The sequence below is a fragment of the Nostoc sp. FACHB-280 genome, assembly GCF_014697615.1.
Classification (GTDB): Bacteria; Cyanobacteriota; Cyanobacteriia; order Cyanobacteriales; family Nostocaceae; genus Nostoc_B.
Genome location: NZ_JACJSD010000043.1, coordinates 1 through 57,671, shown reverse-complemented (window position 1 = coordinate 57,671; position 57,671 = coordinate 1). Strand labels below are relative to the sequence as shown.

Annotated in this window: 55 protein-coding genes; 35 read left to right on the top strand and 20 right to left on the bottom strand. The window is 40.2% G+C overall.

All coding sequences use genetic code 11. The annotated features are described in order from the left end of the window. Positions 1 to 58 precede the first annotated feature (58 nt). The 14 genes from rpmB to H6G75_RS25330 all read left to right on the top strand — a co-directional run bounded on the left by rpmB (position 59) and on the right by H6G75_RS25330 (position 18,499). A complete protein-coding gene (gene rpmB, locus H6G75_RS25395) occupies positions 59 to 295 on the top strand; it encodes a 50S ribosomal protein L28 (RefSeq protein WP_190982694.1) in 237 nt (78 codons plus the stop codon). Between the two features lie 592 nt (positions 296 to 887). Further along, complete coding sequence (hpsA, locus tag H6G75_RS25390) at positions 888 to 5,618, top strand: hormogonium polysaccharide biosynthesis protein HpsA (RefSeq protein ID WP_190982693.1); 4,731 nt, start codon at positions 888 to 890, stop codon at positions 5,616 to 5,618. A 30-nt stretch (positions 5,619 to 5,648) separates the two neighbouring features. Beyond that, positions 5,649 to 6,413: a hormogonium polysaccharide secretion pseudopilin HpsB gene (gene hpsB / locus H6G75_RS25385; protein WP_190982692.1), complete on the top strand. Its 765-nt coding sequence runs from the start codon at positions 5,649 to 5,651 to the stop codon at positions 6,411 to 6,413. 45 nt (positions 6,414 to 6,458) lie between these two features. Next, the gene (hpsC, locus tag H6G75_RS25380; RefSeq protein WP_190982691.1) at positions 6,459 to 7,514 is read left to right on the top strand and encodes a hormogonium polysaccharide secretion pseudopilin HpsC; all 1,056 of its coding nucleotides are present in this window, start codon (positions 6,459 to 6,461) and stop codon (positions 7,512 to 7,514) included. A gap of 14 nt (positions 7,515 to 7,528) precedes the next feature. Beyond that, on the top strand, positions 7,529 to 8,152 hold the full coding sequence (locus H6G75_RS25375) for a Tfp pilus assembly protein FimT/FimU (protein ID WP_190982690.1): 624 nt from the start codon (positions 7,529 to 7,531) through the stop codon (positions 8,150 to 8,152). Between the two features lie 22 nt (positions 8,153 to 8,174). Continuing rightward, positions 8,175 to 9,128, top strand: a complete 954-nt coding sequence (gene hpsE, locus H6G75_RS25370) for a hormogonium polysaccharide biosynthesis glycosyltransferase HpsE (protein WP_190982689.1) — start codon at positions 8,175 to 8,177, stop codon at positions 9,126 to 9,128. Positions 9,129 to 9,179: 51 nt separating this feature from the next. After that, positions 9,180 to 9,746: a type II secretion system protein gene (locus H6G75_RS25365; protein ID WP_199338019.1), complete on the top strand. Its 567-nt coding sequence runs from the start codon at positions 9,180 to 9,182 to the stop codon at positions 9,744 to 9,746. A 33-nt stretch (positions 9,747 to 9,779) separates the two neighbouring features. Beyond that, the gene (locus H6G75_RS25360; RefSeq protein WP_190982687.1) at positions 9,780 to 10,415 is read left to right on the top strand and encodes a TIGR04282 family arsenosugar biosynthesis glycosyltransferase; all 636 of its coding nucleotides are present in this window, start codon (positions 9,780 to 9,782) and stop codon (positions 10,413 to 10,415) included. A 281-nt stretch (positions 10,416 to 10,696) separates the two neighbouring features. After that, positions 10,697 to 11,533 carry an HpsJ family protein gene (locus H6G75_RS25355; RefSeq protein WP_190982686.1) on the top strand — a complete coding sequence of 279 codons (837 nt, stop codon included), beginning with the start codon at positions 10,697 to 10,699 and terminating at the stop codon, positions 11,531 to 11,533. Positions 11,534 to 11,634: 101 nt separating this feature from the next. Then, positions 11,635 to 12,525 (top strand): glycosyltransferase family 2 protein, encoded by an 891-nt coding sequence (locus tag H6G75_RS25350; protein WP_190982685.1) that lies wholly within the window; start codon positions 11,635 to 11,637, stop codon positions 12,523 to 12,525. Between the two features lie 578 nt (positions 12,526 to 13,103). Continuing rightward, entirely contained in the window at positions 13,104 to 13,826 is a 723-nt protein-coding gene (locus H6G75_RS25345) for a DUF502 domain-containing protein (RefSeq protein ID WP_190982684.1), read from the top strand. Between the two features lie 103 nt (positions 13,827 to 13,929). Further along, a complete protein-coding gene (nusB, locus tag H6G75_RS25340) occupies positions 13,930 to 14,571 on the top strand; it encodes a transcription antitermination factor NusB (protein WP_190982683.1) in 642 nt (213 codons plus the stop codon). Positions 14,572 to 14,786: 215 nt separating this feature from the next. Continuing rightward, entirely contained in the window at positions 14,787 to 16,349 is a 1,563-nt protein-coding gene (ftsY, locus tag H6G75_RS25335) for a signal recognition particle-docking protein FtsY (protein ID WP_190982682.1), read from the top strand. A gap of 758 nt (positions 16,350 to 17,107) precedes the next feature. Further along, positions 17,108 to 18,499: a SpoIIE family protein phosphatase gene (locus H6G75_RS25330; RefSeq protein ID WP_190982681.1), complete on the top strand. Its 1,392-nt coding sequence runs from the start codon at positions 17,108 to 17,110 to the stop codon at positions 18,497 to 18,499. Positions 18,500 to 18,540: 41 nt separating this feature from the next. Here the strand turns inward: H6G75_RS25330 and H6G75_RS25325 are convergent, their stop codons facing one another. After that, positions 18,541 to 19,161, bottom strand: coding sequence for a hypothetical protein (locus H6G75_RS25325; RefSeq protein WP_190982680.1), 621 nt, complete (start codon positions 19,159 to 19,161; stop codon positions 18,541 to 18,543). 114 nt (positions 19,162 to 19,275) lie between these two features. Between H6G75_RS25325 and psbP the strand changes: the two genes are divergently transcribed. Both psbP and H6G75_RS25315 read left to right on the top strand, forming a co-directional pair. Beyond that, entirely contained in the window at positions 19,276 to 19,821 is a 546-nt protein-coding gene (gene psbP / locus H6G75_RS25320) for a photosystem II reaction center PsbP (protein WP_190982679.1), read from the top strand. Between the two features lie 107 nt (positions 19,822 to 19,928). Beyond that, positions 19,929 to 20,522: a nucleoside triphosphate pyrophosphatase gene (locus H6G75_RS25315; RefSeq protein WP_190982703.1), complete on the top strand. Its 594-nt coding sequence runs from the start codon at positions 19,929 to 19,931 to the stop codon at positions 20,520 to 20,522. A 62-nt stretch (positions 20,523 to 20,584) separates the two neighbouring features. Here the strand turns inward: H6G75_RS25315 and H6G75_RS25310 are convergent, their stop codons facing one another. Then, entirely contained in the window at positions 20,585 to 20,842 is a 258-nt protein-coding gene (locus H6G75_RS25310) for a hypothetical protein (protein WP_190982678.1), read from the bottom strand. A 194-nt stretch (positions 20,843 to 21,036) separates the two neighbouring features. Here H6G75_RS25310 and H6G75_RS25305 point away from each other — a divergent pair, with 194 nt between their 5' ends. The 4 genes from H6G75_RS25305 to H6G75_RS25290 all read left to right on the top strand — a co-directional run bounded on the left by H6G75_RS25305 (position 21,037) and on the right by H6G75_RS25290 (position 26,368). Next, positions 21,037 to 21,774: a phycocyanobilin:ferredoxin oxidoreductase gene (locus H6G75_RS25305; RefSeq protein WP_190982677.1), complete on the top strand. Its 738-nt coding sequence runs from the start codon at positions 21,037 to 21,039 to the stop codon at positions 21,772 to 21,774. Between the two features lie 788 nt (positions 21,775 to 22,562). Continuing rightward, entirely contained in the window at positions 22,563 to 24,002 is a 1,440-nt protein-coding gene (locus H6G75_RS25300; RefSeq protein WP_190982676.1) for an HlyD family efflux transporter periplasmic adaptor subunit, read from the top strand. Between the two features lie 218 nt (positions 24,003 to 24,220). Then, positions 24,221 to 25,375: an ABC transporter permease DevC gene (devC, locus tag H6G75_RS25295; RefSeq protein WP_190982675.1), complete on the top strand. Its 1,155-nt coding sequence runs from the start codon at positions 24,221 to 24,223 to the stop codon at positions 25,373 to 25,375. 258 nt (positions 25,376 to 25,633) lie between these two features. Next, a complete protein-coding gene (locus H6G75_RS25290) occupies positions 25,634 to 26,368 on the top strand; it encodes a DevA family ABC transporter ATP-binding protein (protein WP_190982674.1) in 735 nt (244 codons plus the stop codon). A 148-nt stretch (positions 26,369 to 26,516) separates the two neighbouring features. On the opposite strand, the gene H6G75_RS25285 is transcribed toward H6G75_RS25290, so the two are convergent. Continuing rightward, positions 26,517 to 27,299: a hypothetical protein gene (locus H6G75_RS25285; protein ID WP_190982702.1), complete on the bottom strand. Its 783-nt coding sequence runs from the start codon at positions 27,297 to 27,299 to the stop codon at positions 26,517 to 26,519. A 115-nt stretch (positions 27,300 to 27,414) separates the two neighbouring features. Here H6G75_RS25285 and H6G75_RS25280 point away from each other — a divergent pair, with 115 nt between their 5' ends. Beyond that, a complete protein-coding gene (locus tag H6G75_RS25280; RefSeq protein WP_190982673.1) occupies positions 27,415 to 28,209 on the top strand; it encodes an HAD family hydrolase in 795 nt (264 codons plus the stop codon). Positions 28,210 to 28,311: 102 nt separating this feature from the next. On the opposite strand, the gene H6G75_RS25275 is transcribed toward H6G75_RS25280, so the two are convergent. Both H6G75_RS25275 and H6G75_RS25270 read right to left on the bottom strand, forming a co-directional pair. After that, complete coding sequence (locus H6G75_RS25275; RefSeq protein ID WP_190982672.1) at positions 28,312 to 28,974, bottom strand: PEP-CTERM sorting domain-containing protein; 663 nt, start codon at positions 28,972 to 28,974, stop codon at positions 28,312 to 28,314. 431 nt (positions 28,975 to 29,405) lie between these two features. Continuing rightward, entirely contained in the window at positions 29,406 to 29,612 is a 207-nt protein-coding gene (locus H6G75_RS25270; RefSeq protein WP_190982671.1) for a hypothetical protein, read from the bottom strand. A gap of 293 nt (positions 29,613 to 29,905) precedes the next feature. On the opposite strand from H6G75_RS25270, the gene H6G75_RS25265 reads away from it, so the two are divergent. From H6G75_RS25265 to H6G75_RS25255, 3 genes are all read left to right on the top strand, one after another. Continuing rightward, positions 29,906 to 30,469, top strand: a complete 564-nt coding sequence (locus H6G75_RS25265; protein WP_190982670.1) for a TetR/AcrR family transcriptional regulator — start codon at positions 29,906 to 29,908, stop codon at positions 30,467 to 30,469. Between the two features lie 220 nt (positions 30,470 to 30,689). Then, on the top strand, positions 30,690 to 31,826 hold the full coding sequence (locus tag H6G75_RS25260; RefSeq protein ID WP_190982669.1) for a cytochrome P450: 1,137 nt from the start codon (positions 30,690 to 30,692) through the stop codon (positions 31,824 to 31,826). Positions 31,827 to 32,007: 181 nt separating this feature from the next. After that, complete coding sequence (locus H6G75_RS25255) at positions 32,008 to 33,651, top strand: alpha/beta hydrolase (RefSeq protein WP_190982668.1); 1,644 nt, start codon at positions 32,008 to 32,010, stop codon at positions 33,649 to 33,651. A gap of 135 nt (positions 33,652 to 33,786) precedes the next feature. On the opposite strand, the gene H6G75_RS25250 is transcribed toward H6G75_RS25255, so the two are convergent. After that, positions 33,787 to 34,515 (bottom strand): hypothetical protein, encoded by a 729-nt coding sequence (locus tag H6G75_RS25250; protein WP_190982667.1) that lies wholly within the window; start codon positions 34,513 to 34,515, stop codon positions 33,787 to 33,789. Positions 34,516 to 35,128: 613 nt separating this feature from the next. Between H6G75_RS25250 and H6G75_RS25245 the strand changes: the two genes are divergently transcribed. Continuing rightward, positions 35,129 to 35,335, top strand: a complete 207-nt coding sequence (locus H6G75_RS25245) for a hypothetical protein (protein ID WP_190982666.1) — start codon at positions 35,129 to 35,131, stop codon at positions 35,333 to 35,335. A gap of 203 nt (positions 35,336 to 35,538) precedes the next feature. Here the strand turns inward: H6G75_RS25245 and ilvC are convergent, their stop codons facing one another. Beyond that, on the bottom strand, positions 35,539 to 36,534 hold the full coding sequence (ilvC, locus tag H6G75_RS25240; RefSeq protein WP_190982665.1) for a ketol-acid reductoisomerase: 996 nt from the start codon (positions 36,532 to 36,534) through the stop codon (positions 35,539 to 35,541). A 211-nt stretch (positions 36,535 to 36,745) separates the two neighbouring features. Here ilvC and H6G75_RS25235 point away from each other — a divergent pair, with 211 nt between their 5' ends. Continuing rightward, the gene (locus tag H6G75_RS25235; protein WP_190982664.1) at positions 36,746 to 37,921 is read left to right on the top strand and encodes a class I SAM-dependent methyltransferase; all 1,176 of its coding nucleotides are present in this window, start codon (positions 36,746 to 36,748) and stop codon (positions 37,919 to 37,921) included. A gap of 337 nt (positions 37,922 to 38,258) precedes the next feature. Here H6G75_RS25235 and H6G75_RS25230 read toward each other — a convergent pair whose 3' ends face one another. The 3 genes from H6G75_RS25230 to H6G75_RS25220 all read right to left on the bottom strand — a co-directional run bounded on the left by H6G75_RS25230 (position 38,259) and on the right by H6G75_RS25220 (position 40,288). After that, positions 38,259 to 39,149 carry a polysaccharide deacetylase family protein gene (locus H6G75_RS25230; RefSeq protein ID WP_313934909.1) on the bottom strand — a complete coding sequence of 297 codons (891 nt, stop codon included), beginning with the start codon at positions 39,147 to 39,149 and terminating at the stop codon, positions 38,259 to 38,261. Positions 39,150 to 39,274: 125 nt separating this feature from the next. Continuing rightward, complete coding sequence (gene tsaB / locus H6G75_RS25225) at positions 39,275 to 39,925, bottom strand: tRNA (adenosine(37)-N6)-threonylcarbamoyltransferase complex dimerization subunit type 1 TsaB (protein ID WP_190982663.1); 651 nt, start codon at positions 39,923 to 39,925, stop codon at positions 39,275 to 39,277. 114 nt (positions 39,926 to 40,039) lie between these two features. Beyond that, positions 40,040 to 40,288: a Ycf34 family protein gene (locus H6G75_RS25220; RefSeq protein WP_190982662.1), complete on the bottom strand. Its 249-nt coding sequence runs from the start codon at positions 40,286 to 40,288 to the stop codon at positions 40,040 to 40,042. An 85-nt stretch (positions 40,289 to 40,373) separates the two neighbouring features. On the opposite strand from H6G75_RS25220, the gene H6G75_RS25215 reads away from it, so the two are divergent. Continuing rightward, a complete protein-coding gene (locus tag H6G75_RS25215) occupies positions 40,374 to 41,636 on the top strand; it encodes a CCA tRNA nucleotidyltransferase (RefSeq protein ID WP_190982661.1) in 1,263 nt (420 codons plus the stop codon). 131 nt (positions 41,637 to 41,767) lie between these two features. Here the strand turns inward: H6G75_RS25215 and dusB are convergent, their stop codons facing one another. The 7 genes from dusB to H6G75_RS25185 form a co-directional block, all read right to left on the bottom strand. Beyond that, positions 41,768 to 42,820 carry a tRNA dihydrouridine synthase DusB gene (gene dusB, locus H6G75_RS25210; RefSeq protein ID WP_190982660.1) on the bottom strand — a complete coding sequence of 351 codons (1,053 nt, stop codon included), beginning with the start codon at positions 42,818 to 42,820 and terminating at the stop codon, positions 41,768 to 41,770. Between the two features lie 238 nt (positions 42,821 to 43,058). Next, positions 43,059 to 44,546, bottom strand: coding sequence for a S8 family peptidase (locus H6G75_RS25205; RefSeq protein WP_190982659.1), 1,488 nt, complete (start codon positions 44,544 to 44,546; stop codon positions 43,059 to 43,061). A gap of 311 nt (positions 44,547 to 44,857) precedes the next feature. After that, positions 44,858 to 45,217 (bottom strand): hypothetical protein, encoded by a 360-nt coding sequence (locus tag H6G75_RS25200; protein ID WP_190982658.1) that lies wholly within the window; start codon positions 45,215 to 45,217, stop codon positions 44,858 to 44,860. Between the two features lie 144 nt (positions 45,218 to 45,361). Further along, positions 45,362 to 46,216 (bottom strand): class D beta-lactamase, encoded by an 855-nt coding sequence (gene blaOXA / locus H6G75_RS25195; protein ID WP_190982657.1) that lies wholly within the window; start codon positions 46,214 to 46,216, stop codon positions 45,362 to 45,364. An 84-nt stretch (positions 46,217 to 46,300) separates the two neighbouring features. Then, positions 46,301 to 47,071 (bottom strand): nucleotidyl transferase AbiEii/AbiGii toxin family protein, encoded by a 771-nt coding sequence (locus H6G75_RS25190; RefSeq protein WP_242051640.1) that lies wholly within the window; start codon positions 47,069 to 47,071, stop codon positions 46,301 to 46,303. Continuing rightward, positions 47,068 to 47,304, bottom strand: a complete 237-nt coding sequence (locus tag H6G75_RS33180) for a hypothetical protein (protein ID WP_242051639.1) — start codon at positions 47,302 to 47,304, stop codon at positions 47,068 to 47,070. The genes H6G75_RS25190 and H6G75_RS33180 overlap by 4 nt, the downstream gene beginning before the upstream one ends. Continuing rightward, positions 47,301 to 47,702 carry a hypothetical protein gene (locus H6G75_RS25185; RefSeq protein WP_242051638.1) on the bottom strand — a complete coding sequence of 134 codons (402 nt, stop codon included), beginning with the start codon at positions 47,700 to 47,702 and terminating at the stop codon, positions 47,301 to 47,303. Before H6G75_RS25185 ends, H6G75_RS33180 begins: the two co-directional genes overlap by 4 nt. 255 nt (positions 47,703 to 47,957) lie before the next feature. Here H6G75_RS25185 and H6G75_RS25180 point away from each other — a divergent pair, with 255 nt between their 5' ends. Beyond that, entirely contained in the window at positions 47,958 to 49,868 is a 1,911-nt protein-coding gene (locus H6G75_RS25180; RefSeq protein ID WP_190982656.1) for a GTPase family protein, read from the top strand. A gap of 54 nt (positions 49,869 to 49,922) precedes the next feature. After that, on the top strand, positions 49,923 to 50,174 hold the full coding sequence (locus H6G75_RS25175) for a type II toxin-antitoxin system ParD family antitoxin (RefSeq protein WP_190982655.1): 252 nt from the start codon (positions 49,923 to 49,925) through the stop codon (positions 50,172 to 50,174). Positions 50,175 to 50,494: 320 nt separating this feature from the next. Here H6G75_RS25175 and H6G75_RS25170 read toward each other — a convergent pair whose 3' ends face one another. Further along, positions 50,495 to 51,853, bottom strand: a complete 1,359-nt coding sequence (locus H6G75_RS25170; RefSeq protein ID WP_190982654.1) for a DUF3370 domain-containing protein — start codon at positions 51,851 to 51,853, stop codon at positions 50,495 to 50,497. A 40-nt stretch (positions 51,854 to 51,893) separates the two neighbouring features. Further along, complete coding sequence (locus H6G75_RS25165) at positions 51,894 to 52,406, bottom strand: peptidase C15 (protein ID WP_190982653.1); 513 nt, start codon at positions 52,404 to 52,406, stop codon at positions 51,894 to 51,896. 58 nt (positions 52,407 to 52,464) lie between these two features. On the opposite strand from H6G75_RS25165, the gene hisH reads away from it, so the two are divergent. Both hisH and rsmD read left to right on the top strand, forming a co-directional pair. After that, positions 52,465 to 53,100, top strand: a complete 636-nt coding sequence (gene hisH / locus H6G75_RS25160) for an imidazole glycerol phosphate synthase subunit HisH (protein WP_190588535.1) — start codon at positions 52,465 to 52,467, stop codon at positions 53,098 to 53,100. An 85-nt stretch (positions 53,101 to 53,185) separates the two neighbouring features. After that, on the top strand, positions 53,186 to 53,761 hold the full coding sequence (gene rsmD / locus H6G75_RS25155; protein WP_190982652.1) for a 16S rRNA (guanine(966)-N(2))-methyltransferase RsmD: 576 nt from the start codon (positions 53,186 to 53,188) through the stop codon (positions 53,759 to 53,761). A 137-nt stretch (positions 53,762 to 53,898) separates the two neighbouring features. Here rsmD and petG read toward each other — a convergent pair whose 3' ends face one another. Then, a complete protein-coding gene (gene petG, locus H6G75_RS33175; protein ID WP_010995538.1) occupies positions 53,899 to 54,012 on the bottom strand; it encodes a cytochrome b6-f complex subunit V in 114 nt (37 codons plus the stop codon). A gap of 207 nt (positions 54,013 to 54,219) precedes the next feature. Between petG and H6G75_RS25145 the strand changes: the two genes are divergently transcribed. The 4 genes from H6G75_RS25145 (at position 54,220) to H6G75_RS25130 (ending at position 57,582) form a co-directional block, all read left to right on the top strand. Continuing rightward, positions 54,220 to 54,594 carry a cytochrome c gene (locus H6G75_RS25145; protein ID WP_190982651.1) on the top strand — a complete coding sequence of 125 codons (375 nt, stop codon included), beginning with the start codon at positions 54,220 to 54,222 and terminating at the stop codon, positions 54,592 to 54,594. A gap of 257 nt (positions 54,595 to 54,851) precedes the next feature. Next, a complete protein-coding gene (locus H6G75_RS25140) occupies positions 54,852 to 55,574 on the top strand; it encodes a peptidylprolyl isomerase (RefSeq protein ID WP_190982650.1) in 723 nt (240 codons plus the stop codon). A 183-nt stretch (positions 55,575 to 55,757) separates the two neighbouring features. Continuing rightward, positions 55,758 to 57,146 (top strand): CHAT domain-containing protein, encoded by a 1,389-nt coding sequence (locus H6G75_RS25135; protein ID WP_190982649.1) that lies wholly within the window; start codon positions 55,758 to 55,760, stop codon positions 57,144 to 57,146. 211 nt (positions 57,147 to 57,357) lie between these two features. Beyond that, a complete protein-coding gene (locus H6G75_RS25130; RefSeq protein WP_242051637.1) occupies positions 57,358 to 57,582 on the top strand; it encodes a hypothetical protein in 225 nt (74 codons plus the stop codon). The last annotated feature ends 89 nt before the right edge of the window (positions 57,583 to 57,671 follow it).

Below are 57,671 nucleotides of genomic sequence, written 5' to 3'. Positions count from 1 at the left end.
TCCCGATTCTGTTTCCGAAGCCCTAAAATAGAAAGGTTGTATTGAAATCAAAATTCCTATGTCTCGTCGCTGTCAACTAACTGGTAAGAAAGCAAATAACGCCTTTGCAATTTCTCACTCTCATCGCCGTACAAAGCGTCTTCAACAAGCCAACCTCCAAACCAAGCGCGTTTGGTGGCAAGGCGGAAATCGTTGGGTAAAACTGAAACTATCTACCAAAGCCATCAAAACCTTAGAAGTCAGAGGTTTAGAAGCAATGGCTAAAGAAGCAGGTATTAACCTGAACCACTACTAAACCATCAAACAAAGCGAATTCAACGAGATGGTATTTGTGTACAAGATGTACATAAATACCTAGTTTTAAATTATTCATTGTCATCTTTGCAAATCACAAAGATACGTGGTTCAGTCGTTGAAATTACTAGTAAGCAATGTATCAATAGCTAATAAACTTTGAATATTGATGCTATCAACCTCCCTACAATCGGGAGGTTTTTAATTAATTTTTATTTTTTATCTTCAATTGATATTTTTTCTTCTCCAGTTGGGTAGCCTAAGTTTATCTTGTCAAAACCATCTTCTTAAAGTTGTATGCAAATGTAATACACATCTTTAAAGTTAAGATGAAGCCTACGTGTTTTATCCCAGATCAGCAACAAATTCTTTTAAATGGAAAAATCAGTATTTTCCAGAAAATATAAAAAGTTTAGCAATGGTATAACTTAAAAATCATTGTCTGGTGTTTTACTGTGTTGAGATATTAATTCAACAGGTTAAGCAAAAATTATCATCAATAAAATTATTTAACCTGAAGAAGCACTCAACAGGTAAATTTCACAATTGCCCAAAAATAAACTAGCATCAAACCACTTGACAGGAAAGCAGTTATGTCTTTAAAACGCCAGCTAGTCAAGACTATCAAAATCATCTCCAAAAAATTTAGTAAGTACTCTTTATTTGCTTGGAAAAAGCAAATTAATTGGCTGCTGCGGACTTTATTTCTCAGCAGGAGAAGACGAGACTCTGTAAATGCTGGTTTTGTATTGCCAACAGTAGCTATGGTTGCACTGGTGGTTGTTTTATTGACTACCGCCATTTTATTTCGTTCTTTTGAAAGAGCTAAAAATGCCACTAACGTGCGCGTCAATGAGGCTGTGCTTAACGCTTCTATGCCAGCAGTTGATCGGGCAACAGCAAAGTTAGAACAATTATTAAATGACCCTTCTTTACCACGTTCAACGCCTACAGATGTAGCGTTATACGATGTTATTAAAAGTAATACTAGATACGACTTTGGTGATGAAACACGTTTGAAATTGGCTGCTGATTTTAATGGCACCACAGGCATTCAAGCTAGTTCAACACTAGAAAATAACGAAACTTTAACTACTGCCTGGAAATTCCCTGTTGATACAGATAACAACGGTAAATTTGATAGTTTTACTCTTTACGCTATTTATTTTCGTAGTCCACCACGTAATACCAGTAATGCTTTTACTAGAGCCAGAAAATCCTTAGATGCCAGAACACCACCTATGGATAAAAGCCAAGTAGGGGGTGCGTGTGCAGAGGCTATTGGTACAAGTGCCAGCTTAGTAGGTGATGCTAGTTGGTATAAGTCAGGCGGAAATTTAGCGAAAAGCTTTTTTGTTTACACAGCTAATGTACCTATTGATGCTGTGGGAGGTACTACAGGTCTTGATGCCACAAAATATGAAAAGGGCAATCGTGGCTTTTCGTCATTAGAGTATCAACAAGACCGAGAGCGAATTCCTGTTAATAATAAAGCAGTTTGGTTTGAAAATGACCTAGAGATTTCGCCAGGTTCTGATTTGCTTTTAAACGGTTCAATTCATACTAATGGCAACTTATTAGCAGGTGGGCAGTTCAGTGGTGTAGATATTGTTTTCCGCCAAGTCAGTAGTAAAAACTCTTGTTACTATGAACCCGAAAACGCCAAAATTACTATTGGTGGAAATTTAGGTACAGGAAACATTTCGCAAACAGCTAATAAAGAGAAAATATCTGTTCATTTATTTCGAGGCTATAAAACAAATCCTTGGACTGGTGATCAGTCTAGTCCAACAGTCAGAATCAAGATTGCTGGTGATACAGACCATAAATCAACAACAGAAAATGGTGGTCAAAGGCTTGGACATAATGATGCTGCTTATAACAAGCGCATCAATTTAATGAAAGAAACCGCTCTTAGTCTTTGCACTAGTTGTGCAACACAAACTACCTTAACAGGTTTAAAAACAGCAGTTCAAGGTGTAGCTCGGTATCCCCAAGAAGTTAAAAGTAATGTTGTGACTCGGATTGACCAAAGTACTGGTTTGGATGTTGCCAGTGCGTATGGCATTTTGGGTGATGAACTTGAGTTGTATTTGCGAAATCGTACCCGTCGAGTTCCGTTTGCAGAAGTTAGCAGCGCGATACCGACTGATACACAAGCACTTGGTAGTTATACAGCTAGTAATGTTTTCTCTGGTATTGGAGAAATTGAAGTACCTGCTGCTTGGAGAGAGATTACCACTACCAATACAGGGTTGACTCTCAGCCTCAACAAATTACCAGCAACAGAACCAGAACAACAAAAAGACGAAGGTAAAGAAAACTACTCAGGCGATCGCGTTTTAATTGGCAATAACCTGCCAGCATACTGGAAAAATACTGATGGTCAGTATGTTACAGGTCAAGCTCGTCAGCCTGTAGATGGCGGTACGACTAAGTGGGATAACCCCAACACCATAGCCCGTACTCGTGCTTCGCAAATCCAACCGCAGCTTAACTTGGGTGTAACCGATCGCAATGACTTTTGGGAACAAAAAGCTGTTGAAGATAACTCAGCCAATCCTTTATCCAATGTAGGTGGTTTGCGAGTTATTACAGGCGCAGGTATCTATGTTGATGATGATGGTGTTGTTGCTTCTGGTACAGGTTCTTTTCCTCGTAGCACACGCTCATTTTTGCCAAATCCCACGCTAGATGCAAATTTTGTTGGTAGTGGTGGAGGCAGAATGCCTACACCTGCGGGGTTTAAAGATGCAGGTACAGCACAAACTAACATAGTAGTTTGGCCTGATACCATGCCGATGACAGGAGGAACTGGAGAAACCAGAAAAGCCGACTTACTCATGCGGGCTACAGCAGTTTATCACTTCAAAAGTAGTGCTGGTACTGCCCAAACCCCCATAGCTTGTGTGAGTAGTTACTTTGATCCAACGAATAATATTACTGCTCAAAACCTGTCAACTTTAACTGCAAGCTGGAAATATCCTTTACCTGCGGATCAAAGTACAACTGCGGGTAAGTCTAACAACGGGATTGTCTATGCTTTCCCTAGCCGCACCATTAGTAGTGCTAATTTGACAATACTCAAGCGTCAGGCAAGATTAGTCTTTCCCAATGGACGTATTGTCAATGAACCTTTGCGGAAGGCAATGGAAAAATACACAAGCAATAGTAATACTTTTACTAATTTCACAATGGAAGAATATTCTGCTGTTGATACTGCTTTGTGTGCGCTTTCCATTCTGAATGGTGCAACACCAGCTACATCTCCTACCCTTCCTCATGGCGCAATTAGAGAAGCAGCCTTTTTAGATGCTAGAGAAGTTAAGGCTTTACAAAATCGTACCGCTTACCAAACTGGCACCCAAGGCGAATACAACTTGGACTTAGAACAACGTCAACCATTAGAGATTCGTGTTACCGAAATTAATTTAGGTCGGCTGGCAAGTACAACCATTACTGGTGATTACTTATTACCCAAGAGTGGTATTATTTACGCTACTCGTGATGATTCTCTGCCGGATTTAAGTTATAAAACCATTGAATCAAGTGCCTCTACAGATAAAGCACTGTTATTTAGTCAAACTGACTTCAAACTCGACCCGACTCGTCGTCCTAACGGTATTCGACTGATTAATGGCAGCAACTTGGCACGAGGTGGAACCAATAGTACAACTTATGATCCTTCCGAAAAGGGCTTAATTTTAGTCAGTAACACACCTGTTTACGTTAAAGGCAATTTCAATCTGCATCAAAAGCCTGATGGGACTGTGGTTGAGGAGTTTTCTGACTATAGCGAGACTGACTCTAGCCAATTCTACAATCGAGCAACATTCAATAGCCATTTTGCTTGTCGTCCAGGGAGAGGTGCATGTCCCAGTAACGTTGGTGATGGTGATGTTTGGCGACCTTCGACTATTTTGGCTGATTCAATTACTCTTTTATCTGGAGATTTCCAAGACGGTTTCCGTAATCATGGTGATTACGACCTGAGAGACAATGCCAGCAGTATTCCCGATGCACAGTTAGTTAACAATTTTGTCACCAGTGCCAATTGGGCAAGCTCTACAGGTTATCCAAGTAGTAGTTTCAAAACTTCTTACCTTACCAATGGTGTCACACCAATTCAGCGCCGCACCGACTTTAATGAGTATCTTATGGAAGTTTGTGTCAAAGTACCGGCAACAACCTGTGGAGATGGGGACTGGTATATTAAACCTGGTACTACTGGTGCATTAAAAGTATCAGATATTACTGCTGATGGCACAGTTGCTCTTGACATTACAAATACACATCAAGCTGGTACAACTGCTCAACCTGCCCTAGCACAATATCAAGGCTACGCGCGTCGAGTTGCTTTCTTAAGAAACAGCAGTAATCAACTACTAGATGACACTGGTGCTGTAATTGCTGATGCCACATCTGCAAGTACTAAACTACCAGTACCAATAGGTATTGATAGTAATGGTAAAGTCCAAAAGTATCCATACAGTACTTTTAGCAGTACTAATAAACCGCGCTCGGTCACTAATAAATCAGCCTTATGGTTTAGAACCACCAATAGATCTGCTATTCCATTTAATCCTACAAGCAATGAATATTACGCTGTTGATCAACCGCTTTTCTTGAAGTCCCGGCCATTTGGTACTCAACAACCTCAACTAGTACCAGTGGTACAACTTTACAGTCCATTAGGTACCCCCAGTAATAATCTCAACCAAGGTCTAAAAACACCTGGTCTTCAACAAGAATGGGTACAAAAGGTAACTAGTGACTATACATTTAATTCCAGTTTTGTCTCTGGTAATAGTCCTAGCCGTCCAGAAGAAGAATCAGCAGGTTTACAAAATTTTGTTCGCTTTCTAGAGTATTGGGGTGATTCTGGGGATGCGGCTAGTCCGCAGCGTGCGGCCAAGATCAGGGGTAGCTTTATTCAATTCAAACGTAGTAGTTATGCTACAGCTCCTTTTGCTAGTATTACGACGGCTGATGCAATAGCGAGTAGTAGTGCAACTAATAACCGCAGTTTCTTTGATTTCCCCTACATGAAATATTGGACTAACAAAGGAACTCCAGAAGGTACTACAGCTTACTACACACCACCAAGTAGAGACTGGGGTTTTGATGTAGCGTTGTTATCTCAATTACCAGACTTGTTTGCTCAGAGATTTACTGTGCCACAAGCAGGGCCACCAGCAGAATATTTCCGCGAAGTTGGTAGGGATGATGAGTGGGTAAAAATTTTGTTGTGTGCATCTCAAGCTTCAAGTTATGCAGTTCCAGCCAGCTATCGTCCTTCCTGTCCCAGTGTTCCTTATCCTTAAAAATGCTGCTTGCAAGTAGGGTGAATCATCATGATGAGACGTAAGCAATTCATTCAACAAATAACAGTGGCAAACATTGCAAAAAAAGTAAAATCTCTTGAATCTGGTGAAGGTGGTTTCACAATTATTGAGTCTTTAGTAGCAGTGATGATTGTGGCTATTTTAATGGCTGCGATCGCACCTGCGCTGGTTTTATCATTTGGTACTCGTGTTCAAGCAAGACGGGTAGAATTAGCCAGTCAATCGGCTAGAGCTTACATTGATGGGATTAAGGCTGGCTCCATTAATGTTCCCAATCAAGTAGTGCTTTTGAATGAAGTTAATTCGACTAACAAGACCTTTAACTCACAACGAGGTACTTTCTCTGGAGTAGCAGCGCCTAGTTCTACTTTGCCTACCTGCTCCAGTCCTACTAATGGCTACTGTCAAAATGGTTCCGCTCCAACTACAACCACAACGAGTTTATACTGCGTAGATCGGGATGGGGGTGGTTGTACAAGTACTAGTTCTAGAGATTTTGTAATTCAAGCCTTTCGCAGTACAAAAGCTACCACTCTCAGTACTGCCAATGATGATGCTACCAAAGGATATCTTTTAGGTGTGCGAGTTTACAGAGCAGATGCTTTTAATGGCAGTGGTAGCTTAAAAACAATGAAAGCCAATAATTCCAAAGCGAGAACATTCACTGCTGGTTTAGGCGATCGCTTCACACCATTAATTGAAATTGTGACAGAAGTTGCTTCTCAACAAACCAAATTTGACGATTACTGCGCTCGTTTTGGAGGTTGTCAGTAAATCAGCTATGAATAAAGGCTTAATTATTTAGGAGAAAACTGCCAAATGAAAAATTTACTCAGATTTCTTCTCAAAATTCAACTGCAAAAGTCTCGAAATTTGCAGTCACAAGCAGGTTTTACTCTCATAGAGTTATTGGTAGCCTTGGTTTTGGCGTTTCTGGTGATCACACCCTTACTAGGATTCATGTTGAATGTGATGAATACAGACCGCCAAGAACAGGCAAAATCCACATCAGAACAAGAAATACAGGCAGCATTAGCATATATTGCCCAAGATATGGAACAAGCAGTATATATCTATGATGCTGATGGCATATATGGAAACACAACAAATGCTATCAACGGAATTGTCGGGCAATTACCAGGTGGAACAGACAAAGTACCTGTACTTGTTTTTTGGAAACGCTACTTCTTAAATAAAGACCAAACTGTGCAAAATACTAGCAGTACTAGTACTACAGCAGGTTGTTTATACAAACTTCCTGATAATACCTGTAACAACCAAGATTATATGCTTTATTCCTTGGTTACTTATTACTTGGTCAAAGATAACAGCACTACCTGGAACACTACTACGGCTCGCATTGAGCGATGGGAAATTCGAGATGGAATTCGAGATGTTAGCGGTTCTTTCACTCGTTCCGAAACTGTAAATAGCACCACCAAAACTGTCAGATATAAGTTGTTACCCAGTACGGGATTTATGCCCTTTGACCTTTCTTTGGAAGGAGACTTAAAGAAAAAATTGGGTAACTGGAGAAAACACTCAGCCAGCTACGATTTAAATACTAATAAGTTAACTACATTAGTGGATTTCATTGATCAGACTTCAACGGGAACACCAACTTTAGCAGCTTGTAACACCTCAGCAGGTGAGCAACAAGTTCCTGACTATACCAAAACAAATGTTCCTACTACCTTTAGAACCGGAAGTTTCTATGCTTGTGTGAATGCAAATAAATATGTAGCTAGAGTCTATATCAGAGGTAATGCACTAGCTCGTGTTAAAACTGGCGCTCAATATACTGCTCAGAGATCTGCTTATTTTCCAACTGCCAGTATTCAAGTTAAAGGTCGTGGTTTCCTGGGTGTTGAGTAAACTGGAATATAATTATGAAAGGCAGATTTTTTGAACGTTCTCAGTATTTTGTTGCTCAATATAATTGTCAAACAAATGCTGGCTTTTCCTTAGTGGAAATGGTTGCAGTAGTTTTGATAGTTGGGATTTTAGCTGCGATCGCTATTCCGAGATGGAATACTTTTTTAAATAGACAAAGAGTTGGTAAAGCTAATGATGCAGTTTTAACTGCATTACGAGAAGTACAGCAACAAGCTAAAACTAAAAAACTCAAATATAGTGTCAGTTTTAGGAATAATAATAATCTTCCTGAACTAGCTTTACACGCTGATTCAGATACTCCTAGTAGTTCTCAATGGAAGACTTTAGGCGAGGATTTACGTTTAAAAGCTGGGCAAGTCTGGATCGGAACTAACCTTACTAGCAAAAACCAAGGTAGTAGCACTGTTTCAGTCATTACAAATAATGTCACAACAACTAAAACAATTACATTTGACTATAATGGCACTTTGCCTATAGATGCGACAACACCATTAAAAATAGTAGTAGCTGCACCTAGTGCTAGTAACATAACACAGCCTGGTTCAGTTAAGAGATGTGTGATTATTCAAACACTCCTTGGTGGAATACGAACTGGCAGAGATAATGAATGTAATTAAATAAACACTGACTCAATCGAAAATGTCTATTGAATTTACTGTGGCTATCCCTACTTATAATGGAGCAAATCGCTTACCTGAATTGCTCGACAAACTCCACAATCAAGTTAATACAGAAAACTTTCAATGGGAAATTATTGTCGTAGATAATAATAGTACTGACAATACAGCACAAATTGTTCAAGAGTATCAAGTCAACTGGCAAAAACCTTATCCTTTAAAATATGCTTTTGAACCACAACAGGGTGCTGCTTTTGCTAGAAAACACGCTGTTCAAGAAGCACAAGGTGATTTAATTGGTTTCTTAGATGACGATAATTATCCAAATTTAAATTGGGTAGCTACAGCTTATAGTTTTGGGCATAAATATCTACAAGCTGGTGCTTATGCTAGTCAAATACACCCTTTATGGGAAGTAGAACCTCCCGAAAATTTTCAGCGAATTGCTGCTTTTTTAGCCATCACAGAGCGTGGTAATTTACCTTTACTTTATCAACCAGAAAAAAAATTACTGCCACCATCAGCGGGACTAGTTATCCGACGCAAAGCCTGGTTAGAAAGTATTCCTAATCGCTTTATTTTAACTGGACGGACTACTGAAAATATGGTAACAAGCGAAGATTTAGAAATGTTATCTTATATTCAAAAATCTGGCTGGGAAATTTGGTATAACCCGGAAATGGAAATTTTCCATAAAATTAGTGCATCTCGCTTAACCAGAGGTTATTTAATTCCTTTTTTTCGCGGGATTGGCTTGAGTCGGTTTGTGACGCGGATGATTAATGTCCAACCTTGTTTAAGACCTATAGTATTATTAGCTTATCTGTTAAATGATGTCCGAAAAATTATCTGGCATTTAGTTAAATACAAAACAAAGGTGCAAACAGATTTGGTAGCAGCTTGTGAGATGCAACTATTTGTCAGTAGTTTAATTAGTCCTGTTTACCTTTGGCAGAAAGGTTATTTTCACAAATAAAATAGATCTAGTTATTGGCTTGACTGACTAAATTTTTGGGTGCATGAAATTTTGAATCAGAATATAGTCCATTTTTTATTCATATATCATTCTAAAAAATATAAGTATGAATCTGTTAGTGGATTTACACTACCAGAAATATTAGTAGCTGTGATTATTATTGGCTTATTAAGTGCTTTAGTATTACCACAGTGGTTAGCTTTTATCGATACTCAGCGTCTGAATGCTGCTCAAGATGAAGTTTATCGTGCTATGCGGCAAGCACAAAGCCAAGCAGCGAAAGAAAAATTAACTTGGCAAGCTAGTTTTATTAAACAAAATGATATTGTCAAATGGGCAGTTCATCCTTCTGGTACTAATTTACTAGCAGCTAATTGGAATCAACTTAATCAAAATGTGAAACTGGATGAACGTGAAACCACTCTACAACAGTCTGGCGAAATATACCAAGTTCAGTTTGATCACAGAGGTCATGTGAAAGTATTGGGACAGATCACGCTGTCCAGTAAATATGGTGGTAAAACTCGACGCTGTGTATATGTTTCTACACTGTTAGGAGCAATGCGTAAAGGCACAGAACATACTACTGCTAACAACAGCAGTAAATATTGCTATTAAAATATTTGAGTCGCTAACAGTTAAGGTTATTGCGTGCTGAAATTATTAGAAGTTCAAAAGCAGCACTTGATTATTTTTACGCGCTATCCAGAACCAGGAAAGACTAAAACTCGGTTAATACCAGCTTTGGGTAGTGTTGGTGCTGCTAATCTGCAACAGCAGATGACAGAATATACTCTGTTGCAAGTTGCAGAATTACAAAAGGCGATTGGTGTTTCTGTAGAAGTGCGGTTTGCTGGTGGTAGTTTGGAGTTAATGCAAGATTGGTTGGGTTGGGAACTATTTTACGCATCTCAAGGTGAAGGCGATTTAGGTACACGGATGGCGCGATCGCTGGTTGATGCTTTCCGCAAAAATGCTGAATATGTAATTATAATTGGTACAGATTGTCCTGGTGTGACATCTCTAATTTTGGCAACAGCTTTCCAAGAACTACAAACTGTTGATTTGGTATTAGGGCCAGCTATTGACGGTGGATATTACTTAATTGGTGCGCGTCGCTTCATTCCGAAATTATTCGCTAACATCGATTGGGGAACTTCTCAGGTATTACAACAAACTGTAAATATTGCGGCAGAACTTGGTATCTCATCTATATACTTACCAACTTTAGCTGATGTTGACCGACCAGAGGATCTGCACGTTTGGCAGGAAGTTGTTCAGCAGTAGGTTCATCTGTCACAGAAGCAGAGAGTAGAAGCTGAAAATCAAAGTTGTTTTTTTGATTAATATCAGCTAATCTCGTATCTTCAAACACCATGTATTTTCTGAAGACACTCAAGTTAACTAGTGCTACCGTGGTGTAGTTTCAAACCTACAGGTATCCACTAGGATTACCTTTGCCTTTTCTATATAAGAGATAGTTTTATTGAACAGGCAGAGTTACAGGAACAATATTCCAGTAACTTTAAATAGGACAATGACTCTGACTCACTATAAGTTTGGAAAATATGACTAATCGTTTTACTTCTGGGAACGCAGCCCTCGCACTCAAAGTGATTGGGACAGTTTTAATTCTGTCCTTTCTGCTCGACTTTTTAATTTTACTGCTACCGTTTCAACCAACCGATCGCGGATGGCAAATTAATTTATCAACAGCCTTAGTTGACCGTGGGATTGTACCTATGGTGGGCTTAGGTTCGCTGTTAATTGGCTATTGGATTGATGGTGCTAATGATGGCGGCCCTAAAGGTATCGACTTACGATTCCCCGCATTTATACTTTCTAGTGTCTTGGGTCTAATTTTCTTGTTGATTTTTCCCTTGCACCTGAACAATGTCAACCAAGCCAAAGCACAAACTGTTACTCAAATTAGTCAAGAAGCAGAGCAAGCAGAAGGCCAACTCAAAAATCAGCTCAACCAATTCCAAGCGCAACTGAATACAGATCAAGGGAAAGCGCAGTTAGAACAACTCCGCGCCCAAGCAAAAGCCCAGTTTTCGGATTTGCTGAAAGACGATCAAAAGTATAAACAAGCTCTGGCAAATCCACAATTACCGCAATCCCAAAAAGACTTACTCCAGAAGTTTAAAGCTAATCCGCAAGAACTGGACAAATTTATTGCCCAACAAACTGATCCTCAAGGATTGGCAAATCAACGCTTGACCCAAATTCGTCAACGTAAGGAAGATGCAGAAAAACAAGCCAGAGACAACGCTTGGAAATCTGGCTTGCGAATTGGAATTAGCAGTCTTTTATTATCTGTTGGGTACATTATTATTGGCTGGACAGGATTAAGAGGTGGCGGTGCTTTACAAACAGGCGGACGTAAAGCTGCTGCACGTTAAAGAAAGTATGAAGTATGAAGTATGAAATTTCTGACTTCAGACTTTATACTTCAAATCTTTTGCGTAATTAACTGTTAGGAAAATCGCTATAAAATCTGCACATGTTCTCAATTTACATACTGACATATAACGAAGAACTAGATATTGCACCTTGTATTGAGTCGGCAATGCTTTCAGATGACATTATAGTTGTGGATTCGTGCAGTAGCGATCGCACTGTGGAAATTGCCAGTCGCTATCCCGTCCGGGTTGTGCAGCACGCTTTTGAAAGCCACGGTCGTCAACGTACTTGGATGCTAGAGTCTATACTCCCAAAATATGAGTGGGTTTACATTCTGGAAGCTGACGAACGGATGACACCAGAGTTATTTGCGGAATGCACACAAGCCACACATAATCCAGATTACATTGGTTACTACGTTGCTGAACGGGTAATGTTTATGAATCGTTGGATTCGCTATAGCACCCAATATCCCCGTTATCAGATGCGTCTTTTCCGCCACGGTAAGGTCTGGTTTACAGACTATGGTCACACAGAACGAGAAGTTTGCGATGGTGCTACTAGCTTTATCAAGGAAACTTACCCTCATTACACTTGTGGTAAGGGTTTGAGCCGTTGGATCGAAAAACATAATCGTTATTCTACCGATGAAGCCAAAGAAACACTACATCAACTAGAAAATGGCACAGTTGTTTGGCGGGATTTATTTTTTGGCAAAACCGAAGTAGAAAGACGGCGTGCTTTAAAAGACTTGTCTTTGCGTTTACCAGCTAGACCTTTTTTGCGTTTTCTTTATATGTATTTCCTGTTAGGTGGCTGCTTGGATGGTCGCGCTGGTATGGCTTGGTGTACTTTGCAAGCTTTTTATGAGTACCTAATTTTGCTGAAAGTTTGGGAAATGCAGCATCTACCTACACCTACTTTAGAAGAAACACTATCTCAAACTGAGAAAAGCAAGGTTGTGGCTACAAAAATTGCTAGAGAAGGGTGAAAGAGGACTTACACACCAATATTTTCTGTGGAGATTGGGTATTGAGGGTGTAAGGGTGTAAGGGTATGGGGTGTAAGGGTTTTGAATACCCACACCCCTTTAAATTTCGGAAAGCAAACCGGAGTCCTCTGTTTTATTAAAATTTATAACAAAAGTTTTTCAGAAAAACATCCTTTACTTGTGGGTTAGTTCTAAACTAGTTACAAGTGGATTTTTAGTTGTCATACATAGGTTTTAGAAACGTAGTCAGATTTTGAGCGATCGCGGTAGGATTAGTAATAATTAAAATATTTGCAACATTCATTTACAAGCTGTACAAAGAAAAGTAACATCCTCGCGGATGGAAGAACTATCGCTAGTTAGCTATATCTTTCTGTATTCAACACCGAACTAGCGAAAAATCAATACTTTTCTGGTCTGAACAGCATATTATCAAGATAAAAGCTATTTAGTGACGGCTTTCTAAAAGAGAACAGGGTAAAAAATATTACTAGTAAAGCCTTCAAACCTTGGGCGGCTGCTGGTATGAATTTCCGCTTATCTAGAGTTTCACTAGCCAAGAAAAGGAGAAACTAAGTTTGGCAATCGATCGCTTAAAGCAGGACTTGAAAAATGACCTGATAGCAGGATTGTTAGTGGTTATCCCCCTAGCAACCACCATCTGGCTCACAATCACGATCGCTAATTGGGTAATCGACTTCCTTACCCAAGTTCCCAAACAACTCAATCCCTTTGATGGATTACACCCAATTTTAGTAAATATACTAAATTTAGCTGTGGGTCTAGCAGTACCACTGTTAAGTATTTTGTTAATTGGGTTAATGGCTCGGAATATTGCTGGGAGATGGTTATTAGATTTTGGTGAGCGAGTATTACAGGCAATTCCCTTAGCAGGACAGGTATATAAAACTTTAAAACAACTTTTAGAAACGTTACTGAAAGATTCTCCTGGCAAATTTCGGCGTGTGGTTTTAGTTGAGTATCCCAGACAAGGCATTTGGGTGATCGCGTTTGTTACAGGTGCGATCGCCAATGAAATTCAATCCCAAATGTCTCGCCCAATGTTGAGCATTTTCATCCCAACGACACCCAACCCGACTACAGGATGGTATGCAGTAGTACCAGAAGAAGATGTGATTAATCTTTCCATGTCGATAGAAGATGCTTTTAAGGTGATTGTCTCTGGTGGAATTGTGGCACCGAATACGCCCTTACCGCCTCTAGTTTTAGGCAAAGAACAAAATTTAGCGAGTTTAACCAGAGAATCAAAACATTCAGTAATTTCCGTCGAGGAAATATAAAATTTATCCGGCAAAGACACAAGTAAATAGATATTATGAATGTCTGGCTTTGTAGCAATCAATTAAATTTTCACCCTAATTCAGTGCTTAGGCACTCACTTCCATGCAAGACCGCAAACCCCAACAAATCGCTCGTGAACTGGCGCTGTTAAGTCTCAGCCAGCTGCCAGTCAACCCTAAAAAACTCACCGAAGAACATCTGCCTAAATTGGTATTAGCAACCGTGCGTACCTTAAGGGCAGAAGTGCAAGATACTTTAGACAACGCTGCGGCGGAATTGCAACGCAGTAACGATCGCCTATTAACCAGCCAAACTCGCGCAGCTGACATGAATACAGCGAGAACTATGCTACAAGAAGCGATCGCTTATACCCAAACCGCCATCAATCAACTGGGTGCAGCAGTTGAGTTTCCCGAATTAATTCAACTCGCCAATCAAGATAGAGAAGTCGGCAGATATGCCATTCAAATTGTCAAAACCGTAAATGAGCATCGGATTTTGATCGATGAACAAATAGCGGCGGCTTTGGTAGATTGGCAAGTCAACCGTCTAGCTCAAATTGACCGCGATATTCTCCGTATCGCTGTAGCTGAAATGACATTTTTAAACTTGCCTGACAGCGTAGCCATCAACGAAGCTGTTTTGTTAGCCAAACGCTACAGTGGCGATGAAGGTCATCGATTTATTAATGGAGTGCTGCGGCGATTCACAGAACAAAAAAAACTTCCTAGTGTTTTATCCTAACTTTGTAACCATTCTGAATGCTAAGTTGTGAGTTGAAGGTGAGGAGAAGTCAGGTACTTGTGAGGGATGAATCACCCCCTCCCAGTAACCCGACATTGAGAGGTGAGGATATCCCGGAGGATTTCACCACAAGAAAGAGTAACAAATTCTATTAAACTCTTAACTTACTAACTCATAACTCCTAACTTAAATAACAACTAACACTGTTAGCAGCAATGGCTTTTAATTGGTTTCGTCGTCAATATAACGATTCTTCTGATACTCCCTCTGAAAACCAAGAGGCAGAAAATACTCCCACACCTGTAACCGAACCAGAGGCAACCGAAACATCAAATACTAACCCAGGAACTGCACCGGATTCGGCAGCAGATTTGTTGGCGTTTGCTAAAGCTGCCTATAAAAATATCCAGCAAAAACAACAAATAGAAACTGGAGAACCAGCCCCAACAGACACGATAGCCGCAGATTCAGAAGAGGTCACAACTCCCAGTCAAGAAGCTGCGGCAACTGTCGAAACACCACAACCAGAAGTAGCGACTACTGTTGAGGAAGCAGCTGTCACAGAAACAGAAATTACAAACAGTACTGAAGAAGTAACATCACAAGAAACTCAGCCCACAGAGACGGCTGCATTATCTTTTTTAGAACGGGCAGCAGCAGAACGGCAAGCCAAGCAAGAACGCTTAATAGCTAGTGCCATTGAAGTTCCACAACTAGAGGTACAGCCAGCAAGTGTTAGTGAAGCAACTGCCGCAGAAATGCCAGATTTGGCATTTGATGAAGGGTTTGTCTGGTCAGCAGAATTATTGGCGGCTCAAGGTAGACGTGCGGAAGACATTTCTATTGAAGAAATCACTTGGCTGAAAAAGTTACGCCAAGGATTAGACAAAACCCGGCGGAACATCGTCAATCAACTAAAAGCCATTGTTGGACAAGGGCCACTCAACCAAGCAGCAGTAGCCGAAATTGAATCTGTATTGTTACAAGCTGATGTGGGTGTAGAAGCCACAGACTATATTATCAGTGCTTTACAACAAAAACTGCGGGAAGAAGTCACACCTCCAGAAGAGGCGATCGCTTACTTAAAACAAATCTTACGGGATATGTTAGAGGAGCCTATTCGCAAATCTGAGAAAACCAGCTTTGCCCCAGATAAAGACAATTTAAATATTTGGTTAATTACTGGTGTAAATGGTGCTGGTAAAACCACAACCATCGGTAAAATTGCTCATTTAGCGCAAAAGTCTGGCTACAGATGTTTGATTGGCGCGGCAGACACTTTTAGGGCTGCGGCTGTGGAACAAGTCAAGGTTTGGGGAAACAGAAGTGGTGTAGAAGTCATTGCCAACCCTGGTAAAAATACAGACCCCGCCGCTGTGGTATTTGATGCGATCGCAGCCGCTCAAGCACGCGACACAGAATTATTATTAGTTGATACGGCGGGAAGATTGCAAAATAAAAAGAACTTAATGGATGAACTCACAAAAGTTCGCCGCATCATCGACAAAAAAGCCCCAAACGCCAAAATCGAATCTTTGTTGGTTTTAGATGCTACCCTTGGTCAAAATGGTTTGCGCCAAGCTGAAGTATTTTCCCAAGCCGCCCAACTGAGTGGCGTAGTATTAACCAAATTGGATGGTACCGCTAAAGGTGGTGTCGCATTGGCTGTAGTCCAGCAGTTAGGTTTACCAATTCGCTTTATTGGTGCTGGTGAAGGAATTGAAGACTTACGCCCATTTTCTAGCTACGAGTTTGTTGAAGCTCTCTTGAGTGGCTAAATCTGTATGGGACAAACGCAAAAGTCAGGTATGTAAGAAGGGTGTAAGGGTCTAGGTATGCAAAACCCTCATACCCTTACACCCCTACACCCAGTCTCAACCAGTAATCTTTTTGCGCCAGTCCCAACCTTGTAAACCCAATTGAGAACTGCTATAAATACTGAAAAAAACAAAAAAGCTCAAGTACGTTCGTTGTTAACTTAGCAAAAGCCTATTGTGATCAGCAAATCAGCTTGTCAAAATTTAGGAGTATATATATTGAAGTGAATTTCCTGAAAAACTGACAAATATTCTCTAAAGGTAAATTAAAAGTTAGAAAAATGCTCTAGCTGATCAAGTTAAAGTGATATTTTCCCTGAAAATTTTAAGTTATCGTTTATTTCAGTATCTGAATATTTCTCTGAGACAAGAAAAAATCTCAAAAATTGGCAAAAATAATTAATCAATTAATTAAGGAATTTTATGTTTCATGATGTATGATTTGCTAATTGACTGCTGTGAGCAGGAAGATTTTTCTCAGTCATGGAGGTATTTACTGATTTATACTCATCAGCTTTTACGTAAAAACACATGAAATTTATGTATCTGGATTTAGGTAGAAATAAAATAAGCAAATGCCAGAGTTTTTTATCGCTCTTGCTTACGTCTTTCTACGCTTGCTAAATTGACATATCTTGTCTCAATATGATTTAGCAATATTTTGCCAAAAAGAGTTATTAATCAATAGAAAATCTACTACTCTTAACTGGATATTATCTGTGCCTGTGTCTCAAGTACCCTTTCAACCTACTGATGGTAATAATAGTGCCGCGACGGATGTCACACCAGTCGTGGCACTAAAAGAACTTGTGGCGAGGTTGCATCGAGAACAGAACAAAATTCAAGATTTGCTGAGTTCTTTAGGATTTGCCCTCAGAAGCTTTAACAATTTAAATCAGTTTTTAGAACTGATTCCCTTGATGGCCACAAGGGTGACAGATGCTGATGGTAGTGCTTTATTTCTCTACAAACCTAACGGTCAAGTTAGGTTAGAGCAACTCCACTGGCAGGATAGTCGCCAGCGCAAAAATATTCGCAAAGCCTTAGAAACAGCCAGTAGTCAAGTTACATTACTGCCCAATAGCACCCCTTTGGCAAGTTCCACCGGCATATTAGACGATCAGATGCACCGGTATTTAGGGCCTGATGTGCAAATATTCGGCACGGCAATTTTAGTTAAGCATACAGAACGGGGCTGGCTCTACGTTTTAAGTCGTGACCCTGACTATAGCTGGACAGAAACTAGACAAAAGTTAGTGCGCTTGGTTGCAGACCAAACAGCAGTAGCAATTGAAAACGATGAACTAGCTGTAGAACTGAGGAAAAAAGAACGCCTAGACCAAGAATTAGAAATTGGGGCAGAAATTCAACGCCGACTTTTACCACGTCAATGTCCGAATATTCCTGGTGTATCACTAGCAGCACGTTGTAAACCTGCTAATCGCGTGGGTGGCGATTATTACGACTTTATTCCCACCAATCATAATCAGTTGCAGTTAATCAATAGAGTATCTCCAGAAAGTAGCCGTTGGGGTTTTGTGATTGGGGATGTAATGGGAAAAGGTGTTCCCGCCGGATTAATTATGACGATGATGAGGGGAATGCTGAGGGGTGAAGTATTGCATGGCAATTCCCCGGCGGGGATTTTGCAAAATTTGAATCGAGTGATGTATGCGGATTTGGAAAATTCCCACCGCTTTGTGACGTTGTTTTATTCTGAGTACAATCCCAGAAATCGGATTTTATCTTACAGCAATGCGGCACACAATCCTCCCTTGTGGTGGCACGCGTCCACCAAAACAGTTAGCCGCTTAGATACTTTGGGGATGTTGATTGGTTTAGATGCTAACAGTCAATATGAAGATGCCCAGGCACAATTAGAACCTGGAGATACGATAATTTATTATACAGATGGCTTGACAGATGCCGCCGCAGCTAGTGGCGATCGCTTCGATGAAGAAAACTTTGTAGCTGCCTTCAGCGCCGCTTGTCGCTATTGCAACGGGCCAGAAGAAATTGTGGATTATTTATTTAACCAAGTTCAGCAGTTTATCGGTACTGATAGGCAAAACACTGATGATATGACACTTGTAGTTTTGCAGATTGTTTAATTTTTGCCCTTTGCCATTAGTTTTAGGCAAAATACAAATAACTAATAATCAGTAGCTTTCCCTAAAATCAGTTCTATCCAATGGGGATAAGCGTAAGAATTTACGGCTATGAGTTGTGTTCCTTTGTAATTATTGAATACCCGACTGGCTATGAGGTGGAGATTTTCTAATAAATAGCTATCTTCGCCAAAAGCTTCCAATGCTAAACTCCACCAAGATTGCTCTTGAATTAACAGTTGCGTAATTTCTACACCACAACCGTTATCAATACTTTCATTACTAGAAACGGCCTGTACGGAAGAGTCAGATAAAATTTGATAGTATTGCAGACGGCGGACTTTCTGAACATTCACCCACGTAGAATTACCAAATACTGTTGCAGGCTGAAAACTTTCGCCTGTGGAATCGCTGCACATCCATTTACCCCACTTTTCAGCCTTACCTTCTATTAATTCCCCAAAATTCAGTACACCCAATTCGGCTTTGCGCCATTTGACTTCTAAGCGTTCTTGCCGCAGCTTAATTCCCAAATAATCGCTTTTCGGTGCGTAAAGATACCAGTCTGCTCGTTTTTCGGGTGAACAGTTTTGCGGAAACCATTCTTCAATTTTTGTGGGGATTGTACCAGGGTAAAACCAGCGCAATTCGATAGTTGTGAGCATAGGTAACTCATCTCCTGATCTGATACCTTATCCGCTACGACCCAGTTGGTGTCACAATGAAAACGATACATAATGTTTAATTTTTGTTACTTCCAGCCAAAGGAATCTCTAACAATGTGGAAAAAAATTGCAATTATTTGCTTATTAATGTTGAGCTTCAGCTTGAGTCATCCTGGTGTAGCTGCTGCGGCTGGATTTAAAAGCTATGTAGATACTGCTGATGGTTATCAGTTTTTATACCCCAATGGCTGGCTACCAGTAAAAGTTGCCAATGGCCCTGATGTCGTATTTCATGATTTGATAGAAATCTCGGAAAATGTTTCTGTAGTTATTAGTCCGGTTCCTGAAGGTAAAACCTTAAAAGAATTGGGCGCTCCCACAGAAGTTGGTTATAAACTTGGCAAAGCGGCGCTTGCACCTTCAGATTCTGGGCGGACAGCTGAATTAGTTGATGCGCGAGAGAAGGATACTGAAGGTAAAACTTACTATATATTAGAGTATTTAGTAAAACTACCGAATAACCAGCAACGTCATAACATCGCTAGTGTTGCTGTTAGTCGTGGCAAACTGTTTACCTTTAACGCCTCAATTCCCGAAAAACGTTGGACAAAGGTGAAACGGACGATGGAAAATGTTGTCGATTCTTTCACAGTGTATTAATTATTAATAGGGCGTGGGGAGGGAGATAAGGTAGATAAGGGGGACAAGGGAGACAGGGGAGGCGAAATGACAAATGACAAAGAACAAATGACCATTGACCAATGACTATAAATATTCCTCAATTTGTACTGGCTTCTGCTTCTCCTGCACGTCGCCGTCTGCTGCAAACGGTTGGTATTGAACCGATAGTTAAACCTAGTGATTTTGATGAGTCACAAATTCAACTGAGTGATCCTGGTGAGTTAGTGCAGGTTCTGGCTCAACGTAAGGCAGAAACGATCGCACCACAGTTTGAATCAGCTTTAATTATGGGCTGTGATTCGGTTTTGGCTATTGACGGCAAGATTCATGGCAAACCAGCAGATGCAGCAGAAGCGATCGCTCGTTGGCAATTTATGCAGGGTAATATAGGCGACTTATACACAGGTCATGTGTTGATTGACACTGCCCAAAACCGGACTTTGGTTAAGTGTCAGGTGACAAGGGTTTATTTTGCAACCATGAGCGATCGCGCAATCCAAGCTTATGTCGCTACCGGCGAACCTCTCAAATGTGCTGGTGCTTTTGCTTTGGAAGGTTTTGGTAGTTTATTTGTTGAGAAAATCGAAGGTTGTCACAGTAATGTCATCGGTCTGAGTTTACCTTTGCTGCGGCAGATGTTGGCAGAACTGGGATATGAAGTCACTGATTTTTGGCAGTAAATTAACTCATCACAACAGGACTTACGCCAAGTTTTCTGAAATTGAGAATTTTTGCGTAAGTCCTAAACTATTGACCATTGACTAAGACGTAATGTCACTTCCCCATGATCTGGAACCCAAGCTAACCACTCATCGGCAGAAACTTGGCAGAGTAACAATGCTTCATCATAGCTGTATGAGCTAGGGAGTTCTGCAAGGCACACCCATACAGCAGGTTGGCATGACTTGAGAGAATTTTGACTATAGGCTTTGCTTAACCAAGCTAGATTTTGTCTAACTGCTGGGACAGCACAATTTGGTCTTTGAGTATTAATTTGCATAGCTGAAGACTACCTTAAAAATGAAAATCAAAATAATTCTGTAACTAAGACTACAAAATAAGCAATTAATTTGAAAAGTCAATGTCTTATAACTTTACGTAACCAGTCGTAACAGTTTGCTTAATGTTGCGCGGCAGAATAGAAGTGGCACGGCTGGCTGTAGACTGGCCTTAGATAGCATTTCTGATGAGAATATGTCTTTTACTTCAACTCCCTCACTCCGTGAACAACAACATCCCCTAATTCGGCAGTTAGCTGATAGCATCGAGGCGGTTTGGCACAAGCATTTAGAACTGTCGCCTTACAATTTGCCAGCAGAGTTAGGATATGTGGAAGGTCGATTAGAGGGGGAGAAACTGACAATTGAAAACCGCTGCTATCAAACACCACAGTTTCGCAAAATGCACTTAGAACTGGCGAAGGTGGGAAATATGCTGGATATTTTGCATTGCGTGATGTTTCCGCGTCCAGAATATGACTTACCGATGTTTGGTTGCGATTTAGTTGGTGGTAGAGGGCAAATTAGTGCAGCGATCGCCGATTTATCTCCTGTACACTTAGACTTGACCTTGCCAGTTTCCTATACAAATCAACTCACTGCACTGAAAACAATAGAATTTTCCCAACCGCGAGAGTTACCAGAATGGGGTCACATCTTCTCGGAATTTTGCTTGTTTATCCGTCCTAGTTCCCCAGAAGAAGAAGCGAGGTTCTTGGGACGTGTGCAGGACTTTTTAGAGGTACATTGTACCCAAGCGATCGCAGCGAGTCCCGTTTCCCCCGAAAAAACTCAGGAAATTATCGCTGGACAACGCAACTACTGTACCAAACAACAACAAAACGATAAAACCCGCCGCGTCCTAGAAAAAGCCTTTGGGCAAGAATGGGCAGATAATTACATGACGACAGTCTTATTTGATTTACCAGAATAAGTCATTTGTCATGTATAAAAAAGCAGGAGGTAGAAATTAGAAAACAGAAGGACAAAATTTTATACTACCTTTGACGAAGCAGCGCAAAACCCATCTACACACTTCAGACTTTCTTCCCCTGCTGCATCTGTAGATTCTGTTACGTTTTCCTGCAACTGATAAATGTAGAATTTAGTTATAGCAAGAAGCATATAGATTAGGAAATTTTGAACACATGAATGCAGGAAGCACACTAATGCTTTTACCTCCTGCCTTCTGCCCCTGCTTCTTGCTATGACAATAGTTTAATGGAGTTTAACCATAGCTGTAGCATCTGTGGAGCGAATTTCCCAATGAGTTCAAAGTTAACAAACCTAATAATTAGTTGACTACAAGTTTAAGGAAACTGTAATGTTAGGGATGCTCTATTTGAGAAAATTGATTGAAAATTTGTAATTGCTAGTTCATAATTAAGTTTCTGATAAAGATTGAGTTTCCAACTGAACCGGGGTTGCTTTTCAAAGCGGTGGATTCTCATTCATCTTTTAATTACGCATTAGCAATTGTCTTGATTGTTGCATCTATTGAATAACTGGTGGTTTGTCCCATTAATTTCGCTCTACCACTACTGAAAATTAATGAGATAAACGCTACCTATTTTTAGCGCCATGATGTCAAAGTTTTGGCTCTAAGTATTAATTGACATCCAATTTCAGAGGGTATTTAGTAGAGGTAATTTATCAAGTCTCTACTACATCTCATACTTTTTTATATCCATCAGCACATTTTTAAATAAACAGGCAACAACCATGTCAAGGGTGACTGAGAAGCCAAGATCAAGGCCACCAATACTTGATCCAGAACAACCTAAGATTTGGTGGGGCATCGCTGTAGCCTTACCAATAGTAATCGCTGCGGGGTTACTAACTACAGCTAAAGTCGAGCAATTGAAAAAGATTAACTCATCTGTACCAGTCAGACCAGTTGCTAACACTATTAGTGCAGTGGGGCGTTTAGAACCGCGCGGTGAAGTAATTAAACTTTCTGCACCAGCAGCCGGATTACAATCTGCATCACGAGTGAAGCAACTGTTTGTCCGCGAAGGAGAACAGGTGAGAAAAGGACAAATCATTGCCCTTTTAGACAATCATGATACTCAGTTAGCCAATGTCGAACAAGCAAAAGCCAAATTACTAGAAGCGCGTGCTAATTTAGCCCAAATTCGAGTGGGTTCACCCAGAGATGTGCAAGCGCAACAAGCGGTAATTGCTCGACTAGAAGCTCAGTTACGCGGCGAGAGGGATGCTCAACAAGCATCCATTACTAGAATTGCATCGCAGTTGAGTGCAGAAAAACTAGCTCAACAGGCGACAGTCGATCGCTTGGAAGCAGAATTGCGCGGACAAAGTGATAGCTTAAGAGCCACCTTGACACGCATCCAAGCCGAACAGCGTAATGCTCAAGTTGATGCAGGACGTTATGATTTTCTCTATCGCCAAGGTGCTATCTCGCAACAAGAACGAGATAGACGGCGACTGAGTGCGGTTACAGCTCAACAGCAGGTAGTGGAAAGTCAGGCTACTTTGCGACAAGCGATCGCTACTTTGCGTCAACAAGTTGCAGAAGCTAGGGCGAACCAAGTCAAGACCTTAACCAGCTTACAACAGCAACTCATTGAAGCTAGAGTCACTCGTGACAAAACTGTAGCCACTTTACAAAGACAACTCGACGAAGAACGAGCCAGACTCAAGAGACTGATAGAAGTTGATCCGACAAATGTCCAAATGGCGCAAGCACAAGTTAGTAATGCGATCGCTAATGTCAAACAAGCCGACGCAGAACTACGATTAAGCTACGTCCAAGCACCAACTTCTGGAGAAATTTTAAAGATTTACACCAAGTCAGGCGAAGCCATCAGTGCTAATGGTATTGCTGAGATTGGACAAACTGAGCAGATGATGGTGATCGCAGAAGTTCCAGAAGATAGTATTGGTAAAGTTCGGATCGGTCAAAGTGTTGCTGTCAGCAGTGATAATGGCGCTTTTGAAGGTGAATTAAAAGGAACTGTCGCTGAAATTGGCAGAAAAGTCGGCAAAAAAGATGTGCTGAATACTGATCCGGCTGCTGATGTTGATGCCAGAGTTGTAGAAGTTAAAATTGCCATCTCTCCAGAAGATAGCAGTAAAGTTTCTGGGTTAACTAATGCCAAAGTTCTGGTTGAAATTAACAATCCATCAGCTTCTAATTAACTAGCAGAAGGCAGTGGTTCGGCTTCGCTCACCAATCAGGCAGGTGTTCACTGAGCGTAGTCGAAGTGAGGCAGGAGGTAAAAGTTTGATTATTCCTGGCATTCCAGCTTTCAAAATTTCCTCACATATCTGACTACCGCCCTAGCTTGTGAAAATACACATTGATCAGATGAACAGTTACTAATCTGATTCATTTTAGAAGACCATTGATAAATAACATGATTCAAAAAATACCTCTCGCTTGGCTACAAATGACGCGAGATAAAACGCGATTAGCCGTAGCTTTAGCTGGGATTGCTTTTGCTGATATTCTGATGTTTACCCAACTCGGTTTCCGAGATGCACTTTATTACAGTAACGTGCAGTTACATAGTAGTTTAAATGGTGACATTGTTTTAATTAACCGCCAATCTAATGCAATTTTGTCGATGAAAAGCTTTTCGCAACGGCGGTTATATAAAGCTTTGGATTTACCAGCAGTACAATCAGTACACCCTATATATTTAGATTACACTGCTTGGAAAAATCCAGTCACAGGGCGGTCACGTACATTACTTGTATTTGGTATTAACCCGGAAGTTAATTTATTTAATTTACCAGGAGTTCAAGAAAACTTAGACAAATTGAAGCTACCTGATGTAGTTTTATTTGACCGTTCCTCTAGGCAAGAGTATGGGCCGATCGCATCTGATTTTGATCAAGGTAAAACTGTCACAGCCGAACTCAGAAGACGCAAAATTAAAGTAGTTGGATTGTTTACTTTAGGTACATCTTTTGGTGCAGATGGTAACTTAATTACCAGCGATGTTAACTTTTTACGTATCTTTAATACCCGTCAGCAAGGCTTAATTGATATTGGTGTAATTAAAGTCAAGCCAGGAGCAGATATTCAGTCTGTAGCAAAAGATTTACGCCAATATTTACCCCAAGATGTGAATGTATTGACGAAAGAAGACTTTATTGAATTTGAACGTCATTATTGGGCAAGCAGTACAGCTATTGGCTTTATTTTCAGTTTAGGAACAATTATGGGTTTTATTGTCGGAACTGTAATTGTGTACCAAATTCTTTATACAGAAGTGTCCGACCATTTATCTGAATATGCAACTTTAAAAGCTATAGGCTATACACAAAAATATTTGTTAACCGTGATTTTACAAGAAGCATTATTATTAGCTTGCTTGGGATATATGCCTGGGTTATTTTTTACAATTTTAATGTATCAAAAAGCCAAAGAAGCTACACTTCTACCAATTTTTATGACTTTTGATAGAGCGGTTTCAGTATTAATATTAACCATGATTATGTGTTTCATTTCTGGTGCGATCGCTGTACGTAAGTTACGTTCTGCTGACCCGGCTGATATTTTCTAAATCATTTTGATAAATATGTAGTAAGCAATCAGTTTTTATAATCAAAATGATATATATTTAATGCTTAAACCGTCACTATAACTGTAAGTATTTAGAATACAGAATCCAGAGGCTACCAAGACTATAAGACTATCAAAATTTACATCTAGCAGACTCTTGATTGATTTATGATGCTGAATTCTGAATTCTGACTCATAATTTGTAGACAGTCTCTAGATTTACGAGAAGCGATTGTCAACTTCTAAACTACAACTAAACATGAGACAAGAACCTGTAATTGCCATTAAAAATCTGAATCATTACTATGGCAAAGGCTCACTAAAAAGACAGATTTTATTTGACATTAACCTGGAAATTTATCCAGGAGAAATTGTGATTATGACAGGCCCTTCTGGCTCAGGTAAAACAACATTACTGAGTTTGATTGGCGGTTTAAGGTCTGTCCAAGAAGGTAGTTTAAAATTTTTGGGTGTAGAATTATTCGGCTCTAGCCAAACTCAACTAGTACAAATTCGGCGCAACATTGGCTATATTTTTCAGGCGCATAACTTACTAGGATTTTTAAGTGCTAGGCAAAATGTCCAGATGGCAGTAGAACTGAATGATAAAGTCAGTCAAAATGATGCGATCGCCAAAGCAGAAACTATGCTAACTGCTGTTGGCTTAAAAAACCGAGTTAATTACTATCCTGATAACTTATCTGGGGGACAAAAACAAAGAATTGCGATCGCTCGCGCTCTAGTGAACAATCCGCCACTAGTATTAGCAGACGAACCAACCGCCGCCTTAGATAAACAATCAGGACGTGATGTTGTAGAAATTATGCAGCGTCTCGCCAAAGAACAAGGGACTTCCATCTTGTTAGTGACACACGACAACCGGATTTTAGACATAGCTGATCGGATTGTCGAAATGGAAGATGGCCTTTTAGCCCGTGACTCCCAAAGCGCCGTCATCAGTTACGATGCTGGAGCCTGGAGCGAAAAAGCATAACATACGTAGGGGATAGGTAACAGAGTTAAAATGCCTTTACTATCTAGATTTGATCATTGACTTATGTCTTAACTACCTTGGCTATTGCTATACCAATTTGTAGTTGATACAAAAAACTTGTTTTCTTCCCCTACTCACAAATTCAACTCTATTTAGCTGGAGCATTGGCTTGGCGACTAGTCCGAAACGTGACATTTACGCCATCATTTGATTGTTCTAACACTAGTAATGGTGTGGGTTTCGCTTTTTGATCCCAGTGCATAGTAGCAAGGCGACCTTGAATTGTTGGCTGCCATGTATCTTCATCGTCCATCGGGCTAAGATAAGTCTCGATGCAATCAATAATTTGGCTAATTGTGGCGGAAGTTGCTTGGGTGGGTAACTTCATCAACTTAATTTGAATGCGGAATAGCACCCGTTTCGCAATGTTTGGTGGTGTACCACTTTCATATTCAACATCAAAAATCTCATCCACCTGTCGCCCTGCACTATTGGCTATTCCCACTGTTCCTTGTTGAGATTGGTTGGGACGCAAAGCTTGAGAAATTTTATCTTTGACTCTGATTTTAATTTGGTTCAGAATCGCAAAATGAAATACTTCTTCAGACATCCGCATCCGCAAATAATCTAGGTTAAAGTCCCGCGAGTTCACCAAATCCGGGTTAGTTTCCATTTTGCGGATTGTGTCTAGCGCCAGTTTAAATTTTTTCTCTAGCTCTCTGGCACGGAATTTTTCAAATTTAATTTTCTTCTCTAATTTATCCATCTGGATTTTGCCAAACACAATCAACCCAATCACCGCTACAGCCAGCCCTCCAGAGGTAATTAATAAAAATGGTGGCGCTGGGGAAGGTTCACTGGCGGCTGGTTTTTGAGTAACTTTTTTTGTTTTTGCTGGTGGAGATTGTGCCAGAAGTATAGGATTTAGCATGGTAACAATAACTTTACTTGTCATTGTTTAGAATGCCCAAATCCTCAAGGTCATATTGCTGTGTTATTAGTATTTTTAACAGCTTTTTATAAACTGCGTATATACCGTTATTAAGATGTATTATTTAACCCTGGCTCCCATATCTCAATCTGCATCTAGTTGCTGGAGTAATATCCGCCTGATTGCTACTGATATGGATGGAACTCTGACCAAGGAAGGGAAGTTTTCTACTGCGTTATTACAAGCGTTAGAAGAGTTAACAGCATCTGGAATTGAGGTATTAATTGTAACAGGACGTTCGGCTGGGTGGGTAAGTGGGATTAGTAGCTTAATGCCAGTTGCAGGTGCGATCGCTGAAAATGGTGGTATCTTCTATCCCAAGGGTAGTGAACAACCCATTGCTTTAACTGCAATTCCTGACTTAACATTGCACCGTCAACAATTAGCAGCCGTTTTTGCCAAGTTAAAACAGAAATTTCCCCAAATTCAAGAATCTGCGGACAATCGTTTTCGCCTCACAGATTGGACATTCGATGTCGCTGCTTTAACTGTAGAGGAATTACAAACTTTAGGTAATCTCTGTCAATCAATGGGATGGGGATTTACTTACAGTACAGTACAGTGTCATATCAAACCCCAAGGTCAAGATAAGGCTGTGGGTTTATTGCAAGTATTACAAGCACATTGGCCTGATTACTCACCTACACAAGTTGTGACTGTTGGCGATAGTCCAAATGATGAAAGTTTATTTGCAGCAGATGATTTTCCTGTTTCTGTGGGTGTAGCTAATATCCTAAAATACGCCAGTCGGCTACAACATCGACCAATTTACGTCACTAGTGCAGCTGAAGCCGCAGGATTTTGTGAGTTAGCTAGTTATATTTTAAAATCGTCTACTCAAGCAGAATAATTCTGCGATCGCCATTCAAAGGCAATGTAGGAATAAGAAAATCCCCATAATTACAATCAGGGGATCTATAAAAAAGGTGAATTTCTACCCTGGTGAGAAACTTTATTGATTTACTGTAGCTTTCTGCCCACGCTTCTTCCTTTTAATTAAAGTACCCAAACCCATCACAGCACTAATACCGAAAATAGTTGATGGTTCTGGAACTGTGCTAACCACAAAATCTAAGGTGTAGTTCTGTATACCCCCAGCAGTTTCCTGAATCCAGAAAGTGTAAGTACCAGCCCCAAGTCTACCACTAGGAAAACCCACAAAGCTGTTTCCTTGAATTGGTGTTGCTGTACCTACATCGTCTAAGACATTATCACCCTGTAAGGTTCCTGGTGCTGCACCAATTAAAGCTGCACCCAGCAATGGAGGATTGTTATTTAGGCTCGTAATACTAGAACCTCTTTGGACTGCTAAAAATCCTTGATTTGCCCCTGTGCCATCTAACCCAACATAATTAGTTAAGATAACTTGACTCAGTTGACGACCAACAGGAATAGTAAAGGTAAAGAAATCTCTGTCCAGAACGGGATTATTATTACCAGTGGTAGAACCACTAATTCTGTTAGAACCAACTGAAAGATTCACTAGTGTTGGGTTTAAGTTGTCGCCAGACAAGTCACCATTAACAGGATCAGCTTCATCATATATGAGGGTGGCTGCATGAGCATTGGAAGCAAAAAATAAGGTAGCTCCTATTCCTAGCAATAAACTTTTCATTTATCTGCCTCTGGTGTAGTTGAATTTAGGTGATTTAGCTAAAACTTGGCTGTTTGAGAAAGTATTTTTCTTCAGCTATTACGCGTTAAATTACACAATTGCCCATGATGTTATTTGATGATTAGCTGTTAATAGTAAGCAGTTAACCACCAACACAAAAGATATCTAAAATTGTGTAAGTCTCCGTGTAATAGCTTAAGTCCCAGAGTAATTTTAAACCAAATTAGTAAAGGTAAATTTAAGGAATTAGTCAAAAATACCGATATCAAACTGAGATTTTTATGATTTTAGTAAAGACTAAAGTCGCAATCTAAAAAATATTAAATTTCCTAACCCGTGTTTTATCAAAACAGAATAGATACTTTAGTGGCCAGACTTCAGACTTAAATTCTGTGTCTCCCACGTTCTTGTTCTGACTCCTGAATTCTTTTTCAAGCGTTTTGAGATTCGTTAGTCTGCTGAGATTGTTCTGGTTCAGCGATCACAACAACTCGACCATTTTTTACCACTGTAGAATTTTTACTAGTATTCTGACTGTGGTTGATTGGCTGATTTTGGCACTGCTGTTGGTGAGAAATATTTTGTTCCTGTTGTTGGTTGAGAATTACGACACAACTGGAGCAGGAAACTGTAGACATAAGTTTAACTTGAGTTCTATATCTATTATCGCGCCTATTGTGGATACTTTCAGGACTTATATGAATGCAAATCGGGATGAAGTGTAGACGCTTTCCGGCTTGTTGCTAGACATCCCATTTAACTACCAAACTTTTTAAATCGTTTAGTTGACACTATACCGTCCAGACGGTACTATGAATTTAGTCTACCGACCAAACGGTAAACTAGTAGCAGAAACCTAAATTCACAAAAATCTCGTTGCTAGATAAGCTGTCTTACTTAGACAATTTATCTAGCTCCTTAATTCAACGCTATGACTGCTAATAAAAAAACAAAATCTGCGTCTGTAACCCGTACAGCATTGTTAGAAGCAGCAGGGCGAGTTATGGTAGCATCTGGTTCCAAGGCACTGACGTTGGAAGCTGTTGCTCGTGAAGCGGGTGTCAGTAAAGGTGGATTGCTGTACCACTTTCCTAACAAAGAAGCTTTGATTTCTGGGATGTTGCAACAGCTAATTGATCAAAAAACAGTATTACTAGAGAATGAATTAAAGCAAGATGATGCACCCGATGCACCTGGACATTGGCTGAGGGCTTATATCAGGTCATTTGAAAAGTTTGATGCTGACTCGATCGCTATTCATTTTAGTTGTTTAGCTGCGATCGCCGAAAATCCAGAATTACTTGAGCCAGTGCAGAAACACTTAGCTGATTGGCAACAGCAAGTCGAAAACAGTGGACTCGATCCCGCAACAGCAACTGTAATTCGTCTAGCACTTGATGGTCTGACCTTCGTCCGCATATTTGGTTTAGGAGTTCCTGATGAATCTTTACAAAAGCAGGTCTTTGAAACTCTACTAAAGTTGGCGCGAGAGTAATAAGTTATTTCAGATAGTCTGTAAAAAGTTTGATTTGGGTGCTTTCTGAATCTAGTATTGGCATCTGGAGATTTTGTCATAGCTGTCTGGATGATATGTAGAGTCAGCTTGACTGCAAACATAGTCTTTTCACAAAAGTTTTCTCAAAGTCGATAACTGGTCAGATACCAACGATATCTGGCGCAGTTCAACCTGCAATTGTTTACACAAGGAGATGATTATGAATAGCGTTTTACAATTACAACCAACTGATTCACAATTTCTTCTGAATCCTTTTGCTTGGTTTGCTCAAATGCGCCAGGAATCTCCTGTTTTCTACAGTACAGAGCATCAATGTTGGATGATATTTCGCTATGATGATGTGTCACGGGTATTAAGCGAATGGAAAACTTTTTCCTCCCAATTGCCACAACTTCACGAACGAGAAGATTTCAGTCAATCTTTAGCTACTACTGATCCACCTAAACATCAATCTCTGCGCTCAATCGTCCAAAAAGTCTTCACTACAAATCAAGTTGAAGCATTAGCCCCTCGGATTACTGAACTTACTTACGAGTTGCTGGGGCAAATGAAGCAACACAAACAAGTTGATTTAGTACATGCTTTCGCTATTCCCTTGCCAGTCATTGTAATTGCAGAAATTCTTGGTATACCTGTTGAAGACAGGGAAGACTTCAAACGCTGGTCAGATGGAATTATGGCTGGAAGTCAAACTGCTATTCAAGATATGGCTGATTATTTTCGGCAATTACTAAAAGAACGCCAGCAGCGTCCTAGTAAAGATTTAATCAGTGATTTAATTGCAGCCTACGCTGAAGGAGAAAAGTTAACAGCCCAGGAACTCGTTGATTTTTGTATGATTCTTTTGCTGGCTGGTAATGAAACTACGACTAACTTAATTACCAATACTATTTGGTCTCTGTCTGAGCATCCTGATGAAAACCGCCGATTACGGAATGACTTGTCTTTATTACCAACTACTATTGAAGAAGTATTGCGTTATCGCTCCCCAATTACTTACTTACAAAGATATACCAAAGTAGAAACCCAAATCGGAGACCAGATCATTCCTCCAGGAAAACTTGTGTGGGCGTGGATAAGTTCTGCTAACCGCGATGAACTTCAGTTTAAAAATAGCGATCGCTTTATTATTGATCGAGAACCAAATAAACATCTTGCCTTTGGTTATGGCATTCATTTTTGTTTGGGCGCACCTTTAGCTCGATTAGAAGCCAAAATTGCACTTAAGGCTTTGCTAGAAGAATTTCCACATCTCCAGGTTGATGCAACTCAACCTCTCAAACCAATTCCCACCCTATTGGTACATGGATTGGAAAGCTTAAATGTTGTGTTATAGACAATAGCTAACTATGAGATACCTGATATCTGGAAAAAGTCAGGTATCTGTCCCAAATTCTTCAACAGAGATACGACCGAAGTATTATTTCTGGTGATATTTCACTTTTGTCTGGCAAAACCTTCTATATTAACGATCGCATCCTCTATAACCTTGATAATTCTCCATTTAGCAATAAATTATGAAAAAACTGCTGAAATACTTGGGTTTGGGGCTATTATCCACTGTTTTATCAGCTGCTCCTAGCTGGGGAGCCGAACGCATTAGCTTATTTTATCCCCCCTTTGGAGAATTTTCATTATCTACAGATGCGCTAGAAACCTTCGCCAAAGAAGGCAAAATCACTGGAGAGTTAGACATTTATGCCCAGCGTGCCACACCGGAACAACTGGCGCAACTACGAGAACTTTTACAACAGCGATTTAGTGCCACACCTACTTTAGTGTCACAGTTTACTTATTCCCCAATCGGAGAACAAGTAGTACAACGTTTAGGAGAATTGTTACTTACAGAATCGCGCCAAAATGGTTTTTATGCTGTGCGGGCTGCTTTGATTTTAGCTGCGGCAGACTCTAAAGAAGGTTTAACAGTTGTTAATATAATACGTAAGTTTCCTTCGCCCACAATTAAATTAAATTTCTCCGAAGGAATTAAGATAGTCAACAATTTATCAGAATTACTCAAAGATAGAGATGCCGTTGTGGCATATTTGCAACAACAAGCGATCGCTGAAACTAGCAATGCAAACATAGATTTTTCGCAAAAGCCAGATTTACGCCAGCCAGGAAAATTGCAGTTTCAAAAATTGTACTTTGAGTTAAATGACGCAAAACGCGATCGTCGTCTGCCACTAGATGTTTACATCCCACAAGTCACAACCCAAACACCTTTTCCCTTAATTGTGATTTCTCACGGTTTAGCCTCAGACCGCTATGCTTTGGCTTATCTGGCAGAACATTTAGTTTCCTATGGTTTCGCCGTAGCAGTATTAGAACACCCTGGTAGTAACGCCCAACGCTTTCAAAAATACTTTGCTGGTTTAGCAGGGCCACCACAACCCCGAGAATTTATCGACCGACCCTTAGATGTCAAGTTTGTACTTGATGAACTCCAACGCTTAGAAACATCTAATCCTCAGTTGCGAGGAAAACTCAACTTTCAGGAAGTTGGAGCCATTGGACATTCTTTTGGTGGTTACACAGTATTGAGTTTAGCCGGAGCCAAACTGAACTTTGCTCAGTTGCGTCGAGATTGTTATCCCAATAGATCCTTGAATTTATCTTTATTACTGCAATGTCAAGCTGCTGAGTTATCCCCAACAGATTATGCACTACAAGATCCGCGAATTAAAGTTGTGATGGCCATTAATCCAATTAACAGTTCAGTATTAGGCGAAAGTGGGATCAATCAAATCAAAGTTCCAGCAATGATAGTTACAGGTAGTCAAGATATTTTCGCTCCCTCCATCCCTGAACAAATTCGTCCCTTTACTTGGTTGACTGAACCTAACAAATATCTAGTGTTAATTGAAAATGCTACGCATTTTTCTGCACTCCAAGAATCTGCTCCAGAAAATAATGTTTTGCCTGTACCAACCGGGTTATTAGGGCCAGATCCAGCGCCCGTTTATTCATATCTGAAAGCCTTAAGCGTTGCTTTCATGGAAACCAATCTCTTAAATAATGCAGAATATCGCCCTTATTTACAATCATCTTATGCTCAATATATTAATCAAGCACCTCTCAATATCACTTTGTTAAGTAACCTGAATACAGAACAATTAGCACAAGCATTAAAAAATGGTACAAGTAAAAAATCAAAATAGAAATTTCAGAATTATGGCTTTACAATTCTGAAATTGGAACAATTTAGTTAGTTTTTAGTTGCTCTCATCCGAGTGAGATACAAGCAAGAATAATTAACCGAAGATAAACGTAGATGGATGCAGATAAATATGTACTTATCTGTGTAGAGCATATTTAGGTTTAGCTACCAATTCTTTAAATTTATGTTGATTAGCAAATTGCATTAGCCCATCCATACACTCTGTAAAGCTATCAAAAACATAATCAACTAACACTAATGCTTTAGCTTTCTGCTCTGCACTTAATTCAATATTGAGCAGACAATTTTCATTAGCAAATTGAAAATGTGCATTTTCTACATTTACATGGTGCTGACTAAGATAAAAACACCTTTTATTTTTTATGGCTTGTAATTCGTCACCAACCTGCGCCATCGCACGCTGGGCGGTACTTCCTGTAGCTTCAATTGCGGCAATAATCACTATTTTTAGTAAAATGTCAGTTTCATAGCGACACATTGCTACTAAATTATTAGACAGACGACGAGTTTTGATGGTTTTTTCACTCCAAATAAATTTGAGAAAGTCACTGAAGCGCATGACTTGATCAATTCCCAGCGCATCTAAATCTCTAAGATACCATTTCCAGTGGCTACCATCTTCTAGAGACTGCTGGTTAATAATTTTTTGGAGTGGATGATCACTCAATTCGTCTTTGAGAATATCATGATTTAAATCTTTGAAACTCATGGCAAAATGAGCCAAACAAGGGAACCACACTAATCGCTGTTCAGGGTCTATTTTACTATTGGTTAAAAATTGAAAAAAAGGTAATTGAGAGAATTTTTTTTCTTGGTGTTTAATATATTCTAAAACATCTTGCATACTATCAACCTATGATTTGTAATCAGGAATCTAGGCAATAAAAATTTAGTTGAATCTTCAGCAAGCTCAACAATATTAGGAAAACATAAATTAGTGTAGAGACACGAAAAATAGTATCTCTGCAATATTTATCAATTCCTAGTTCATCTAGAATTGACATTATTTATTTGTAGAAACTTTATACAGTTAAGTTGGCTTTAAGCTGGAAGAAGTTTAGTGGAAATAATTAAGTAGTGATTAACCGTCTAGAATAAATATAAATAATGGCTGAGAGAAAAATCAACCCTGTTTCCGTAAATTCATGTATTTTTTACAAATACTCGTAGGAATGTACTTAAGTAAATCACACAGCATATCTTGATGATGATGGTAAATCATAGCAATACCAAGGAAATCTACATTCTTGGTTAATCTATTTCTGCGAGTGAAGTTTGTATGAAGTTAGTGTAAAAATATATACGTAAAAGCGGAGTGACAAGCTTAATCAAACGTAATCAACTGTATCAGCAATCTGCATCTCAACCATGTATAATCTCAAGCAATACGGACTAATCAATAATACAAACGCCAATTTTAACTTAAACTACTGAAAATTTTTCATAAATCTAAGGCTATGATTTCTCAAGATTATGATGTCTATGCTGTGGATGAACTGCTTAGAAAAATCAGAATTAAGGAAAGTCAATTGAAAATTGCCCAAGAATCAAATCTACTTTATACCTCGCAAGCATTAAACCATCAAATCTTAGAATTACGCCGTCAGCTATCTGAGGCAGAAGACCCAGAAATAAAAGCGTTGATGAGTTTATGGGAAGACTAAGGTTGACTTGGGGTGTTATGGGATGAGGGGGACAAGGTAGACAAGGAAGACGAGGGAGACAAGGTAGACAAGGGAGACAAGGGAGATATGGAAATACTTTGAAAAGTATTTTGGTGTGGTTTGTCTTACCACTATTGTTTATGCAGAGACGCAATTCAACTGCGTCTCTACTATCGCAAGTTTTATGCGTGAAAAAAACAGAATTAGACTTTTTTCAGCCAGCTAAACATTGCCCGTAGGTCTTTACCAACTTCTTCAATGGGGTGTTCGGCTTCTTGACGACGCATGGCGGTAAATCCTGGTTTACCTGCTTGATTCTCTAAAACGAATTCACGGGCAAATTGTCCTGATTGAATTTCGCGGAGAATTTTCCGCATTTCGGCTTTGGTTTGTTCGTTAACAACTCTGGGGCCGCGGGTGTAATCACCATATTCTGCGGTGTTGGAGATGCTATCGCGCATTGTGGCTAAACCACCTTCTACAACCAAGTCAACAATTAATTTAACTTCGTGCAGACATTCAAAATAAGCCAATTCTGGTTGATAACCAGCTTCGACTAAAGTTTCAAAACCAGCTTTGATTAAAGCACTCAAACCACCACATAATACTGCTTGTTCACCGAATAAATCAGTTTCGGTTTCTTCGCGGAATGTGGTTTCGAGGACACCAGCACGGGTACCACCAATACCTTTAGCATAAGCCATAGCGCGATCGCGTGCCTGACCACTAGCATTTTGATAAACAGCAAACAAAGCAGGTACACCTTGTCCTTGTTCATAAGTCCGGCGCACTAAATGACCAGGGCCTTTGGGTGCTACCATGACCACATCTACATCAGCTGGTGGTATAACTTGCCCAAAGTGAATGTTAAAGCCGTGGGCAAAAGCCAAAACATTTCCAGCTTCTAAATTAGGTTCAATTTCGTTTTTGTAAACTGTTTTCTGTACTTCATCAGGTAACAAAATCATGATGAAGTCAGCCGCTTTTGCTGCATCGGCAACATTTTTCACGGTTAAGCCAGCAGCTTCGGCTTTTTGTGCTGACTTACTGCCCGGATATAGCCCCACAATCACATTCAAACCGCTATCTTTTAAATTCAGGGCATGAGCATGACCTTGGGAACCATAGCCGATAATAGCAATAGTTTTTCCAGCCAAAAGGTCTAAATTGGCATCTGTGTCATAGTACATCCGGGCCATAGAAGCATCTCCTGTCAGCAAGCATCACAATTATTTATAGGCAGGTTTTTGATCTTACCGTAAATTGTGTAACCACCGGCTAGTTTTTAGTAGTATTACTGAATTGTCAGCCCTTGAAAGCTAACTTCTAATCCCTAACCCTTCTCAAAAAACATCTACCACAAATGTCCAGCATTTCGATAAACTCAGAAATGCTGCGATGTTGTTGATCATGTCAGATTCTCAAAGTGTAAGTGCTGCTGTTGCCAAACTCTACAATACCTATCCCTTTCCCCCGGAACCTTTGCTAGATGAACCACCTCCAGGCTATAACTGGCGATGGAATTGGTTAGCAGCTTATAACTTCTGCACAGGTCAAAAGCCGCAAAAGCAAGACATCCGCATTTTAGATGCTGGCTGCGGTACAGGTGTAGGTACAGAATACTTGGTTCACCTCAATCCCCAAGCTTCTGTAGTTGGTATTGACTTGAGTGCGGGTGCTTTGGCTGTGGCGCAAGAACGTTGTCAGCGTTCCGGTGCAAACCGCGTGGAATTTCATCACCTCAGCATCTATGATGTGGAACAGTTACCCGGTGAATTTGATTTAATTAATTGCGTCGGGGTTTTACATCACTTACCCGACCCAATTCGCGGTATTCAAGCTTTAGCTAAGAAATTAGCCCCAGGCGGAATTATGCACATTTTTGTGTATGGCGAGTTGGGGCGCTGGGAAATTCAACTTATGCAAAAAGCGATCGCCCTTCTCCAAGGCGACAAACGCGGCGACTACCGTGATGGTGTGCAAGTCGGACGCAAAATATTTTCCTCTCTACCAGAAAACAATCGAATTGTCAAATACGAAAAACAACGCTGGGCAATGGAAAACCAGCGCGATGAATGCTTTGCAGATATGTACGTTCATCCCCAAGAAATTGATTACAATGTTGAGACGTTGTTTGAATTAATTGATGCTTCTGAGTTAGAATTTATCGGCTTTTCTAATCCTAGTTTTTGGCAGTTAGATAGACTTTTAGGAAAAGCACCAGAGTTAATCGAACGGGCAGAAAATCTCAGTGAACGTCAGTTATATCGTTTAATAGAATTACTCGACCCAGAAGTTACCCATTACGAATTTTTCCTTGGTCGTCCTCCCCTGGCTAAAGCCGACTGGTCAAGCGATGACAAGTTGTTATCTGCTATCCCAGAATTAAACCCTTGTATTGATGGCTTTCCCAGTCAATGTATTTTTAATCACGACTACCAAATTGTCAACTTGTCCACAGCAGAGTTTGAGTTTATGCAAGCCTGTAATGGACAAGCAACGGTAGGGGAAATTTTAGCAAATGTGCAATTAGGCTTGGATGGGGTGAGAACCTTGATTAAGCAGCAGTTGGTCATGTTGACATAACCACTGAGTATCATAACAAAGTACTGATACCAATTCACGAAATTACTGATACAAATCACTTCCTCCGTATTTCTGCTTCCGGTCGCCGAGCGAAGTCGAGGCGCTGCTTACCGATATGTATTATATTTAAAGTGAAATGGTATGAGTGTTGGGTCAACATTCTTCCCCTGCACCCTACACTCTTCCCGGTTCCCCGTTCCCTCTCCTTTCAGATACCTTTTTCACCCCGCCCGAATGAATTAGGACTTACGCAAGAACTCTTTCAAACTCTGATCACTTCGTGTCCTTTGCGTTCTTTGCGGTTCGTTTCTTTATACTTTTGCGTAAGTCCTGTGAATCATTGATGATGAGAATGTCCATCTTTGGTAACTATAGAAGATTCGGCTGTGACTACATCTTTGGCTTTGGTTTCCATTTCCAGTAATTCTGGGATGGTGACAAACTTATAGCCTTTCGCCTTTAAATCTGCGATAATTTGCGGTAATGCCTTAACAGTGCGAGAACGATTACCGCCACCGTCGTGCATCAAGACAATTCCGCCGGGTTTGGCACTTTTTACGACATTTTTAATGAGTGCTGGAGTTTGGCCACGGCGTTGAGAGTCTCCTGACTCATCAGACCACATCATAATTGCATACTTTTGACTTTTGGCATAATCAACTAAGCCATTATGCAGAAAACCACCAGGGGGACGAAATAATGTAGTTTTCACTCCGGTAAGTTTATATATCAAATCTGCTGTGCGATTAATTTCACTCGCGGCGGTGGCTGCATCCATCCGACGATACCAATGATGCCATGTATGGTTGCCTAAGACATGACCTTCGGCGGCAATTTGTTTAACAATTTGGGGATGGAAACTAACCATTTGCCCTACTAAAAAAAAGGTAGCTTTAATATGATTTTGTTTAAGAATTTCTAATATTTGTGTAGTATTTTTTGGCCCAGGGCCATCATCAAAAGTCAAGGCAATAACTTTATCTGTTATGGGTAATTTAGCTTGATAAATGGTTTGCCCTTGAAATTCCTTTGATATAGTTTGTTTGGTCGTATTTAAACTGGCATTTTGTGTAGTTACTGCCGATTTCTTGTCTAGTGATTGTGCAGATAGTAAAGGATTGTTAAGGGTAGCTTTAAGTAATAATCCTGTGAGACTCAAGCCGCTACCCGCACCAACCAGTGTAATGGTTCCTGCTGTGAATAATTGCCATAATTTTGGGCTAAACACATCGATACTCCTCAATTAATATGTATTAAGCACATATTTATCCGTAATTATTTTAGTTTTAGCTTACGAATTTTGCGTAGTGATGACAGCAGTATAACTATAATGTGGAGAAATGCCAGTGTTTTTTAAAGTTCTACTGGATGTTGTCCATAATAAGGTAAAGCTGCTGACCACTGAGGGCGTTTTCCTTGTCGCCATTCTAGATAAGAAAGTTCCAAAATATTTGTGACAGTTGCAGCTAAACCAGAGATTGCGGGAATTAGTTGATACTCAGTGTTGCAGTTAGCTAAAGTTTCTTGCCAAGCTTCTGGGGTTAATACTGTATCAGCAAATAAGGCTGTAATTTCTGAAGTGTGAGAATTAATTTGATAAATTGCACCAAATACTTTACCTCTTTGTGCTGGCATTTCTACAGCGATCGCTTTTTGAGTATGATTTTTATGTGACCAAGCTACCGCCGCTAATGTCGAAATGGCAAACACGGGAATATTTAATTGTTGCCCTAAAGTACGGGCGAGAACTACACCAATACGAGTTCCAGTAAAGCCGCCTGGGCCTTTGGCAACAGCAATAAATTCTAAATCTGCCCAAGTTTGTGGATGGATAAAATCAATTAAATATTGATGTATATAACTAGATAAATCACGCCCTAAATTCCAAACATTTGAACGAGTTTCACCAGCAAAATTACTAATAGCAAAACCTAGTTCTGGCGTGGTTGTATGCAGGGATAAAGCGTATTTGTAAGCGGGTAGAGTAGTTAGTTCCGTGGTCAAAGCGAGTAATTATATTAATTTTCCTAGAGTTGGCGTGATATTTATTCAACCATAAAAATATGCGACTACTACAAGAAACAGCAGTAGTCGCTGACAATTTACCTATCATCTTCATCACGTCGGTACTAGTTCACCGGGACGCAATTTCGCCCATTTACCCGTTTCTTGCTTAAAGCTAAGACAACCAACAACATCCCATTCCATTTCAATCACATCCTCTTTGGTGCGGATGTTAACGTTAATAGAAGGTTCATTGGGGTCAAAAGTCGGATTCTCAGTTAAATGAGGCTGTTGGTGTTGAGTTTCTACGGCATGATAGGTTACACAACGGTCTACGTAGTGGCAGTTTACGCAAATACACATAATATAACCAACTCCAGGAGCTTTATTGCTAATCTAGCGTAAGCAAAGCTATTCTTCACTAGTTGCCGGGTTGATTTTTATTACAATGCACAGTTCTGTTTCTGCAATTCTCGCGCCGCAAAATTGGCCTTTTAGCTTGGAATGCTTGCCACAACCAGCTTTCATGGTGGGTGGTGCGGTGCGTGATGCAATTTTAGGCAGAACCCGTGAATATTGGGATCTTGACTTTGTGATACCATCGGATGCGGTACAGGTAGCTAGAGCGATCGCTAAACGTTATCAAGCTGGCTTTGTCTTACTCGACGCAGAACGTAAAATTGCCCGTGTGGTATTTCCCCAAGCCACGGCTGACTTTGCCCAACAAGAAGGCGATAGCTTAGAAACTGACTTGCATAGACGTGATTTTACAATGAATGCGATCGCCTATAATCCCCACACCCAAGAAATCATCGACCCGTTGCAAGGTTGTGCTGATTTACAGCAAGGCTTGTTGCGTATGGTATCACCAGCCAACCTCAAAGATGACCCTTTGCGGTTAATGCGTGCTTATCGCCAAGCTGCCCAACTGAATTTTACTATTGAACCAACTACACACAACACAATTCGCGCCTTAGCATCACACCTCCACACAGTCGCCGCCGAACGAGTCCGCACCGAAATAGGCTATCTTTTAGCCACTCCTCAAGGTACACCTTGGTTAACCAACGCTGGGAGAGATGGTTTACTGTGGCATTTCTTCAAAAATTCTACAACCGCCAGCTTTGATAAACTCGCCGCCGTTGACACAGCCGCCACCATCCTTGCACCGCAATTTGGTGCAGAATTACAACAATATGTGCGTGATACTGTGAAAACCACTTGGTTAGGTATCGCCAAACTTGCTTGTCTTGTAGATAGTAACCCCGAAGTAGCTGAATTAGAACTCCAAGAACTCACCTATAGCCGTGCTGAAATTCGCGCTGTTACCACGGCTTTGAAATTATTCCCGCAGTTAAAATCTCCCAACAAGTCTATCAGAGAACAATATTTTTTGTTCCAAGAAGCAGGTAATGTCTTTCCTGTTGTCGTATTATTGGCGGTAGCACAAGATACTTTGGTAGAGGCGATGTCAGGCGACAAATCATTATTGGTTTACTCACCTTTGATCAGCCGCTACCTTAACCCTGATGATCTGGTCGCTCATCCCACTCAACTCGTGAGTGGTAAACAACTAATGTTAGCACTAAATATTCCAGCCTCGCCAGTCGTCGGGGAACTGCTGACCGAGATTGCGATCGCTCAAGCAGAAGGTAAAATTGCTACAGCTACAGATGCAATTGAGTTTGCACGGCAGATGTTAGAGAGTTGAGAGTATGTCAAAGTCTGTTGAAGCTGGGTGTAGGGGTTTAGGGGTGTAAGAATTTAAGAGTTTTGTTCACCTACACACGAACTTCCATCCCCCTTGTCTCCCTTGTCCCCCTTGTCTCCCCCATCCCCCTTCTACACCATCTGAAAACTAGTAGTTTCTTCCAACACCTCATAACCAGATGCTAACTTTTCCATAGCGCGGTCAATTAAATCTAAACCTTGCTGGACTGTTTCAATCACACTTAATTGTCCGCGTAATTCAGCCGCGCCGACGAAGCCTTTTGCGTACCAAGTCATGTGTTTACGGGCTTGACGAACACCGCGATCGCCTTTATATTCCCATAAAGCTTGTAAATGATCTCTGGCACATTCTAAGCGTTGAATTGGGGTTGGTGGTGGTAAAAGTTCGCCTGTTTTTAAGAAGTGGTCAACTTCGCCTACCAAAAAGGGATAACCCAAAGTTCCGCGCGAACACATCACCCCATCAGCGCCAGTTTCCTCTAAGCATTTTACTGCGGCTTCCACCGAAAATATATCACCATTGCCAATTACAGGTATCAACAGCACCTCTTTTACACGGGCTATCCATTCCCAACGGGCGTTACCATTGTAACCTTGAGCGCGGGTGCGTCCATGCACAGTAATCATTTTCGCCCCGGCATCTTCCATCCGCTTCGCAAAATCCAGAATAGTGATTTCCTTGTCATTCCAGCCAATCCGGGTTTTAACTGTGACTGGTACATCCACAGCTTTGACCACTTCCCGCACAATGGCTTCAGCAACTTCCGGCTGACGCAACAACGAAGAACCACCACCATTCTTGGTAATTTTATTTACCGGACATCCCATATTAATATCAACAGTATCAGCCCCTTCAGCCACAGCTTTGATGGCTGCTTCAGCTAAAAAATCGGGGCGACAGTCAAACAACTGAATACTAATTGGGCGTTCGTTAGGGTCAACTTCCATAATTTTGGGTAACTGCTTCACATAGTGCAGTCCCGTAGCGTTGACCATTTCGGTATACATCATCGAATCTGGTGCATAGCGACGCACCAGGCGACGAAACACCAAATCTGTCACCCCAGATAAAGGCGATTGTAAAACCCGGCTTTTCACCTCAAACGAGCCGATTTTTAAAGGTTGAGAGAGTCTAGCTTGTAGACTGGGAGACAGAGTAACCATATCAACAATTCACAATGCACACTTCATCATATCTCTTATCCAAGACGGTTGTTGATGATGGTTTGTGTGATTCAGTTCAACTTACAATAGTATGAGACTGTTGGCGATCGCTTTCACTCTAACTAGAGAGATGATTTTCAACTGACGATTGTTGAAGGCGATCGCACCCTTGATTTTAGGAGTAGAGAAGTTATATTACCAATTACTAGACCAATGCTTAAAGTACCCTCTCTAATTTCTAACTTTTACCATTAGACAAGCCTAAAAATCTGCGATACTCTTCTAATTGCTTTTGAATTTGATCTAGCTGTTCTAAAAATTTGCCTAGCTGACCATTATTACCATTAGTTGGTGGGGTATTATTGGGAGTCTCTTCATCGGTGCTGTTGTAACTCTTAATCCCGATACTGTCATTGTAGTAGTGCAATTGTAAGCTAGTTGCTGAGTTAATCGTGTTGTTTTGATGGGTGATTTTAGCAGGAGAAGTAATTTCAGAAACCGAGTTATGATCAACGCTGAAATTAGTAGTAGAGATTTGATAACTAGATAATCCTATTGCATATTTTACTATTGAGCTAGTGTTAATTGAATCAGTCTGATAACTAACAGTGGCAGCTTGGGTATTATTTCCGGCTGTTTCTGTAATAATTTGGCGCACTTGTGTAGGAGTTAAGCTACGGTTAGCACTCAACATCAACGCAACTACACCAGCAACGTGAGGAGTCGCCATCGATGTGCCATTGTAAGAAGCATACTGATTATTCGGCACTGTTGAATAAACATCCACACCAGGGGCTGTCACATAAGCCAATTGATTTGTTCCAGAACGATTAGAAAAATTAGCCAAGTTATTATTTCTATCTACTGCGCCCACAGCAATTCCTGTGTTGTTGGCGTAACGGGCTGGGTAGTTTGGTTGAGAACCGCCATCATTACCAGCCGCCATCACCACAACTACGCCTTTACTATTGGCATACTCAATTGCATTTTGCAGAGTCTTGTTAGAAAAACTACCACCTAGGCTGAGGTTAATGACATTAGCACCATTATTTGCTGCATAATAAATGCCGTTGGCTATAGCACTATACGAACCAGAACCAGAGTCATTTAACACTTTCACTGGCATAATTTTGGCATTATAAGCAATGCCAGTTACACCATAGTCATTTTTCTCTCCCGCAATAGTGCCAGAAACATGAGTACCGTGACCGTTTTTGTCTAATGTATTGTTGTTGTTGTCGTTAAAATTCCAACCCCGGACATCATCAACATAACCATTGCCATCATCATCTATGCCATTACCAGCAATTTCTTTTGTATTCGTCCAAATATTATTTTTTAGATCCTCATGGTTGTAATCAACCCCAGTATCTATCACAGCGACAACAACACCTTTACCTGTGTACCCATTATTCCAAGCTTCTGGAGCATTTACAAGGTCAGCACCCCAATTATTCCCACCCAAATTTGGCACATTTGCAAAGGTATTTCTACCCACAGCTTTAGCGACAGCCGCCGCCGCATTTACTAACCCATATCCTGTAGTGGAACTATAGTTTTTTGTAGTTGCTGTAGTGATTTTTGCATTACTAGTTTGGTAATAACTACTGCTACTAAGGTAAGAATTATATTGATTTTTATTGTCAAAAATATCTGCTGAGGAGAGCAGTTGAGAGTTTAGCCCGTTATGAGAAAGTAATGCTTTACTAGTATCATTAATGGGCATAAGTATTTTCTCCTCAAATAAAGTTAAGATTCCATATTTTTGGCAGCATTAACTGTTAAAACCTTGGCTCACAGGTTTTAAGCAATAAATTGACTATCCTTACCAATAATTACTATGGAATTAGATGGCAAAATGCTATTTTTCTTACAAAAATATATTCATCATAATTTAATGATTTAGGCTGATTTTGAGCAAAAACAAGCTTGAGTAAGGATTTGCTAAAATTAGCTTTGTAAAAAGCTACAGATGAGTGCCGATAAAAAATGATAGTTTGCTGATATTTACCAAATATTTAATTCAACAGTGAAATCTTAGGATAAAAATATGCCAAGGTTAATGCTAACGCTGTAAAGTACAACTCGATACAATCCTACTAATAAATAAGCATTACGAAGAGTATACTTACTCTTACCTGTAGAATCGTGAACATACCAAAATATTAGAGATGCTGTCATTGCCAGCATGGAACCAAAAATAGCCGATAAAATCAACCATTCTGATTTAATTTGGGCTTCTCGGAAAAGCCACATCCAAAATATGCTAATAATTCCTAGACAGATAGCTTCCCAAACAGGATTAATTATTGGGTTAGCAGGATGAAATTTTTGTATGGTTTCTACAATAATCAAACCTGCTATAAAAAATAATCCGATAGTGATGAGTGTAAGCATGACAATAAACCGCAGATAATTGCAGGTTTTGTAATTGAGACTATAACAGAATAGATATGGGAGACAAGGTAGACAAGGTAGACAAGGGAGATAAAACAAGGTAGAGAAATTTTTGTCAATCATTTGGGGCTGAGATAGGAAGTTTTAAAGTAAGCCTAAAGCTTTGAAACTACGCCGAGTTAATTCAATTCGTTTAGGTGCATCAGCAGCATCTTTCATATCGATATTGGTGGCGAATAAATAAACGTTATTATTTTGTTCTAAATATCCGACAAACCAGCCAATGTTAGGTTTTACGCTTGTTGCCCAACCTGTTTTGGCTCGCAGGATATAATTAGGTGTTTTCTCAACTATCATAATGTCCTGCACTAAATCGAATGTGCGTTGAGAAAAAGGTAATTCTCTACGATAAAGCCGTTGGAGAAATTCAATTTGTTGTTTGGGAGTAATTTGTAAAGGGCCAGATAGCCAAAATTTATCTATTTGTTCTGGTGTCCCAATTTGACGGTTTCCGTAACCAACTTGATTGATAAATTGCTGCATTCTTTCATGTCCAACTCGCCGCGCCAAGACTTGATAAAACCAAACGGTGGAATCTTTATAGGCTTGGCGCATATTAGTATCTCGGTTCCAAGTCGGAAATTCTCTTACAATTCCATCCCAAGTCAAAATAGCAATTTCATCTTTAATAACTCCGGTTTCTAATGAAATGAGAGAATTTAAGATTTTGAAAGTCGAAGCCGGAAGAAAGGCTGTAGAATTACGGGAGGCGTTATATTGGTAAAATTTATTGTTATTTTGGTCGTAAATTAAAATTGAGCCTTCAATCCCTAATTCTTTGAAATAACTGCCAAGATTGACATTCTGAGCAATCAATGATGAGGGTTGATTTGCTTTTGGTGTTGCAGAGATACCGGGAAGGCTTGTAAAGGTTAGCAGTGTGATGACACTGATAATTGTAATCGAGATGATGAGTAGCGATCGCCCACTTCGTGCCATAATTTTTATCCTCACACAACTGGCTGACAAACCAGAAATAATACAGCAACAAAGTAGGCAATTCCTAAAATATGTTTACTAAACTTATGATGATTTATTTTTTTTATCTAAATCCATAAAAATATCATGCTGCTCTTTAAATAATCTCTGCGTGGTTTCTAGATTAAAGTCAGTGGCTATTAAATCAACACCATCAATAATTTTTGGTATCTGAGTTTCATCAATTTGCAAACTTAGAAAACATTTTTCTCGATAGTCTGGTCTTTCCTGAAAACGCTTAACAGCAGTTTTTAAAGGACGAATTACTTCATAAGCCTTCTCAGCCTTGTTAATTGCTGCTTCGGGAATTGGAGATTGTAAGCGTAAAACTGCTAGATCAATTAAATCTCTAGATTCAACACTATCATCCATATAGCGATCGGAATTTGCCAGCAGCTTCGATGTAAAACAGTCAATGAGGCTTAAGCAGGGAACAGGCGACCATTCTGTATATCTGGGTGGGTCTGGTTGAAAGCGTGATTCAGCGATAATCTCTGTTTTAATTGGTAAGTTATCTACAATAACTATCATCCTAATTCCATACTGGTCAGTAGTCCCTCTGCCAATGTGAATACAACTCAAATCAGTAAATAATGCTTCATACCCGCCATCAAATACAACAGTGCGAAGATACTTATATCCTGATACACCGACAGGAGAAATAAAATCAATATCTTTACTCCAACGGTATTCTTCAAAATCAAGTGCAAGAAGGGTTCCACCACCGAAGTAAGCAGAACTTTTTCTAAGTATGTCAGAATTTAAACTTTGAAGAATTGTAATAATTTTATTATGGTGAGCAAACTTAAAACTCATAGATCAGCTTGTAACCAAGAATCGTAATATCTAGCCAGTTCTCTGACAAAATTGAGTTCTTCACCTTCAAGATTATTAAATAATTGACGATACTGCCAACCCCTTTCATAGCGACTTAGCATTTGCTCAGGCGTAAACTCATAAACATCTGCTGTTTGCCAACAAATGGACTCTAAAAAAGGCAACTTTTGAGGTCTAATCGGTGGATCTATTTTTGGTATTGATTTTGTCATACTTCCCAATTTTTGAGTTTATTAGGTTCTGGAAAGTTGTGGTGTAAGAACTCTACAATCCATTGACCTAGAGTTATATTTTTAGAAGTCCAGTCAGGTACTTGCTCTTCATCAATATCTATTTTGAGGGTTTTTTCAAGAGCTAATACAAGCTCTATCATGTCCCATTCCCCGCAGAGAAGGGATATGATATCTATAAATTTATCATCTGGATATAACTTCTCAGCAGGTACTTGAAAAGATTTACCTAACTCTAGACGGACACAATTCACTGTTTTTATAGCTAATTCATTTGATAATTTCAGATTATGAATAAACTCTTCATTGCTCAGAACAGAACGCTGTAAAATCTCATTGATTTTTTTAGATTTTTTAAGTGTAAATCTCATGTAAATCATGTTATTTTCCTTGTAGATACAGTATTTGTATATAGTCAATAATTACTAAAATTATGATAAAACGAACCACAAAGGACGCAAAGTTAAAAAAGTGTAGGAGAGTTCTTGCTTAAGTCATATAGATATTATTCAAATTTCGGTTAAAATTTCTTTCCACCAGAGCATAGATATTACACCAACAGTTAGTATCCATGACAGAAATATTAGACTCACAATAGCATTATCAGCAGTTATGTTCAGGCAGGTACAGGGGAAATGGTGCGCTTAAAACCGTGGCAGTGGGTTATCTTAGCAATACCGATCGCAGCTATTATTATTTTCTTACTAGTCGCCGCAGGTTTGCAAATCAATGCCTGGGGAATTAACTGGATTTGGGCGGTGTTTACGGTTGTGTTTGTTGCTTGGCGGTGGTTGTTGGTGCGGTGGACGCAACCGCAAATTGCCCAAGTTGAGGCGGCTTTGGCAGGATTCCAAGAAGAACTAGAGGCGGCTGTTGATACTACCACCACAACGGCGGGAAGTGAAGCGACACAGCAAGCGGAAGCCGCATTACAAAAAATTCTGGAAGCATCCATTAACGATCGCCCAATTTGGGAAGATTGGCAAACTTTTTGGCAACGCTGTCAAGATGTAGTAGTGGCTGTGGCGAATATCTACCATCCCCAAGTACAGTATCCCCTGCTGAATATCTATGTCCCTCAAGCTTACGGACTGATCCGGGGAACAGTGGATGATTTAGACCAGTGGATGCAGAGATTATCACCTGCCTTAAATCAAGCTACTGTCGGGCAAGCTTATCAAGCTTATGAAGTATATCGAAAGCTAGAACCCTCAGCCCGTAAACTTTTGCGAGCTTGGGGCTGGGCGCAATGGTTGTTAAATCCAGTAGCGGCGGTGGCGAATCGGGCGACGAAGGGTTATACTAACCGCGCTAATCAGCAATTATTGGTGAATTTAGGTCAACTGTTGCGCGAAGCAGCTTTGAGAAATTTATGCAGACAAGCGATCGCACTTTACGGAGGTATTACACTACCAACAACGGCTGTGGTTTCTTCCCCAACTATCCCCCAAACCAAAACCCAAACTCTGCGCGAAATTCTCACCCAAGCTGAACCAGTCACGGAAGTTGAGCAAAAACCCATCAGTATTTTACTAGTCGGACGGACAGGTGCAGGTAAAAGCAGTTTAATTAATACGTTATTCCAAGCTGACTTGGCGGCGGTGGATGTTTTACCCAGTACTGACGAAATTCAAAATTATCATTGGGAAACTCCTAGTGGTGAAAGTCTCACCCTTTGGGATACCCCTGGTTACGAACAAGTCAAGCGCGGTGAACTCCGCCAATTAGTATTAGACTATGCAACTAACGCAGATTTGTTACTGTTGGTGACACCCGCCCTTGACCCGGCTTTGCAAATGGATGTAGATTTTTTAGCAGATATGAAAGCTGCCGTTGATGATTTACCTGCGATCGCAGTTGTCACCCAAGTAGATAAATTGCGTCCTCTGCGGGAGTGGCAACCGCCATACAATTGGGAATGGGGAGACAGGCCAAAGGAAATTTCTATCCGGGAAGCAACTGGGTATCGGGCTGAAAAACTAGAGGAATTTTCTAACTTAATTGTCCCGGTAGTTACAAGCGATCGCAAAACTAACCGTACAGCTTGGAATATAGATACTTTATCATTGGGCTTGATTGAAGCGATCGCACCCGCCAAACAACTACGACTCGCCCGGTTTTTACGGGACTTAGACTCGCGCACCGTCGCCGCAGCCAAAATTATTGATCACTATACCTTCCAAATGGCGACTACCCAAGGACTCACCACCTTATTAAAAAGCCCTGTACTGCAATTTATTGCCACCATGTCTACAGGTTCTCCCACCTTGGCTTATTTATTAGCAGAGCAAATCCCTGTAGAACAGTTACCGATTGTCATTGGTAAACTTCAAATTGCTTATGAGTTATTTTCATTATTAAAAACTGACAATTCCTCGAAAATTAACTTTGATTTAATCTCACTGTGGCCATTATTGTTAGAAAATTCAGCTACACCTGATCGGAATGCTTGGGCATTTGGTCACGCCCTTGTAGAGTATTGGACTCAGAATTTAGCAGTGGAACAACTACGAGAGCGATTTGAGTATTATTTGCAACAAGTTTGAAATGTGTTATGTTTGGGCGATCGCGCCTTAGTATTAAAATTTGAGCGATGAATAATGAAATTCAAATTCAACCGAAGACACGAAATATTTATTGAAGAGAAACTCAGTAGCGGTAGATATCACACTATTGAGGAAATAATTGTCGAAGCTTTAGAGCTTTTGGAAGAACATGATAAAAAGTATGAGCAATGGTTAGCAGCCGTCCGTAATAACGCTGATGTTTCTATTGCTGAATTAGAAAGAATTGACAACAGGTTTTTAATCGCCCAGTTAGAAAGGAAGTTACGTCAAGCACTGGAGTCTTAGCGAGTCGGTGCAGAGGTGAAGCAAATTAAATGAGTAATGAGTAAAGGGGACTTACGCAAATTTAATTATTTATCTCTCAGGACTTACGCAGAATCATGAAAAAACGAACCACAAAGGGCGCAAAGGACACGAAGTTAAGAGGATTCGAGAGGGTTTTTGCGTAAGTCCTATCTCTATATCTCTTTGTGTCCTACCCTGCGGGAAGCTGCTATCGCGTGTATGCTTCCTTTGTGGTTCGTTATCTGATTCAGTGCATCTTCATAAAGAATCAGTATAAGTCTTAACTCATTACTCAGCACTCAGCACTCAGCACTCAACACTCATCCTTGCGTTGACACAGTTAATACCTGCGGTGGTGTAGCATCAGGGGGATAGAGAAAGTCTACTTCGACTAATCGGCGATCGCTCGGTTTCATATTTAATATTACTAGTGGCTCTCCTGGTTGACCGCGCTTTTGGACTAAATGCACAAATTTGGTTTGTGGCATACCCTGATCATCTTTGTAGCGTATCCGCACACTGCCGCGAAAGAAGGTTTGGCGGGCTGGGGTAGCAAAAAAGCGCAGTCCTGGTTTAACTAACTGATCTTCTTTAATCGGAGTTTGCATCGCCACCGCCACAGTTTTTGGCGTAGCAGTATTGTTATATAACGGTAACTTCAAGTTGTATTGAATTGCATAGTTGCCATGTGCGCGATATGCAGTGTCGGGATAACGGACTAACATCGGCGCACTTTGAATTTGATTTGTCCCCAAAGTTCCGCCATGTAATGTACTCAGCGCGTAAGAAACCGCTTGTCCCGGCTGGGGAACAGTTAAAAATCGCGCTTTGGGACTATCTACGATAAATGCACGCCAAAAGGAACCGCCAGCAACCCCCGCGACTCTTCCGTAAATTCTGGGTTTCCCAGTTTCTTCTAAGGGAGTTGGTGTTTTATCTCGTGGTGTGGATAATTCACCGTTATCTAATAAATTTTCCCACTCTGCTAAAGTCGGCGCACGTTCACTACCATCAGGATTATCTTTGGCAAACATCGCTAAACTAGCGGCGTAGACTGTACCGTTACTCCGCAAGCGCATTAAGGTAGAACGACCATTTAAAGGCGGTGTTAACCCCTGCACCGGAATTGGAAGATTCAGCAACATTTGACTTTGCTTGGGTGCAAGGACTATTTGTGCCGGGAAAATTGCTTGTCGTCTGCCTCTGATAATATCAGACATGACGCGATCGCCAGGCCCCGCAAATACTTTACCCGCCGCATCTTCGACATAAGGCGGTAATTCAATAAAGGGTGCATCTGGCTGACTTAAATAACTCGCCGCCTGCAAGATATTGACGGTGACTGGTTGATCAGTCGGGTTATGCAAAATTATACCGAGATAAAGCGATCGCAAATTTTCTGGCGGATCAGCTTTGGCAACATGATGAGCGAAAATATCAAATCTTCCCCGGAAGGGAAAATTTAAATGTGCTGTTGGAACTTTTTTACCATTCCCAGGAAAAGTAGATAATAAAATCCCTTCTTTCAACACCAATTCTGGACTATTGCTATTAAAAGTTGGCACTGAATCTAACTGTCCTGGTAAGGGTAGAACTTGTTGTTGTTGGACAACTTCTTCTGGTGGCGGTGTGGGAGGTGTGGTTTGTGAAACAAGTAAACTGAGTAAAAATGACAACATATACTTAGGTAACAATTTTTCCTTAAAGACGCACACCATTTTATATGAGTGCCAAATTGTTAATAATTAATAAGAAGTCAGCGAGAATAACCAGCAAATTTTCTTGATTTAATACCGGAACGTGAACAAATATACAACGAGTTGACAGTTTAGATTGCTGAAGATAGTCAAGAACTGCATAATAAAGACCTTCGCAAACAAATTTACCGCAGTCACTACTAATATCAGTTGCTACTGTTCCCAAAACTAATTTTTCCAAATTAACTACTGTCGGCAAAAAAATCGTGCCTTGATTAGCACCCTCCTCTACACTTAACCTTTGCCTACTAGCAGCCATCCCACAACAGATAATGTAATCTGGTTGCAACTCCTCAACTTTTTGAATTACCCAGGAACTAGCCAGCATCACATCTACAGGTAACAACCGCAGAAATTTTAAATCGTGGGGGAGCGATTCAACTTGACTCACTTCTTGTAATAAATCATCCGATGAATTTGAATCTTGATCGCTTAACCAAGTGTCAAAAGAAGTTAATAAAAATCTTTTCTTCATTAGAATTATTATTTAGAATAGAAAAACCCTCCATAATAAATTTACAAGGAGCAGGTCAATGCCAGTTATTGCAGTCGTAGATTACGACATGGGAAATTTGCACTCAGTCTGTAAAGGCATAGAAAAAGCTGGGGCAACTCCCAAGATTACAGATTCTGCTAAAGAGATATCATTGGCGGATGCTGTAGTGTTGCCAGGAGTTGGTGCATTTGATCCCGCAGTGCAACATTTAAGAGAACGGAATTTAGAACAACCCATAAAAGATGCGATATCATCTGGCAAACCCTTCTTAGGAATTTGTTTAGGATTGCAAATTTTATTTGAATCAAGTGCGGAAGGAACTCAACCAGGGCTAGGAATTATCAAAGGAAAAGTCCGCCGCTTTCAGCATGAACCAGGAATTACTATTCCTCACATGGGTTGGAACCAACTTGAATTAACGCAAGCAAAAAGCATTTTATGGGAACATTTGCCCGCTAACCCTTGGGTTTATTTTGTGCATTCTTATTATGTTGACCCAACAGATCCGCAAGTCCGGGCTGCAACTGTTACCCACGGTACTCAAACTATCACAGCCGCCATTGCCAAAGAAAATCTCATGGCAGTGCAGTTTCACCCAGAAAAATCATCTAATATAGGATTGCAAATCCTCTCGAATTTTGTTTCTCAGGTGCGTGAACAAATTGCCGCATAGGGTTTGTGATTTGTCATTTGTGATTTGTCATTTGTCCTTGGCAAATGTTGAATGACCAGTGACTAATGACCAATGACCAATAATCATGAGTTTGAGAATTTACGGCAAACGTCCAATTAAAACTTTACCAGGGAAAGAAACCAGACCCACAAGCGCACGGGTAAGAGAAGCTGTTTTTAATATTTGGCAAGGCGAAATTGTTGGTTGTCGCTGGCTAGATTTGTGCGCGGGTAGTGGTTCAATGGGAGCAGAGGCTTTGTGTAGAGGAGCCAGCTTGGTAGTAGGAATTGAACAATCAAGCCGAGCCTGTGCAATTATTCAAGAAAATTGGCAGCAATTAGCCAGCAATGAACAACAATGGCAGCTATTACGTGGTGATGTAATTCAGCAGTTAAAAATTTTGTCAGGAAAACAGTTTGACAGAATTTATTTTGACCCACCTTATGCTAGTGGATTATATCAACCTGTGCTAGAAGCGATCGCTAACTATAATTTATTAGACCCCAAAGGTGAAATCGCAACAGAACACAACCCCCAAGGCTGGACACCGCCAGTCATACCCAATTGGGAAATCTCTCGCCATAAAGTTTACGGGAACACCGCCTTAACTTTCTACAGAGTTATTGACTCAACAACAGACAATGATGGGGATATAGAGTGAAATGGGCGGTTGGAAACCGCAGCTAAACAGACAAAACCCGCCTGCGCGGGTTTCAATCTTATGATTTTATGATGAGTCCGCGTAGGCGGACTTAGTTTGTGTAGCTGCGAATTCCATTCGCCCAGGCTTAGAGCTTATCAACCACCCAATTCATTGGGGCGCTTGTATTGTTTGTATGCAGCGTAGAATAAACCAGCGAGAGTTACAACAATTAGACCAAGCACAATGCCAGAAAGCAGGGGTTCAACCACTTTAAATCTCCTGTTTGCAATTATTAACGATTTATATCCCGTTTTTGATTTTACCAAATTACGGCGAATCCCGCTTGCAGCAGTGTTTTTGAGCTATGCCCGCTTGTAAGAAAATAGTCACCTGTGCTTGCAGTACAAATCAAGAACTTTTAAGCTATGTGTAGGAAATGAAAAATTTTATAACCTTACACTTTCACAGCAAACCTTTTGGATAACCAGATTACCAAACCTGAACTTCTGATGCAGCGTATCGTCTTATTAGCTCTAGCGATACTGCTATCAATCCCTTTGGGCATCTTTGGTGTTCAAATGGTACAAGCCTCAGACCCCTACGTTAAAACCGTTCTTTCCTTAGCTGGAGACCCAGTTCAGGGAAATGCTATCTTTCAAATTAACTGTGCTGGTTGTCATGGTTGGCAAGCAGATGGGCGAGTCGGCCCCAGTTTACAAGCTGTTTCTAAACGTAAATCTCCTTATAAGTTGATTCACCAAGTTATTAGTGGTGAAACGCCTCCTATGCCCAAATTTCAGCCCAGTCCTCAAGAAATGGCAGACCTTTTGAGCTTTTTGGAAACCTTATAAGAGTTTACATATCTTAAAAAATAAAGATTTCATTAAAGATGTAGGATTCGGTGTTCTACATCTTTAGTTTTTAGTTAGATTTTAGAAATTATTTGTTTTGGCTGGAAGTAGGTAGGTGCTGTTTCCGTCAAGGAATTTTGTGGATAGACGAAATTCTTCATCAACCCGCCCGTACAGAAATAGAAAGTAGTAGACTTTAACCTTTAACTTATCACCTGTAACCTGTAACCTATAACCTGTAACCTATGGGATAAAAAATGACAGAAGCTCTCCAAATTGGCAACCGTACAATCCAGGCTACTGAGCTAGTGCCGTTACTGGCAAGTTACCAAATGTTGCCACAGCTAATCCGGGAATTAATTATCGATGAAGCGATCGCATCTGTAGAATGTACATCAGAAGAAATTACTCATGCTCAACAGCAGTTTTACCTAGAACGACAGTTAAAAACCGATGCAGACATTAAAGCCTGGATGGCTTATCACGGTATAACAGTCAATCAACTCGAATCAGTCACAATTCGGAAACTGAAAATCGAGAAATTCAAAATTGCTACTTGGGGTAACAAACTCGAATCATACTTCTTTCAAAACAAGGCCAAGTTAGATAAAGTCATTTATTCCCTACTACGTACTCAAGATATTGGACTTGTCCAAGAACTCTACTTTCGCCTCCAAGCCAAAGAACAATCATTTGCAGAACTAGCCAAAGAATACTCCCAAGGCCCAGAAGCCCAAACTGGGGGACTAGTCGGCCCAGTTGAACTACAAGCAATTCATCCCGGAATGGTACAGTTGCTATCTAGCAGTCAACCCGGTCAAGTTTTACCACCAGCCAGAATAGCCGAATGGGTTGTAATTTTGCGCCTAGAAAAACTCATCCCAGCCCAACTCGATGACCAGATGAAAGCAAGATTATTGAATGAACTGTTTGAAGCTTGGCTACAAGAACAGCAAAAGCAAATCCAATCTAATTCTTAATCAACACCTAGAAATTTAGGTTATGATTTGAAAACAAGGGTGCAGACATCATAAATAGACAAGGAGGACAAGGGAGACAAGGTAGAGAAATACTTGTCATAATTTAGGATTGCTGCATAACGCAACTTTGACTTATTTCTCTGAATCCAGTCAGAATTATTAATAATATTTCTCCATAAAAATATGAACAGGCGTAGGCTAAATTTATTAGCTCTTTCAACCCTCAGTTTATTTGTTATTGGGCTGGATTTTCAGAAATTTAGCCAAGCAGGAATCCAAGCAGTTCCACCAATAGATAAACAGAATAAACTGCCTGTATCTCGGTTGCAACCAGATGTTATCAAAAAATTACTAGACAGTGAAGATATTAACTCGGCTGTTATCCATATTGAAAGGGGTTGGAAGCAGCAATATGATGAATATTTGCAAGTAAAATTGCCTTCCAATCAGGTTATTGAAGTCAACAAAATCAGTCAAGTTCTCAAAAATATTAATCAAAGAGTCGGTAAAAAAAGTGCCTTAATATATGCAATACCAACTGCTGACCAACTCGATTTAATCTTGGTCTTGCCAGATACATCACCGATTCATAAACGTATCCCAGCAGCCAAAAAAGAGGTATTGACTAATTTAGTCACGAAATTCCGCAATGATGTTACTAATCCCAATTCCTCGCGCAAACGATATCTAGCTTCCGGTAAAAGAATATATGACTTTTTAGTTTCCCCCTTAGCATCTGAATTACAAACACAAGGTATTAATAATCTGATATTTTGTTTAGGAGGCGGTTTACGGACTGTGCCTTTGGCGGCGATTTCTGATGGCAAAACATTTTTAATTGAAAAGTATAGTTTAACGATTATTCCGGCTTTCAGCCTTCTCGATTTCCAACTGACAAACATTACAAAAACCCAGGTTCTAGCAATGGGCGCATCAAAATTTCAAAACCTGGAACCTTTACCTGCTGTCCCCTTGGAATTATCTAATATTGTTAACAATAACTGGAAAGGAAAGTCTTTATTAAACCAAAACTTCACTCTCAAAAACCTCAAGAAAGAACGTGCTAAGTATCCCTTTGGAATAGTACATTTAGCTACCCATGCTGAATTTGCTCAGGGTTCTGTTGATAAATCTTATATCCAGTTTTGGGATAAAAAAATTCGCTTAGATGAACTGAAAACTCTAGGACTCAATAACCCTCCAGTACAGTTATTAGTATTAAGTGCTTGTCGTACTGCGTTGGGTGATCCTCAAGCTGAACTGGGGTTTGCTGGGTTAGCTGTACAGTCAGGCGCAAAAGCAGCCTTAGCCAGTCTTTGGGAGGTGAGTGATGGTGGGACATTGGCTTTGATGCTGCAATTTTACGACAAACTAAAAACTAATCCAGTTAAGTCAGAAGCACTACGACAAGCGCAAATTGATATGCTCAAAGAGCGTGTTAGTTTGGAAGATAATCCCCGCATTCGTGGTGCTGCTTCTTCAGAGTTACATGAGTTGAATGAGCTTGATGAGGATGAATTATCTCATCCTTATTATTGGGCTGGATTTACATTGATTGGTAATCCTTGGTAGTATGGCGACTGGTTGGCGATCGCTAAAATAATAATTCGCTTTTTACACTTTTTCTTAAGCTTCTGGTGGAATTGTCACTTGTCCCAAATTTCATCAGTGTTAGGGATTCAACTTTTAAAATATTACTAAGCATTACTGATTACTGTTTATTTACTGCTTATACTGACAATAATGAGTTTAATCAAAACAAACTTTCCTATTAAGAAACAGTATGAGCAATACCAGTTTTTGGAAATCTGCTTACCAATTATTTAAACCAGAAGAACCTTTAACTACACCTGAAGATTTAAAAATTTTTTATGTTCAGAGAGAAAATAGCCCAGTAGATAAGCTTGTTAGCTTGCTGGAAATGGAAGATGATCCAGCTAAATTTTTACTAGCAGGTCATCGGGGTGGAGCTGAAGGGGTGACAAAGCGGCTGAAGCCGAGGAAATAAAAGATTGTGACCGTTTTGGGGTAAAAAAAGATAGGTCAGGTATTGTCAACAAGACCTATCAAATGATAATGTTACCTAAATTCTACCAA

Coding starts and splice junctions, on each gene's coding strand:
- rpmB (WP_190982694.1), top strand. CDS start 59: ATGTCTCGTCGCTGTCAACTAACTGGTAAGAAAGCAAATAACGCCTTT.
- hpsA (WP_190982693.1), top strand. CDS start 888: ATGTCTTTAAAACGCCAGCTAGTCAAGACTATCAAAATCATCTCCAAA.
- hpsB (WP_190982692.1), top strand. CDS start 5,649: ATGATGAGACGTAAGCAATTCATTCAACAAATAACAGTGGCAAACATT.
- hpsC (WP_190982691.1), top strand. CDS start 6,459: ATGAAAAATTTACTCAGATTTCTTCTCAAAATTCAACTGCAAAAGTCT.
- H6G75_RS25375 (WP_190982690.1), top strand. CDS start 7,529: ATGAAAGGCAGATTTTTTGAACGTTCTCAGTATTTTGTTGCTCAATAT.
- hpsE (WP_190982689.1), top strand. CDS start 8,175: ATGTCTATTGAATTTACTGTGGCTATCCCTACTTATAATGGAGCAAAT.
- H6G75_RS25355 (WP_190982686.1), top strand. CDS start 10,697: ATGACTAATCGTTTTACTTCTGGGAACGCAGCCCTCGCACTCAAAGTG.
- H6G75_RS25350 (WP_190982685.1), top strand. CDS start 11,635: ATGTTCTCAATTTACATACTGACATATAACGAAGAACTAGATATTGCA.
- nusB (WP_190982683.1), top strand. CDS start 13,930: ATGCAAGACCGCAAACCCCAACAAATCGCTCGTGAACTGGCGCTGTTA.
- ftsY (WP_190982682.1), top strand. CDS start 14,787: ATGGCTTTTAATTGGTTTCGTCGTCAATATAACGATTCTTCTGATACT.
- H6G75_RS25325 (WP_190982680.1), bottom strand. CDS start 19,161: ATGCTCACAACTATCGAATTGCGCTGGTTTTACCCTGGTACAATCCCC.
- psbP (WP_190982679.1), top strand. CDS start 19,276: ATGTGGAAAAAAATTGCAATTATTTGCTTATTAATGTTGAGCTTCAGC.
- H6G75_RS25310 (WP_190982678.1), bottom strand. CDS start 20,842: ATGCAAATTAATACTCAAAGACCAAATTGTGCTGTCCCAGCAGTTAGA.
- H6G75_RS25305 (WP_190982677.1), top strand. CDS start 21,037: ATGTCTTTTACTTCAACTCCCTCACTCCGTGAACAACAACATCCCCTA.
- H6G75_RS25300 (WP_190982676.1), top strand. CDS start 22,563: ATGTCAAGGGTGACTGAGAAGCCAAGATCAAGGCCACCAATACTTGAT.
- devC (WP_190982675.1), top strand. CDS start 24,221: ATGATTCAAAAAATACCTCTCGCTTGGCTACAAATGACGCGAGATAAA.
- H6G75_RS25290 (WP_190982674.1), top strand. CDS start 25,634: ATGAGACAAGAACCTGTAATTGCCATTAAAAATCTGAATCATTACTAT.
- H6G75_RS25285 (WP_190982702.1), bottom strand. CDS start 27,299: ATGCTAAATCCTATACTTCTGGCACAATCTCCACCAGCAAAAACAAAA.
- H6G75_RS25280 (WP_190982673.1), top strand. CDS start 27,415: ATGTATTATTTAACCCTGGCTCCCATATCTCAATCTGCATCTAGTTGC.
- H6G75_RS25275 (WP_190982672.1), bottom strand. CDS start 28,974: ATGAAAAGTTTATTGCTAGGAATAGGAGCTACCTTATTTTTTGCTTCC.
- H6G75_RS25270 (WP_190982671.1), bottom strand. CDS start 29,612: ATGTCTACAGTTTCCTGCTCCAGTTGTGTCGTAATTCTCAACCAACAA.
- H6G75_RS25265 (WP_190982670.1), top strand. CDS start 29,906: ATGACTGCTAATAAAAAAACAAAATCTGCGTCTGTAACCCGTACAGCA.
- H6G75_RS25260 (WP_190982669.1), top strand. CDS start 30,690: ATGAATAGCGTTTTACAATTACAACCAACTGATTCACAATTTCTTCTG.
- H6G75_RS25255 (WP_190982668.1), top strand. CDS start 32,008: ATGAAAAAACTGCTGAAATACTTGGGTTTGGGGCTATTATCCACTGTT.
- H6G75_RS25250 (WP_190982667.1), bottom strand. CDS start 34,515: ATGCAAGATGTTTTAGAATATATTAAACACCAAGAAAAAAAATTCTCT.
- H6G75_RS25245 (WP_190982666.1), top strand. CDS start 35,129: ATGATTTCTCAAGATTATGATGTCTATGCTGTGGATGAACTGCTTAGA.
- ilvC (WP_190982665.1), bottom strand. CDS start 36,534: ATGGCCCGGATGTACTATGACACAGATGCCAATTTAGACCTTTTGGCT.
- H6G75_RS25235 (WP_190982664.1), top strand. CDS start 36,746: ATGTCAGATTCTCAAAGTGTAAGTGCTGCTGTTGCCAAACTCTACAAT.
- H6G75_RS25220 (WP_190982662.1), bottom strand. CDS start 40,288: ATGTGTATTTGCGTAAACTGCCACTACGTAGACCGTTGTGTAACCTAT.
- H6G75_RS25215 (WP_190982661.1), top strand. CDS start 40,374: ATGCACAGTTCTGTTTCTGCAATTCTCGCGCCGCAAAATTGGCCTTTT.
- dusB (WP_190982660.1), bottom strand. CDS start 42,820: ATGGTTACTCTGTCTCCCAGTCTACAAGCTAGACTCTCTCAACCTTTA.
- H6G75_RS25205 (WP_190982659.1), bottom strand. CDS start 44,546: ATGCCCATTAATGATACTAGTAAAGCATTACTTTCTCATAACGGGCTA.
- H6G75_RS25200 (WP_190982658.1), bottom strand. CDS start 45,217: ATGCTTACACTCATCACTATCGGATTATTTTTTATAGCAGGTTTGATT.
- blaOXA (WP_190982657.1), bottom strand. CDS start 46,216: ATGGCACGAAGTGGGCGATCGCTACTCATCATCTCGATTACAATTATC.
- H6G75_RS25190 (WP_242051640.1), bottom strand. CDS start 47,071: ATGAGTTTTAAGTTTGCTCACCATAATAAAATTATTACAATTCTTCAA.
- H6G75_RS33180 (WP_242051639.1), bottom strand. CDS start 47,304: ATGACAAAATCAATACCAAAAATAGATCCACCGATTAGACCTCAAAAG.
- H6G75_RS25185 (WP_242051638.1), bottom strand. CDS start 47,702: ATGATTTACATGAGATTTACACTTAAAAAATCTAAAAAAATCAATGAG.
- H6G75_RS25180 (WP_190982656.1), top strand. CDS start 47,958: ATGGTGCGCTTAAAACCGTGGCAGTGGGTTATCTTAGCAATACCGATC.
- H6G75_RS25175 (WP_190982655.1), top strand. CDS start 49,923: ATGAAATTCAAATTCAACCGAAGACACGAAATATTTATTGAAGAGAAA.
- H6G75_RS25170 (WP_190982654.1), bottom strand. CDS start 51,853: ATGTTGTCATTTTTACTCAGTTTACTTGTTTCACAAACCACACCTCCC.
- H6G75_RS25165 (WP_190982653.1), bottom strand. CDS start 52,406: ATGAAGAAAAGATTTTTATTAACTTCTTTTGACACTTGGTTAAGCGAT.
- hisH (WP_190588535.1), top strand. CDS start 52,465: ATGCCAGTTATTGCAGTCGTAGATTACGACATGGGAAATTTGCACTCA.
- rsmD (WP_190982652.1), top strand. CDS start 53,186: ATGAGTTTGAGAATTTACGGCAAACGTCCAATTAAAACTTTACCAGGG.
- H6G75_RS25140 (WP_190982650.1), top strand. CDS start 54,852: ATGACAGAAGCTCTCCAAATTGGCAACCGTACAATCCAGGCTACTGAG.
- H6G75_RS25135 (WP_190982649.1), top strand. CDS start 55,758: ATGAACAGGCGTAGGCTAAATTTATTAGCTCTTTCAACCCTCAGTTTA.
- H6G75_RS25130 (WP_242051637.1), top strand. CDS start 57,358: ATGAGCAATACCAGTTTTTGGAAATCTGCTTACCAATTATTTAAACCA.